This is a genomic window from Arthrobacter globiformis NBRC 12137, assembly GCF_000238915.1.
Classification (GTDB): domain Bacteria; phylum Actinomycetota; class Actinomycetes; order Actinomycetales; family Micrococcaceae; genus Arthrobacter; species Arthrobacter globiformis.
On the sequence record NZ_BAEG01000110.1, the window covers coordinates 1 to 57671 of the forward strand.

Consider the following 57671-nt stretch of genomic DNA (forward strand, 5'->3'; position numbering starts at 1 on the left):
GCTGTCAGCCCGATGCTAACTGCCCGGAGAACAGCTCCGCCGCGGGAGGTGAGTGCGAGTTTGTCGTAGCGCGCGCCACTGCTTGAAGATGTTGAAGTTGCGTTCGACGACGTTGCGGCCTTTGTAGGCCGGCGGGCTGCCGCCGGTGGGGCCGCGTCGTTTTCGGTGACCGATCTGATCGGATGGTTGCGGGATGACCGCCACGATGCTGGTGGACGCGGTTCACCGTCGAGTCGACCGAGACTGACCACTGACTTCGCCCCGGGCGTCGGGCTCCCTGAGCAGCCCGGCCAGGATCTGGTCCCAAGTGCCGTCGCCGCTGTAGCGGCGGTGCCGTTTCCAAACGCCCAGCCTCGACTTTCAATCGGATACCAGAAGGCCGCTGGTGCTTTAGTGCCCGGCAGCGAAGACGACGCCGCGTTCAGATTCCAGCTCTCCGGGGTTGCCTTCATGGGCGGCAGGGACCCTCGCGCTTTTGAAGGTGAGCAGGTGTGAGAGCCGCTGGGCCGTGGCGACTACGGCGCTGGTGAGCTCCGTTGGCGGGGTTCCAGCTACACGGTGGTTCGGGACCGTGACGGCGACCGACCCTCGAATGATGCCGTTGACGAAGAATGGTGCGGCGATGCCATGGGCGTCAGGGACTCGTTCACTGTCGGTGGCAGCCCAGCCCTGGGAGCGGATGATGCCAAGCTCCGCAGCGGATACTCCCGCCTCATCTGTTATTCGGGTGCGAACGTGTTCGGGCAAGTGGGCGAGGATCGCTTTGCCCGCAGCACCGGCAGTCAGCGGAATTTCTTCACCTTCTTCCAGAACGTAGCGGACATTCCGGGCACCGGCGATCGTTCGTCCGATGTGGGCCACGTGGCTATCTGCATCGTAAAGGGCAAGGGTGGTGGTTTCCCCCGTTTTTTCGCTAAGTTCGCGCAGATCCTCGTCCACCAGTTGCGAAAAATCATGGCCGGAGCCGAGCGAGGATGACCAGCGCAGCAGCGTCGGGCCAGCCGTCCAGGCTCCGTTGTCCAGCGTGGTCATCAGTCCCACGTCGCGGGTGGATTCAGCGAGCCGGCGGGTAGCCACGGACCGGGTTCCCCACAAGCTCGAAAGGCCTTGCAGCGATAGTTGGGCCAACGGTTCGGAACAGAATGCCGTGATAATGGCCGCGATCCGTTGAATAAGTGCCGACGATTCGGCTTCATAGACGTCGTGCCCCTTGTTCCTGCTGCTGTCGGTGAGCAGGGATTCGAGTTCCCGGGCGGCTTCATTGAGCAGTTCTGCGCCGGCCCCGATGTCTGATTCCTTGAATTCGTTCCGCGGCCGGGACAGCGACAGGGACCCAAACAGCCGGTCGTTGACGGTGAACGGCACGCCGATGCCTGCGGCGTCGGGAATGTGCTGGCCGATGCTGACGACCGCGCCTACGGTGGCATAGCTCTGCAGGGCATTCGCAATGCGTGTCCGGCTGTCCATCGAGGCTTCCGTGTACTTCTTGAGTTCCTCGGGCAGTCCTGCCGTTCCCCGGCGGGTAAGAATAGCGAGCCCGAGCGCACCGGCATGGGTTGGCAGGTTGGTACCAGGTGGAAGCGTGTACCGGACAGGTGCGTCAGGTTCCACGGAGGCCAGGACGAAGCACTGCTCCGGATTGCCGGTTTCGACGGCCATCAGAGCTGTTGCCCCGGACGCCCGGCTCAAGCGCGCCAAAATTTTCGTCCCCTCGGCAAAGAGAGGATGGCCGTCCTGAAGCGCAGCGGACAGGACCTTCAGCCGTGGGCCGACGATATAGGCGCCACTGACGTCCCTGGACACCAGGCGTTCCTCAACGAGCCGGCTGAGGATCCGATTGACAGTGCTTCGGCTCGCGCCAAGCTCCTCGGCCAACTCCCGAACGCCCCATCCATAGCCGGCGCGGCCGATGACAGCCTCGAGGACGGCAACGACCTCTTTAGAGCCGTCCCGCTGTGCCGACTGGTCCAGTTGCTCCATATTTGCAGTATCCCACGGCATTCCGCCCTCCTCCCTGCATGAACCCGGCTTCCCCGCCGCCGCTTGACAGTGGCATGGAACACAGGCATTCTTGAATCAATCCCCCAAGTGAGACACTGTCCCACTTTTCTAAACCAAAAGACAGAGAGGTCTTCGGATGGCCATCCCCACATTGGCGGTCCCGGACACTGCCCGGCGTACCAAAGCCAAGAAAGCCACCGGCGTAGCAGCCTTCGGTACCTTCATCGAGTACTACGACTTCAGCGTCTATGGCTACGTTGCCGCTACGCTGGCGATCGTGTTCTTCCCCGGTGATGATCCGGTCATCGGCCTGCTGAACACCCTGTTGGTGTTCGGTTCAGCGTTCATCGTCCGCCCGCTCGGCGCGGTGTTCTTCGGCCGCCTCGGTGACCGCAAGGGCCGCCGGACGAGCCTGATCGCGAGCATCACGTGCATGGGTATCGCTGCCACCCTGACCGGCCTGCTGCCGGGCTACGCGCAGATCGGCGTTCTGGCGCCGATCCTGCTGGTGCTGCTGCGCATGCTTCAGGGCTTCTCCACAGGTGGTGAGATCGGCGGCGCCGCCGCCTATATACATGAATGGGCTGCACCGAACCGGCGTTCCCTCTTCGTCTCCCTGATCCCGTCCGTCGCACAACTCGGCAAGGGCCTGGCCGCCGGTCTCGCCGCCCTCGCAGCGGCAATGATGCCCGCCGCCGACCTGGCAGCATGGGGCTGGCGTATCCCGTTCCTCCTCGCCCTTCCCCTGGGCATCCTGTGCCTGGTCATGCGACTGAAGGTTGAAGACAGCCCGGAGTTCCAGGCCATCAACAAAACCACTGAAGGCACCTCCAAGGCTCCCTTCAAGGAGGTCCTGACCAAGTACCCCAAGGCGCTGGCCAAGGTCACCACCATCTCCCTCGTGCAGAACCTTGGCACCTACATCGGCACCGTCTTCGTCGCCGTCTACTTCAGTGAAGTCCTCGGCTTCACCAAGGGCGAAGCATCGACCATCGTTCTCCTGGCGGTCCTCTTCGCGGCACTCCTGATTCCCATGGCCGGCCAGCTCGGCAGCCGCATCGGCAGCAAGAAGGTCCTGCTCTGGGCTTACGTCGCCTACGTCGCCATCACCATCCCGTCCTTCGCCATGATGAACCAGGGCTCCTTTGTCCTGGCGCTCCTGGGCCTTGGCCTTGGCATCATCCCTTACGCCCTCTGCCAGGCCGGCACCTACGGCGCGATGCTTGAGTTCTACCCCACCAGGGTCCGGCACACAGGTGTCGCATTCGGCCACAGCGTCGGAGCCGTCATCGGCGGCGGCGCCGGCCCCTACCTGGCCACCTACCTCATCGACCTGACCGGCAACACCTTCGTGCCAGCGTTCATCCTGGTCGGCGCAGGCGCCCTCGGACTCCTGGTTGTCGGTCTCACGGTCAGGGCCAACACCGATCTTTCCTCCCATCTCTACCGTTAGGCCCCGCACCGTGACCGAGATCTACATTTCCGACGCCATCCACGAGGACGTCATGGCCGACATCCGCAAGAACGCCCTCGTGCACGTCGGCTACGGCCCCGGCAAGGTCAATTACCTCGACATCAGCGAGAACATTGACGCCGTCATCCTGCGGGCAGAAACCTTCACCCGCGAGATGATCGAAGCCTCCCCTAACCTCAAAATCATTGCCCGTCACGGGGTCGGCACCGACAACGTCGACATTCCAGCGGCTTCACAAAACGGGGTCTGGGTCACCAGCACCCCGGGCTCGAACAGCAACGCCGTCGCCGAGCACGTCTTCGCTCTCCTGCTCTCCCTGACCCGCCGGGTCGTGCCGGCCGCGAACCGGGTCCTGGCCGGAACCTGGGCCGAGGGCCGCGGCGACCTGATCGGCCACGAACTCTCCGGCCGCACCCTCGGCATCGTGGGCTTCGGGGCCATCGGCAAGCGCGTCGCGGCGATGGCCAAAGGATTCGGCATGCGGGTTTTGGCCTCCGACCCGGCCGCAACCGCAGCGGACGCCGCAACTGCGGGCGCCGACCTTGTCGAGCTGGACACCCTGTACGACGGGGCGGACATCATCACGCTGCACGCGCCACTGCTGCCCAGCACACGCCACATGATCTCCACCCGTGAACTGGCCCTCATGAAGCCTGGCGCAGTCGTCATCAACACCTCCCGCGGTGGCCTGATCGATGAGGACGCCCTGGTTGCCGCCCTGACAAACGGCACCCTGGCCGGGGCGGCCCTGGATGTCCTCGAGGCCGAAACCATCAACATGAAGGACCCGCTTTCCAAGAACAGGGTGCCCCTGCACGAAGTGCCCACTCTGCTGGTCACCCCCCATATCGCCGGCCAGACCCAGGAAGCATTCCAGGAAGCCGGCGCCCGTTCCTGGTCAGACGTGCAGGCCGTGCTGGCAGGCGAACCCCCTGCCTTCCCGGTCAACGCCAACGACCTGCGCAAAGTCCCCGCCTAATCCGGCCTCCAGAATCCAAGGAACCAAACGTGTACATCAACGCCCCGGCAGAGAACATCACCGTCTACCCCGAATGGCCCCGCCCGTCCCGCGACCTGCTCCAATCACTGGCCGCCTACCCCCCGGCACTGATCGGTGACGTACGCAAACGCATGGACATGATGTCCGCCGACATCCGATGCCTCACCCCCGGCACCCGCCTAGCCGGCAGCGTCCTGCCCATCCAGGTCTGGGAAGGAGACAACCTCGCCATCCACCGCGGCCTCGATGAAGCCAAACCCGGCGACGTGCTCGTCATCTCCGGCAACGGCGCCACCAACCGGTCCGTCTTCGGCGGCATCCTCGCCGAAATATGCCTCCACAAAGGCGTCACCGGAGTCATCATCGACGGTGCCGTCCGCGACATCGAAGAAATGAACGACATGGGCCTGGCCGTGTTTGCCCGCGGCACCGTACCGGCAGGCCCATCCAAGAACGGCCCCGGTTATGTCGGCAAGCCCGTCGCCTGCGGCAACGTCGTCTGCAACCCCGGTGACGTCGTCATCGGCGACGCCGACGGCATCGTCGTCATCCCCCAGGCCGAACTCATCGAAACCCTCCAGGCCCTTCCCGGCCAGGAGGACAGCGAACGCAGCATACGGACTCGCATTAAAGAAGCCGTCGCCTCCTAAAAGCGCCCGCAGGAGTGGCAGCAGTCCCGGCGGGACTGCTGCCACTCCTGCCTGCCAAGAAAGAACCAACTAATGGCATTGAACCGCGCCACGCCACGCAAGCATGTCGAATGGAGCCCTGATCAACGCGCTGGTGGAAATCCGCCACCAGGACAACGTCATCCGAACAGGGTTCGTGGAAGACGCAATGCCCGACTCCTCCGCCCTCTGGCTCGCAGCCGACGCCGTACATCCTCGTCAGTTGTTTGAAGCCGCCCAAGGTCATCAGGTGTGGGTCACACCGCAGGAACTCAGCGGCGACCTCAATTACCGCATGACGACAACACAGATATTCCGCAACTCCTCAGGAAGAAGACCCTGAACGGCTCAGCGAATCATTCAGCCGGCCAGCCTTTAGGAACTAAACGTCGTGACGGGCCGTCAAGAGTCTTCCCGCAAGCCGGTCAAACCACATCGACGCTGGAACCGGACCAGGCTCCTCTGTATAGGGCACACCCAATCGGACGAGTCGTCCGTGGGCCCGCTTTAGTGTGCACCTCGTTCGAGGTCGGCCAGTTCTGATTCAAGTTGCTGGGTCAGGTTCCGTAGGCGGCGGATGTGTTCTTGGGAGACGCGCCCTGGCTGGCTGGTGACTTGTGCATCAACGTCGAAGACGGTGTTGGGGCTGTGCCAGACGTTGAACCATTCGAGGCCGTGGCCGAGGGCGTCCCGAGTTACGCCTTGGAGCAGGAGCAGGGGTTCCCGGGTGTTGATGTTCAGTTTCCGTGCCAGGTCAGGATCTGCGGAGACGGCCTGTACCTGGCGGGGTCCGCCGGCGGGGTGGTAGCCATGGTCGCGCATCAGGCTGAGGAGTGAGGCGTTTTCGAGCAGCTCCGCGGTGAAGTGGGGGAAGAAGTCGCGCGGGACCCAGGTCCGCATGAAGGCCACGGGAAGGTCATCGAGGTAGCGGACCCGTTCGATTTTCCACGTGTTGGTGGTGTTAAGGGCCTCGATGCCTGCCTGGGGCGGCTCGGAAGGTTCCACGCTGAGGACATGCGTGCGCAGGCGCTGGCCGTGCGCGGCCGCCTGTTCATCCAGGCCGCCCGCGCGCTGCACGTGCCGGCGGAGGACCGGTGTTGCGGCGACGACGCTGCCGCGGCCGCGCTGACGTCGGATCAGGCCGAGGTCAGCGAGACCTGACAGGGCCTGGCGCACAACGCTGCGGGAGACCCCGAACTGCCTTTGCAGTTCCTCTTCCGTGGGCAGAGAGGACCCCGGGGACAGCGCAAGGTCCACGATCTGCCTATGCAGGATGTCCCGAATTTGGGCATGGAGAGGGCCGCCGGCTTCCCGGTTCAAACCACTGCTGCGTCCCGCAGGCTCCGACGCTGTTTCTGCTGGTTCCAAACTCACGATAACTCCTCTGCCGCTGTGCAAATCTTAGCCCTCACGCTGAAGCAATAGCCCTTGGACAGGAATCACACGTCTTGACGTGATCCGCGCCACCTATTATTGTACGTATCAAAGGTACGTACAACTTTGGGAATCTGGGAATCACAGAAGATGCCGCAGACCCGAAGCGCGAGTCACCTGCTTGAGCCCGCGTCGGCGCCTGAGCGAAGTGAACGTACCTGCACATGACAGTCGGATACGTAAGTTCAAATCCCCCCGAATTGGAGAGTCCATGCGCGACCCGCGCTCGGTGCGTTGCACCTACTACCTAGAATCCGAAATTGACCCGGAGAAGGCCGCGACCATCATGGCCGGCGAACAGTCCAGCGGGACCTTCCTGCCGGTGCCGGGCGAATCCGCCCGGATCCGGGAGCGGCACGCGGCCCGGATCTCGGATGTTCAGGAGCTTGGCTTTTGCCGGCCTTCCCTGCCGTCACGGGCGAACCCGGAAAAAGTCCGTGCTGCATTGGTGACCGCTGACTTCCCGATGGAGAACGTGGGCACCGACCTGGCGACCCTGCAGACTGCCATCGCAGGCAATCTTTTCGAGCTGGGCGATTTGTATGCCTGCCGGCTTCAGGACATTCAGCTGCCTGAGGACTTCGTCGCCGCCCACCCCGGGCCGGCCTTCGGTATCGAGGGGACGCGCAAGCTCATCAGTGACGTTCAGGGCGTGATGGTCGGCACCATCGTCAAGCCCAATGTCGGGCTTTCCGAAGAGGAGTTCCGGCTGGTGGTCCGGGATCTGGCGATGGCCTCCATTGACCTGATCAAGGACGATGAGCTCATGACTGATCCGGCCTATCTGCCGTTGGAACGCCGGGTCGCGGTCGCTACCGAAGAGATCCGCGCCGCTGAGCAGGTCACGGGCCACTCCACCATGTATGCCTTCAACATCACCGGTGACCTCGCTGGTCTGCGAAAGCGCCACGACCTGGTTGTTGAAGCCGGTGGCCGCTGTGTGATGCTGAACGTCCCGGTGATGGGGCTCCCGGCCCTGGCCTTGCTGCGCAGCTTCGCCGAGGTTCCTATCCACGGGCATCGTGCCGGTCTCGCGGCCTCGATGCGGTCCAAGGCCCTGGGCATGGATTACCGGGTCTGGCAGCAGATGGCCCGCCTCGCCGGCGCCGATCACCTGCACGCCAGCGGGCTGGGCAGCAAGTTCTACGAACTCGATGAAGAGGTCGCCGCGAACATCCGCAGCCTGCTTGCACCTCTCGGACACACCATTGCACCACTTCCTGTGTTGTCGTCCGGGCAGAACGTCACCACCCCGGGCCCGACATTCGAGGCTGTGGGTTCCACCGACCTGATGATGCTGGCCGGAGGGGGCGTCGCTGCCCACCCGGACGGGCCCGGAGCCGGAGTGCGGAGCCTCCGCCAGGCCTGGGAAGCAGCCGTGGACGAAGTGCCGCTGCAGAGCGCAGCGGACAAGCTCGCCTCAACGGGGGACGAGGCTCTCCTGCACGCAGTCCAGACATTCGGGAAAGGTGCCTGATATGCCCGCTTTCGGTTTCGTCGCCGACGACCTCACCGGAGCCGCCGACGTCCTCGCCCAGGCCCACCGCTACGGGCTGGAAGCTGCGCTGGTCATCGGGGACGCCCCACTGCCCACTGACACCGACGTCGTCGGGTTCGCCGGGCCTGCCCGTTCCCTGGCCGGCACGGCCTTCGACAGCCTGGTCACCCGTGACCTCGCAGGCATCGCAGCGCTGAACCTGGAGGTGCTGCTCTATAAGGTCTGCTCCACGTTCGACAGTTCCACGACTATCGGGAGCATCGGCCGCGGGATCCACCTGCTCCACGAGCAGTTCCCGCTGCACGGACCCATCCCGGTAGTCCCGGCCCAACCCGCTTTTGGCCGATACACCGCCTTCAGCAACCACTACGCAACCTATGCCGGCCAGATTTACCGGCTGGACCGTCACCCGGTCATGTCCCGTCATCCTTCCACGCCGATGTCTGAAGCGGACCTGCGTCAGGTTCTGGCCGAACAGCTCGGCGGCGCCGAGGTACCCGGGGCCATCCATCTGCCCGCCTACGACGACGGCACGTTCAAGGACGCCTGGGCGGCCCGGAGGCGAGACCTCGGGACGCAGGCCTTCGTGGTCGACGCTGTGGACGAACACCAGATGGACGCCGTCGCAGAAGCACTCACCCGGGAAGAGCACGGTCATGGTCCCTCGATCGTGGTCGGCTCAGGCGGCATCATGGCCGCGCTGGCCAGGTCCATCTCGGACCAGGCCGCACGCACATCCGGCCCGCAGAAGCCGTCGGGACCGGTGCTGGCCGTTAGCGCCTCGGCCTCGAGCACCACAGCGGAACAGATCAACGACGCCATCTCGAATGGCTGGGAGGACGTCCCGGTGCCTGCCGAGTTGCTGCAGCGCGATGACGCCGCACTGGTTGCCGCCCTCGATGAGCGCGTTTCTGCCGCCCTTCGGGCAGGGCGCAACGTGGTCGTTCACACCACCCGGGGCGCGGCGGATCCCCGCTACGGCGCGAGCACACCAGTGGACGCCGGCTACGTCGGCACGTTGATCGGCGGCATTGCTGCCCGGATGGCCGACGCCGGGCGTACCCGAGATATCGCCGTATGTGGGGGCGATACCTCAAGCCACGCACTCATCGCCATGGGCGTGCGCCAGCTCCGGGTGTCCGGCCAGTTCGTCACCGCAGGCCCCATTCTGCGGGCCGACAGCGGCTCCGCCGTCGGCGGATCCCGGCTGCTGCTTAAGGGCGGACAGGTTGGCCCAACCGACATTCTGGCCCGCTTCGCCGGGCAGCACCCCAGCTAGCACTCCGGACAATTCCTCCAAGCATCACCAGAACCAACGAAAGGCGGCCCCCATGCGGGCAGTAGTCAAAAACGCAGCCGAACGAGGCGTCACTTACGTCACCGACGCCGGCGATCCCAAGGCCACAGAAGGCTCGGTCGTCATCGAAGTGGGCGCTGCCTCCCTGTGCGGCACAGACCGGGAACTCTACGAATGGACCCCCTCCGCCCAGGCGTTCAACCTCAACCTCCCGGTCATCCTCGGCCACGAAGGCGCAGGCACCATCGTCGAGGTCGGCCCCGGCGTCACGGGACTGAACGTGGGCGACCAGGTCGCCCTCGAAAGCCACCTGACCTGCGGCCAGTGCTTCCCCTGCCGCACCGGGGACGCACACACCTGCGAACGAACCGGCATCCTGGGCATGCACATCGACGGCGTCTTCGCCGAATACGCCGCCGTCCCCCAGGACATCTGCGTCAAGCTCCCCACCGGCCTGTCACTCGAATCCGGTGCCCTGCTCGAGGCGGCCGGCGTCGCCGTCCACGCGATCCAGCGCGCCAACTATTCCGTCGCGGGCCGGGCCGTGCTCGTCAGCGGCGCAGGCCCGGTCGGCCTCGTCGTTGTGAACCTGGCACTGCTCATGGGTGCCTCCCACGTCATCGCCGTCGACCCCAACCCCTACCGGAGGGCCCAAGCCGAAAAGCTCGGTGCGACTGCCCTGCACCCGAACGACGGCATCGTCGAGCGCTGCCGCGAATTGACCGGCCGCCGCGGCGGATTCGACGTCGCCTTCGAATGCTCCGGCGCCCCCGGTACCCTGGCCACACTCTTCGAAGCCGTGCGCCGGGAAGCGACCGTCATCACCGTCGGACACCCCAGCCGCCCGGCCGAGGTCGATATCGCCGCCTACATTAACAAAAAAGGCATCACCCTTCGCGGCATCTTCGGCCGCCGGCTCTGGGAAACCTGGGAACAAAGCCTGCTGCTCCTCGATTCCGGAAAGCTGGATCTCGACTGGCTGATCACCCACCGCAAGAAGCTCAGTGAGATCGACGAAGCCGTAGAACTCCTCACCGGAGACGCCTGCAAAGTCCTGCTCATCCCAGGCCTCGGCTAACCCCAAAAAACAACGGAACTGACGGTCCAAACCGCGCAGCTCCCAACCACCCAGCTATTCACAGGAGAAATCAATGACGATTCCCATCAAGAAAGCCCTTGAAAGAGTCCCCGGCGGGATGATGCTGGTGCCCCTTGGCATCGGCGCCGTCATCCACACCCTGGCCCCGGACGCCGGCAAGTTTTTCGGTTCCTTCACCGGGGCCTTCTTCACCGGCCTGGCGCCGCTGCTGGCCGTGTTCTTTGTCTGCCTCGGCGCAACACTCGAGGTCAAATCAACGCCCTACATCCTCAAAAAGGGCGGCGTGCTCCTCGGCTCCAAAATTCTCTTCGCCGTCCTCATCGGCGTCATCGCCGGCCGCTTCCTCGGCGAGGCCCCCATCGACTCCGGGATACTGGCCGGCCTGTCGACCCTGGCACTCGTCGCAGCCCTGAACGACACCAACGGCGGGCTCTACATCTCCCTGATGGGACAGTTCGGGCGTAAGCGCGATGCCGGTGCTTACTCCATCCTGTCGCTCGAGTCCGGCCCCTTCCTGACCATGGTCACACTGGGAATCGCCGGTCTCGCCGCATTCCCCTGGCAGGCACTCGTCGGCGCCATCCTCCCGCTGGCACTGGGCATGCTCCTGGGAAACCTCGATAAGAACATGCGTCACCTCCTGGCCCCGCTGGTGCCCGCGATGGTGCCGTTCCTCGGCCTGGCCCTCGGCCTGACCATCAACCTCAACGCCGTCGTCGAAGCCGGACTGCTCGGCATCGCCCTTGGCCTGTTCGTGGTCTTCGTCGGCGGCGCAGTACTGCTCCTCGCTGACAAACTCACCGGCGGCGACGGCGTTGCCGGCCTCGCAGCAGCAACCACAGCCGGCAACGCCGCGCTCGTTCCCGCCATCATCGCCACAGCCAACCCCGTCTACGCCCCCGCCGCAGAACACGCCACCGTCCTGGTCGCAGCCTCGGTCGTCGTCTCCGCAGTGCTCTGCCCAATCGTCACGTCAGCATGGGCAAAGAGGGTGCAGAAGAAACTGATCGCAGCAGAGATGAACAACAACCCGGCCGAGGAAAAGTTGGTACCCAGGCACGCGGTAGAACCCCAAAACTGATCTGGGAGTAATAAAAGATCAAGGGCGGGGCGTGCACCATGCACCCCCGCCCGTCCTTATATACCCAGCCCGGCTAGAAGAAGACGCCAGATCCACCTGAAGGAACACCATGAATGGAGCAGCCACTTGGCCAGTGACCGACACACTCCCCGGATCCCAAACCCGCCTGCTGGACTATCACAACTGGATCCACCTCAACCCGGGCGACAAAGTGATCGTCAAACGGGCCGGCTGCCCTCCCGAACACGGCACCGTCAATGACATTGCCCTAGACGCCTCATACTTTTGGGTCCGGATCGACGGCCAAAGCAGAATCCTCATCTTTCACGGCGACAGAACCATCATCCACAAAATCCTCACATAGCGACGCACGGCACAACTTACCAATAGGACCCGCCACGTCTCGAAACCTGCGGATGTGAGATGCTCCTCACCAAGATGGGCTGCACTCCTCCGCGGAAGCCATTCGGTGGGCCGCGGCGAGTATCGCAGCTGCACATCACATGACTGGCTGCGACATGTGCTCGCTCGCGCGTCCCGTTAGGGCACACCCCAACCTGACGCAGTTGGCGTCGGAATTGGGCCCAGAAACAAGAACTTCATCTGGGACCAGGCGCCGCCCGTCGCCGCCCACAGCCGGGGCCAATTCCTATTGGTCATCCACCGCTGGTGCTGCGATGGGAGCTAACCCAATGGCTCCCGACTTCCAGCCGTGGATAACCGAATTGACCCCAACTGTGGACGGAAAGGGTTCTTCCCGAAAGCCACGCGTCCGAGCCCCGCCAGGTTGACGGAATCACCATTATCGGCGTCCTTCAGAGATTCTCGTCTCGCGAGAGAACACTGCCTCTGGGTGGATTGACCCTCACCCAATAGTGACGACCGGCCGGGAGAAGAAGGCTGCCGCCGCAGGCGAAACTACTGGACGCGGGCTAAGCATTTTGTTGCTGCTTCTTCTGCCGTATCCATTTTGTCCGCATGTTCGCGAGACGGAATCCCCAGATCATCATGCTGATGGACACCAGGGACATGACGGCGCACAGGACATAAGCCTCAATCTTGAAGCTTCCCGTAGCGCTTCCGTAGTACAGCGCCCAAATGAAACCTGCAGCAAAAATCCCCATTACCGCACTCAGCAATCTAAGCCCCGTGGGACTTTGCACTGAGTTGATGGCGGTCATCGGCGGGGTGTATCCAGGAGGTTGCCCGTGCGGTCCATAAAGGTCGTCCCAGCGCGCTGGCCGATCCGGGGTCAGTCCGCGGCCCCGCCGTTCATCGTTGCTCACAGCACGCCCTCTCGTTAGACACTCCCGCCTGCTAGCAGCATCGCCATTGTTTCACGTGCCTACCAAGGTCGACGGAATCGCGATTATCGGCGTTTGCTTTGAAGGCTCATTTGACGAGAACAACACGCATGTATCGCTACAGCAGGTTCATCGAAAATGGTGATTCAGCAGGTGCATTCAACCACTGCGCAGCCAACGACGCCCAGGCAAGCTGGAGGGCGAGCCTCGGTTGCGTTCTACCGCTCCAGGTCAGGGAAGCGTTCTGAGCGGGGTCCAACGGCATCCGTGACTGCACTGTGGTTGGTGGCGTTCCTGATAACTGGGCGGCTCTTTGCAGGAACATAGGCGCCTTTATGCCGGCCCGGTCTGGGTGGCCGCAGGGCTGCGGCGACAACGAATGCGAGGATGACAGCTACAACTGCAGCTAAACCAATAAGGAAACTACTATCCATGCTGCCACTCTAAGGGCACATGGCGTGGGATCACCGAAACTCCGCCCGCAGGAAGCGGATCACTAGGCCCCCGTGCATTTGAAGGAGCTAGGCCGTAACCCGAAGCTTAGGTTGACGAAAGGTCCATTATCGGCGTGGAAAAATAAAGAAACTAGGACAGTAGCGCTTTCGTGATTGCTGGTTCAAGTCTTTGCGGGCGGACGTAAGTACGAGGCCGTAATTGGCGGTAATTAGACGGTCCATGCCGCTGTTAAGTCCGAAGTGGAGATTGACCTGTTGCGTGATGTCGACGGTTACGCCGGCTTGCAGTCGCAGATCTGGAACGATCCGACCGATCAGCAACGGGGGCGCTCCTTGCCGTCGCTAAGAACCTATCCTCGCCGCGAGGCCCTGCCGCAGATGTTCAATGGCGGCGCTGATCCGGCGGGGAGTCTTGGTTGTGGCGGGGTAGAGAGCGTAAATGTCCGCGCTGGGCGTCGGAGTGTCCGGGAGGACCTGCTGCAGGACTCCCTGCTGGATCAGTGGGTTGACGTGCCATGTGGAGCGCATGATCAAGCCAAGGCCCTGGACGCACCAGTCGGTTACAACGTCCCCGTCGTCGCTGATCATGTTGCCCCTGACGTCGACGTACTCCTGCTCTTTTTCGCCAAAGCGCCACAGGGAGTAGTCGGCGTTGTTTTCCCGCAGGACGATGCAGTTGTGCCGTTCCAGGTCCCTAATCGTCCGCAGCGGCGGCGCGCTGCCAATGTAGCTCGGTGCCGCACAAACAATCCTTCGGTTCCGCGCCAGGAGTTTTGCCTTGAGCCTGGAGTCGGAAAGGCCTCCGACCCGGATGGCGATGTCGAAACTTGTACCCGAGATGTTCAAAGGCAGTGGTGAAAGCTCCAGGTCTATCTGGATCAACGGGTGCTGCCGGATGAAATCCCCCAGCAGCGGGGCAATGTGCTTGCGGCCGATCCCCAGGGTCGAATGCACGGTAATCCGCCCCTTTAGCTCGCCATGCTGAACGGACAGCGCGTCTTCGAGGTCTGTTTTCTGCTGCAGAATCGACAGCGCCCCCGCCGCGTACCGGTGGCCTTCCTCTGTGAGGGTCAGGCGGCGTGTGCTGCGCCGGACCAGTGGTACCCCGAGCCGTGACTCAAGCGCAGCGAGGCGTTTGCTTACCGCAGACACGGACTTCCCCCAGTTCCGTGCGGCTTCGGTGAGGCTCTGCGAACGGGAGATCTGCTCAAAAAACTCCAGGTCATCGATCGATGTGAGGTCCATTTCCTGCTTCTTTCGTTTTGGGAAACAATGCATTGTCGCACACGCCCTTAATCAGCCGCTTCTTGTCTCTTACGCTTATGTGACTGGAAGCACAGCCGAAGGTATTGCCCTTAGGTAGGCAACCCGCACCCGGGACAACGGCGTTCATACAAGCGAAAGACCAAGACCATGACTAATACGCACCGCATCGCAGTCATCGCCGGAGATGGCATCGGCCAGGAGGTCATCCCTGAAGGGCTGCGCGCTCTGGAAGCGGCCTCGGAAGCATTCGACTTCAAGCTCGAAACAACCCAGTTCGATTACGCAAATGCCGACTATTACACCAGGCACGGCAAGATGCTTCCCGACAACTGGTTCGAGGAGCTGAGCACCTACGACGCTATCTTCTTTGGCGCTGTGGGCTGGCCTGAGATTGTTCCCGATCACGTCTCCCTGTGGGGCAGCCTCCTCCAGTTCCGCCGTGGCTTTGACCAGTACGTGAGCCTGCGCCCCGTGAAGCTGCTGGCCGGCATGGACAGCCCCTTGACCGGCCGAGTGCCCGGTGACGTGGACTTCTACGTGGTCCGCGAAAACACCGAAGGCGAATACTCCAGCATCGGTGGAAAGATCTTCGAAGGCACCGAGCGGGAAACCGTCATGCAGGAAACTGTCATGACCCGCACCGGTGTGGACCGCATCCTGAAATACGCCTTCGACCTGGCACAGAGCCGCCCCAAAAAGCACCTCACCTCGGCGACCAAAAGCAACGGTATCTCCATCTCCATGCCGTACTGGGACGAGCGCGTAGAGGAAATGGCCAAGGGTTTCAGCGACGTGAACGTGGACAAATACCACATCGACATCCTCACAGCTAACTTCGTGATGCACCCGGACTGGTTCGACGTCGTTGTCGCCAGCAACCTGTTCGGCGACATCCTCTCCGACCTGGGACCTGCCTGCACCGGCACCATCGGCATCGCCCCCAGTGGCAACATCAACCCGGAACGCAAGTTCCCCAGCCTCTTCGAACCCGTCCACGGCTCCGCACCGGACATCGCCGGCAAGGGCATCGCCAACCCCATCGGACAGATCTGGAGCGCGGCCATGATGCTGGACCACCTCGGTGAACGCCAGGCCGCGGCAGCCGTCCAGCAGGGCTTCGAAAACGTCCTCGCACACGGCGGCAGCCACATCCTCACCCCGGACCTCGGCGGCGAAGCCACCACCGAAGTCCTCGGAAAGACCGTTGCCGAGGAAATCACCTCCGTGGCCCTGACCGAAGCAGGCAAGTAAGTTGACCACCGTGCCGTCCGGGACAAACCTTTCCGGCCGGGACCGAGGCCCCGAAGGACTCTCCGTCCTCATCGCCCCAGATAAGTTCAAAGGCTCGTTAACTGCGCCGGAGGTCGCCCGCGGCATCGCCAAAGGACTGCAGAAGGCAGAGCCCGGAATCCACACCATTGAGCTGCCCGTAGCCGACGGCGGTGACGGGACACTCGATGCCTTCCTCGCCAACGGCTACACCGCACGCGAAATCATGGTGACAGGCCCGGACAACGACCTGCAGCGCTCGGCAATCGCGATCAAGGACGGCACGGCAGTCATCGAAACAGCCCTGACATCCGGTCTGGCGATGCGCGGGGACCGAACACCCAACCCGCTGGCAGCAACCAGCCGGGGCGTGGGCGACGCCATCCTGGCAGCCCTCAATGCCGGCGCCAACCGCATCATCATCGGCCTCGGCGGCAGCGCCTGCACGGACGGCGGCGCCGGCATGCTCCAGGCCCTCGGCGTCTCATTGAAGGACGGCGCAGGCGCCATCCTCTACCCCGGAGGAATCAGCCTCCTGGACCTGGAACATGTCGACTTGTCCGGACTCGATCCCAGGATGCCCGACACCGAGATCATTCTGGCAACAGACGTCACCAATCCCCTCCTTGGTCCCAACGGCGCCGCCGCCGTCTACGGACCCCAAAAGGGGGCGGACAAAGAGGACGTCAGGCTACTTGACTGGGCCCTCAGCCATTTCGCGTCCAAGATTTCCCTTGAGGCTGCACACTTGCCCGGAGCCGGCGCTGCCGGAGGCATCGGTTTCGCCGCCCTGGCCGTGCTCGGCGCCACCGCCCGCCCGGGCATAGAGCTCGTGCTGGAGATGCTGGACTTCGAAACGCACCTGACAGGAGCAGACCTGGTCATCACCGGCGAAGGCCGGCTGGACGACCAGAGCTTCCAGGGGAAGGCGCCGACAGGGGTGCTGGCAGCAGCTGCCCGGCGCAACATCCCCGCCGTGGCCGTCTGCGGTTCCAGTCTGCTCACCGCCGAGCCGCGGTATCCGGACTTCGACGCAGTTCACGCCCTCACCGATATCGCACCCGATGTCCGCACAGCCATCAGCAATGCCGGACCGCTGCTGGAAAAACTGGCCACGCGGATCAATGTCCGCAAACTGCAGCCCCAGCCGGCCGCGCACTAGATACCACCCATACCAAGCCCGGGGCAAAGACGCCCACCCCTCCCAATGAAGCGAGAGACCATCATGAGCACCACCACAGAACGCAAGGAAGCAGGCCCGGTAAAATCCGCACGGTTCATCCTCGGCGGGGTTCCGCTGATCGTGCCGATCCTGCTGGCAGGAATCGTCATCACCGCCGGCGCCTTCGAAGCCATCCCCACCAACATGATCGGCGGACTCGCCATCATCACGGCATTCGGCATGCTGCTCGGACCCCTGGGCAACTGGCTCCCCGTCATCTCCAAGATCGGCGGCGGCGCCCTGGTTTGCCTCCTGGTGCCCTCACTGCTCGTGTACTTCGGAGCGTTCAACAGCAACATGCTCGAAGCCGCCACCGCATTGATGAAAGAGGCCAACTTCCTCTACTTCGTCATCTGCACTCTTGTGGTGGGCAGCATCCTCGGCATGCACCGGAGCACCATGCTGCGGGCACTTGTCCGCATCTTCCCACCCCTGCTCGCCGGAACAGTCGCGGCGGTGGCCGCAGGTCTCGGCGTCGCCATGCTCTTCGGATACAGCTTTGAGCGAGCCCTGTTCTACATCGTCGTCCCCATCATCGGCGGCGGCATCGGAGAAGGCGTCATCCCCCTCTCCGCCGCCTACGCCAACGCCCTCGGCGGCGACCCGAAAGACTTCATCGCCCAGCTCATCCCGGCCGCAGTCATCGGCAACATCGTCGCCATCATCCTCGCCGGCCTGCTCCGCCGACTCGGCGAACGCAAGGCCCACCTCGACGGCGGCGGAATGCTCGTCAAGCCCAAGCCCGGCACCAAGGCAGAAGAGGTCCACGACAGCAACCACGACGCCGTCCCGGCCAACCCCAACTACGCCATGGGCATCCTGCTGATCTGCGGCATGTACGTCCTGGGCAGCCTGGCCGAACCGTTCCTGCACCTGCCCGCCCCGATCCTGGTCATCGTCTTCTCCGTCATCCTCAAAGTCGCCGGCATCGTCCCCGCCAGCGTCGAAGGCTCCGCCCGGGCCGTGTACGTCATCATCTCCAAGCATCTGATCTACCCCACCATGATCGGACTCGGCATGCTCTACGTGCCCATGGCCGACGTCATCAGCGTCCTCTCGATCGGCTACGTCATCACCTGTATGGCCGTCGTGATCACCATGGCAGTCGTTGGCTTCTACGTCGGCAAAGCCTTGGGCATGTACCCCGTCGATGCCTCTCTCGTCACCGTCTGCCACAGCGGACTCGGAGGGACCGGCGACGTCGCCATCCTCTCCGCCTCCAACCGCATGAACCTCATGCCCTTTGCTCAAATTTCCACGCGCATCGGCGGGGTCACCACCGTCATCTCCGCAGCATCACTGATCCACCTGACAGCTTCCTAACCAAATTCTTGATCTCTAACAGGCTGCAGAAAGCGGAGGAACCACGACGGTTCCTCCGCTTTCTGCATCAAGTTTCGGATTGGTGCTGCTGCAACTACGTAGCGTCTCCAAGCCGCATATCCCTCGCCTCTATCGTCCGCTCGTCCACTTGAGGCACACCCCAACCTGACGCAGTTGGCGTCGGAATTGGGCCCAGAAACAAGAACTTCATCTGGGACCAGGCGCCGCCCGTCGCCGCCCAGGGTTCTTCCCGAAAGCCACGCGTCCGAGCCCCGCCAGGTTGACGGAATCTCCATTATCGGCGGTGAAACAACTGGAGTAGAAGTAGCTGCGAGAACTCCCGGCCTCTAGCGTATTAGACGTTTTCGCGGGTCAGATAGGGTTTTTTCGTACGCCGAACCCCCAGTGATGCTGTCCGGATTTGCGGCGTTGAGCGCTGAAGCTACAGGTTTCCTGCATTTAAGGCATGTTTCCATGGTTTAGGGGTTGCAGTGAGTGGTGCCGTTCCGGGTTTCCATGGGCGCCGGCCGAGAAGAAGCTGGCTGCGCAGGGAACTTCTCCCCGCGGTACATGAAAGCAAGTTTGTCGTAACGCATCGCCGAGGACACGCCATTGCTTGGAAATTGAAGTTCCATTCGGCAACTTCGGATTCTGAACAGCCGCGGACTGGGCGTGTCCAGTGGGATAACAAAGGGTGGCGCTCCTGAACCACCGATCTTACCCGGTCACTAACTAGACATCTAGCTTTTCTGGGGTGCTCCGGAGGCCACCTATGCCCAGTGCTTGATGAGAAGGCGCCGCGCTCGGAGCACCTTCATTTCTGAAGGGATTCCCAGCACCAGTGCGGTAAAGCCGTCCACAGTGCGGGCAGTCAATTCGGCGTTTCTTCTCCTGCCAATTGGGCCGGGACGGCGGGCCGGCTTGCCCGCCTTTCTTCGGCTCCAGCTGGCGCAGCTAGTGAAATTATGCTAGACTTCTAGCTAAATCGGGCTACTGTCCTTTGATTGTTATTGGAGATGGTGTGATGGCTGAAGACGCAGAGGAATCTGCAACCACTGAGGAACCGTTCCGGATGACTGCCAATGCCCAGAAGATGAAGCGCATAGGGTCCTCTGAATACGAATCACTGGCCCGTGCCGCTGCCATTGAGCTGTACCCGGACGTCAATTCGTCCGCCATGGCGTTGTGTTTCAACCTCATCCGAGCCGCCAACAGGATGACCACGGACATGGAAGTCTCGGTGCACCGCCCCATGGGCATCAGCTTTGCCGGCTACCGCCTGCTGTTCACCATCAAGTCGGTGGGGCAGGTTCACCCAAACGAGCTGGCCCGGTTGTCCAGCGTTTCCACGGCTTCCATAGCCAGCTTGCTCAACACATTGGCGAAGAGCGGGCTCGTTACCCGAGCGCCGGATCCAGAGGACAAGCGCAAGACCGTGGTGCAGCTTTCGGACGAAGGCGAGCAAATGGTGGCCGATCTCTTCCAGATCAACAACCAGCGCGAGCAAGCTTGGGCCGCGGGGCTCACCGAAACCGAAGCGTCGATCCTCGCCGAACTGCTGCGCAAGCTGTTGCTGCACCACCCGGCTCCCCGAACCAGCTAGAACTGTAGGAGATACTCATGAGGGCTCAAGACGTCCGGTTGGACGACGCCGTGATCGACGAGCTGCGGCAACGCGCCAAAGACTTGGAGGCGTATTCCACTTTATGGGCCGGAGGACCAGCAATTGACTCATCAGGCTCAGCTGCCCTTTCCTCCCTGGTTGAACGACTGGCCAACATGTATCCGTACGGGGACGCAAAGTACATCGGCCAACTCCTTAAGCCCCCGCACCCTGTGGCTTGGGTTGCGCAGGCCATCACGGCACTGATAAATCCGAACAACCATGCCATGGACGGAGGCCCGGCCACCGCGGTCCTCGAAAAGGAAGTCGTGGCCAAACTTGCGGCGATGTTCGGTTATGAGGAACATTTGGGCCATCTGACCTCGTCCGGTACTATCGCTAACCTTGAGGCGCTCTGGGTTGCCAGGGAATTGCATCCAGGCAAGGTCATACTGTCCGGAACAAACGCCCACTACACCCACGAGCGTATGTGCCGGTTGCTCGGAACCCCGCACGAAACCATCACGGAAGATGACTGGGGCCGTCTTTCGATGGCGGATCTGAGGATTAGGCTGGCACGAGGCGGAGTCGGGACCATTGTCGTGACTCTGGGCACGACCGGTCTTGGCGCACTGGACCAAGTCCATGAGGCCGCGGACCTGGCAGCCGAATTCGGAGCCCGGCTACACATCGATGCAGCTTATGGAGGATTTCACACTCTCCTGGCCACTGGTCCGGAACCGCTCGTTGACTCTGCCCCATTCCTGGCCATACGCCGGGCGGATTCAATCGTCGTGGATCCGCACAAGCACGGACTTCAACCGTACGGATGCGGATCTGTGCTCTTCGCTGACCCGTCTGTCGGCAAGCTCTACTCGCACAGTTCCCCCTACACGTACTTCACTTCGTCTGACCTCCATCTTGGGGAGATCAGTCTGGAGTGCTCCAGGGCGGGAGCATCGGCGGCTGCATTTTGGACCACGGTTGAAGCTCTGGGATTGTCACGCGAGGGAATGGGATCGATTATCGCCGACGGCCGAAGGGCCGCACTACAGATAGCTGACATCGTCAGAGCCGCCGACGGTGCTGAGCTCGTGGTCGAACCCGAACTTGACATTGTTTGCGTCTTCCCTCGACGTCCTACCACCGGGCAAATATCTGCGGCAACAGAAGATGCGTTCGCGGCTATGGCCCAGGACGGCTGGCACTTGGCGATGTATCGGGTCGACAGCAAGTGGCTTGCGAGGAACCATCCATGGGTCGTAGTTGATAGTGACTACACCACTGTCCTGAGATCCTGTGCCATGAAACCCGAGCACCTCCAACTGGCCCAAGAATTCGGCCGCCGCCTCATTGCGTCGATGGAGCAACAGCCCTCACGGACAAGCTAAACGTGCAGCATTGTCGCCCGCGCTGGGCCGTGAATCCGGATTACCGCTGACTTCCCGCGCACGCCCTGACCGTGGCTGATTCAAACGCAGCTGGACGAGTACCTCAAGGAAATACAGGCATTGGGCGGGGCATCCAGATGCGGAGAGTCAAATTTCAGATACAGCGTCTAGTTCTGAAGAGCTTCGACGCTAACCGACTTACAACGAAGTGAGGAATTTCCCGTGCAGTTTCACCATCACGGTTATGTATCCGGGGACCCCCGGATCCAGCCGGCAGCAGGAGTCGGCATCAACCGGCCAGTTGAGCTTCCCAGCGAGGTCGACGTGCTGATCGTCGGAACCGGGCCCGCCGGCATGCTCGCGGCCGCGCAACTGTCCCAATTCCCAGGTGTCACCACGCGCATCGTGGAGCGCCGTCCCGGGAGGCTCGCCATTGGCCAGGCCGACGGCATTCAGACCCGCACAGTAGAGACGTTCCAGGCCTTCGGATTCGCCGAGCGGATCATCGCCGAGGCATATCGGATCACCGAGACGGCATTCTGGAAGCCCGACCCCACGGACCCCTCGCGCATCACGCGCATTGCCCGAACCCCGGATGACCCCGCCGACATCAGCGAATTCCCCCACCTCGTCGTTAACCAGGCCCGCGTGCTGGACTACTTCGCCGAGTTCATGGCCAATTCGCCCACACGGATGTCCCCCGACTATGGCTTTGAGTTTCGTTCCCTGAGCGTCGCGGAGGAGGGAGAATACCCCGTCACGGTGACCCTGGTCCACACCTCCGGCCCCCACGAAGGGCAGGAACGCATTGTCCAAGCCAAATACGTTATCGGCGCCGACGGTGCACGCAGCAAGGTCCGCGAGTCCATCGGCTGTACCCTCGCCGGAGACCAGGCCAATCACGCCTGGGGCGTCATGGATGTCCTGGCAGTCACGGACTTCCCAGATGTTCGCCTCAAGTGCGCCATCCAGTCCGGAACCGGCGGCAGCATCCTGTTGATCCCACGCGAAGGCGGCCACCTCTTCCGAATGTACGTTGACCTAGGCGAGGTGGACCCCAACAACAAGGGCGCCGTGCGCAGCACGTCCATCGATGAAATCATCCGCAAGGCCAACGAGATCCTCCACCCCTACACCCTCGACGTCCGCAACATCGCCTGGCACAGTGTGTACGAGGTGGGCCACCGGCTCACGGACCGCTTCGACGATGTCCTGCCCGAGGACCGCGGGGCACGGACCCCCCGGGTGTTCATCACCGGCGACGCCTGCCACACGCACAGCGCCAAGGCCGGCCAAGGCATGAACGTCTCCATGCAGGACGGCTTCAACCTCGCCTGGAAGCTCGGCCACGTTCTCGAGGGCCGCAGCCCTGAAAGCCTGCTGTCTACCTACGCCGAAGAGCGGCAGGTGGTGGCAAAGAACCTCATCGACTTCGACAAGGAATGGTCCACACTCATGGCCCGAAAGCCGGAGGAGTTAGAAGACCCCTCGGAGCTTGAGGACTTCTACGTCCGAACCGCCGAGTTCCCGGCCGGATTCATGACCGAGTACGCTCCCTCAGTATTGGTGGCCGCCCCTGAACACCAGCACCTGGCAACAGGCTTCCCCATCGGCAAGCGCTTCAAGTCCGCGCCTGTCGTACGGGTGGGTGACAGCAACCCGCTGCACCTCGGCCACCACGCAACGGCCGACGGCCGCTGGCGCATCTATGTCTTCGCCGATCCCGCGACACCCCAAACCCCGCGAACCGGAACCGCCTCACCGGCCGAAGAATTCGCCGAGTGGATTGCCAACTCATCCGAATCGCCGCTCGCCGCCACTCCGGAAGGTGCCGACCCCGACGCATGGTTCGATCTGAAGGTGATCTACCAGCAGGACCACATAAGCGTCGACATCAACGCCGTTCCCGCAGTGTTCAAACCCCAAGTAGGACCGTACCGGCTCACGGACCACGAGAAGGTCTACGCCACGGATCCCGTCTCGGACATCTTCGACCTGCGCGGCGTGGACCGCGGCGGCGTCATAGTGGTGGTCCGTCCCGACCAGTACGTGGCAAACGTCCTGCCGCTCACGGCAACGGCGGAACTGGGCGCATTCTTTGCACCCCTCATGCCGGACAAGAAGTCAGAGAAGCTTCCACCCGCTGCGCTGCCCGACACGCACACCCCGGCCGCCGTCCACATCAGCAACGGGCGTAAGGACGATCTCACTTTCTCAAAGTGACCGGTAAGCCCCTGATTCGCCAAGGCATGAGCCAAGGCGGACCGCAGGGTATTTTGAGCAAGGGCACCGGCAACAATCGGGTTGGTATGCGGGTCACTCCCCCAGCTTTACAGAATCATTATTATCGGCTCGCCACATCAGGTGGGGGAGAACCGTAAAGAGGCTCCTTGCAGCCTGTTATGCGTGTCACCGCGGAGCCCAGCGCGAACAGCTGCTCGAGGGCGAGATCCTCCTCAGGTCTGTCGTCCGGATCAAGACACTCCCGTTTCGGGAGCCACTGCAGGTCATCGGGAGTCTCGCCGTCGACTGGCCGCAGCCGCACAAAAGGCTCCAATAATGTTGTGCTCTTGCCAATGCGGTGCGGTTGTTCGATGGGCGGGATGCCAGTAAGAGCCATCGATCTGGGTTTCAATTGAGCCGCGGAAGAACGGAGGCAAGCCAGCAAAACGGTCGAGAGAGCCTCGGCAACAAGAATCCAGGCCATAGGAGACTAGGGACAGGGTATCTGCGCCCTGTCCCTGCCCCCTGACAACCCTTCAATCGGCCTTGGATCCAGTCATCATGTCAGGGAAGCCTTCGGCGACTCGTTAGCGCTGGAGCCATCGTCTGCGCCTAACGACTTGCGTTCAAGATTTGATTCTCAGGCCTTGCGTCTGCTCTGGCTCTATGGAGCTGAAATCTTCGGCTGGAGCAGCGTCCCGCGAAGGATAAGTTCGGTGCAGGACGAAGACACAGATTCCTGCAAGCAGGACGACAAATCCGTAAAGCTGGAATGTAAGCACTGGACTCGCACCAGCGGCGAACCAATAGCCCATGAGGAGAGGTACGAGGATGGCCACAATGCGTCCCAATCCAGTGATGAGCCCCACAGCTGCACCGCGAACAGCGGTCGGGTAGGTGTGGGGGATTATTGCGTTGAATGCCACCACGCCGCCCGCGGTGACCATGCCAACGAAGATGGTCGCGAGCATCGCCCACCCAGTGTCGAACAGGGCAGCGAAGGCAAAGAACGTCGGGAGCCCAAGGGCCATCAGCCCGGCAATCACCAGACGCGGATTGATTCGGGCGGACAGAGCTGCGAAGCCCAACGATCCCAGAATGCCACCCACTCCGGTGACGGATCCGACCAGTCGTCCGTCCGCGGCATTGCCGGTAGCTTGGGCAACCAACGTTGGCGTCCAGGAGTTAGCAAAATAGAAGGTGGCAATAAGCAAAACGTAACCCACCCAGAGGAAAATGGTGCGTCGAAGATAGACTCCGGAGAAGATGACACCGATGCCGCTTCGTCCCTCGTCAACTACCTCGATCTCGGGAAGCTCGCGGGAAATTGGTAACCCTAGTTGCCCGGCAATCCTATTGTACTTATGCAGCGCTCCTGCCGGACGTTTGGTTATCAAGAATTCAACGGATTCAGGCAAGAAAAAGAAGACCACCAGAAACATGATCATCGAAAGCAGCGCGGTGAAGAAGAAAGGACCATGCCAACCCCAAGTCTCAATTAACAGGCCAGTAGCGAGGCCTCCAACCAGCCCACCAAGTGGTAGCCCCACGCCGAAGATACCCATCACAGTCCCCCGGCGGCGGTCCGGAGCGAATTCTGAAACCAAAGTGTTCAGGCTTGGAACAATGGCTCCTAGCCAGATGCCTGCGAAGGCACGGAACGCTACAAGCGCCGTCATGTCGGTGGCCATCCCGGTTAAAGCCATCCCAAGGCTACCGAATAGTAGACATCCAAGGATATGGTTTCGACGCCCGATCCGGTCAGCAAGGCCGCCTAGAAAGGTCGCGCCTATTGCCATGCCAAGCAATCCAGCACTGAAAAGAAGCCCCACGGCCGCGCTATTCAATGACCACTCGGTGGCGAGGGTCGGAGCAACGAACGCCATGACTATGATCTCGTACCCTTCAAGGACCGCTAAAAAGCAACAAATTAATACGACACGGAATTGAAGGCCCGTCATACAGCCGTTCCTGATCCGCTCTCTCAGTTCCATTCCAAGCTCCTAACAGTCGAAAGTCTCAGTTCTTACTGATCCATTACTTCCACAAGCCGAGATTGGCTCGATGAGATGTGAATCACAAAATCTGCTTTTACAGGAGAGCACGTCACATGACGGTGACCTAAGCCGCCGTCCCATGCGGTGGAACCAAATGCAGCTGTCCGGCTGGCAAGGGAACAAGGATCTGTCACTGACCGGCCTGTCGGCGTAATTGTGTGGGGTCAAGGACTTTTTGGCCGGTCAGGTCCGTAACTTCGGCAAGCACCTCGTCCTGTTAGAAGCCAACCAGGCCAAATGCGATCTGAAGCAGGCCGGCGAGCAGGTCAAGGACGCTTTCAAGAAGGACTGACCAGGCCACGGCGAGTGGACTCTCAGCGAATGGGGCGCGTCCCCTTGCTTGCCCGCAATAGCAACGGGCAGGAAGGGGCAACGCCCTTCCGGTCTGTCAGCCAATAGGCCCGAGCGCATGGGCTTACGCGGACCGGACAGGCAAATGCCTTCCCGGGAGTTGGTACCCGCTATTTGTGTGCCCATTATCTCGCGCCGTACCGTGGAAAACGGAGCCCGGTGGCGAAGGTGTACGGCTGAGACCACGCGCATCTCACCCGGCCGCCGCCGGAGTTATAGCCTGGGGATCAACAATCAGTTCTTAAGGGACGGGAGTGGAAACTCACTCTTCATGTAGCATCTTGACGCGTCGAGTCATTACTGAGGCTAGGGCGCTGCCATGCACCGGGCCTCGGCGATTGCGTCGAGGACCCCCTTGATCTGCTTCACAACCTCGGCGTCGTCTTTTGGGTGGACTTCAGCGAAGCGGGCGAGCGAACCCGGGACTGCCAGGCTGACATCATTGAGGACTCTTGCGCCAGCAATGCCGATGGCCTTGCGGACTTCGTCCTGTGCCCAGATCCCTCCGTATTGGCCGAATGCAGCTCCAATTACGGCCGTCGGCTTGCCCTTTAACGCCCCTTCACCGTAGGGGCGTGACAGCCAGTCAATGGCGTTCTTCAAAACTGCGGGGATGGTGCCGTTGTGCTCAGGAGTGACAAGCAGCAGAGTGTCCGCTTTCTTGGTAGCGGCGCGCAGGGCTGCTGCGGCGGCCGGAACGTGGCCCTCGACGTCGATGTCCTCGTTATAGAAGGGAATGTTCCCAAGAGGCTCGTGGATGATTACGTCAACCTGTACCGGCGCGTTCAGCGCGATTGCTTCGGCAAGCTGCTGGTTTGTGGAGTTGGCTCGAAGGCTGCCGACCAAGATGAGGATGTTGTTGGTGGGCATTTTCACTCCTATAGGCGTACAGGCCGATTTCACTGCATGGGTTTGCGGAGCTAGCCCTTTCGGGAAAGCCAGCCGCTGGTAATCGATATTGTCGATCGCGGCTACGTTAGTACTCGCTCGTGACGCTGAACCACGAGTATGTCCCGTTCAGTGGGACGTGATTGGAGGGCTAGCGTAGCCCCGGGCCTCCGGGTTTGCCCGCCGGACAAGATAGGTGATTGGACTTACAAGCAGTGAGACGGCCCTGAAGTAAGTGGAGCGATGACCGCATAGGTCGCGCAGGCGGGGCCGGGTGGACGTCGCGCAGGCGGGGCCGGGTGGACGTCGCGAACGAGGGCAGAGTGGCTCTTGGTGCCTGCCCGCGTGGGTGATGCTCACCACGGATAGTCATATGATGTCAGTCACCATCGAAGGGAACATCATGGGCTGTTCCATCCAACGGGATTCCGGGCCGGTGTCCCATGTAGTGGACCTCACATAGCGATTTTCGGGGAGGCTATCCGTTTGAATGCAAGCGCAACCCATTCAGCGGTATGCATTTCTGACGATGACCTGGAGTTGATACGCAAATGACCATCCGTACCATTGAGACCGATGTCCTAGTCGTGGGCGCTGGCCCCACTGGACTAACGGCGGCACTCAGCCTGGCCACTCAGGGGGTGAACGCCATCACGATTTCGCGTTACCCAGGGCCTGCTCCCACACCCCGTGCGCACATCACAAATAAGCGGACGATGGAAGTTTTCCGTGATCTTGGAGTGGAAGCCAAAGTCAGGGAAGCCGGGTATCCCCTGTCCTGGCTGCACAACAACGTGTTCGCGACTACATTGGCCGGCAAGGAACTTGCCCGTTTTAAGAGCTACGGGGCCTCCGAAGAAAGGCTTTCAGACTACGCCGCCGCAGGCCCGCTCGAGCCCATCAACTGCCCGCAGCACAAGATGGAGCCCGTCCTGCTGCAAGGTGCCCGGGAGCAGGGAGCGGACGTGCGGTACTCGCAGGAGCTCGTTCATCTGGAGCAGACCGCCGAGTCCGTAACGGCCCGGATTCAAGATCGGGAGACGAAGGAGGAATACATCGTCCGCGCACAGTATGTGATTGCAGCCGACGGTGCGCGCTCTCCCATCGCCGAGCAGCTGGGCTTCGAATTCACCGGACAGGCCGGACTCAAAGGGATGGCTACCTGCTGGCTGGGCGTGGATCTTACAAAGTACGTAGAGCACCGGCCAGGCATCATCTATTCGCTGTCGGTGCCCGGACTCTTCGGCGCATCCGGACCTGGCAACATCAACAACGTGCGCCCCTGGGACGAATGGATGTTCGTATTCCCGTGGGAAGACGAGGAACTGCCCTCAGAGAGCCTGATCATGGAGAACGCCCGACGCGCGATCGGTGACCCGGATATTGACATCGAGCTGAAGGCTGTCACCAGGTGGTATGTCAACAATGTAGTAGCAACCAATTACCAGAACGGCCGCGTGTTCCTCGCAGGCGACGCCGCGCACCGCCACCCGCCCTACGGGGGACTGGGGACCAATACCGCAGTACAGGATGCGTACAACCTGAGCTGGAAAATGGCCTGGGTCTTGCAGGGCAAAGCCGGTCAAGGCCTCCTGGACAGTTACACAGAAGAACGTCAGCCCATTGGTGCGCAGGTGGTAAGCCGAGCCATCAAGAGTTGGCGCAACAGTTCAAACTATGTCCAAGCGCTGGGCCTTAAAGAAGGGCAGACGGCAGACGAAGCGTTGAAGGCCATGAACGAAATTTTCGACAACACCGCCCGTGGCCGCGAGAGGCGAAAAGAGTTCAAAGAGGCAGTTCATCTTGAGACTTACCGAGCCAACGCTCTCGGCGTCGAATTGGGCCAGCGCTACAATTCCAGTGCCGTCGTCAGCGACGGCACCCCTGCCCCTGAACCGAGCCGCGATCCTGAACTCTACTACGAACCCACGACACGGCCCGGAGCATACCTCCCTCACGCCTGGGTAGAACATGACCACACCCTGGTCTCCACGCTTGACCTGGTCGGCCACTCCCGTTTCAGCCTCGTCGTCGGCGCCGACGGACAGGCATGGGAAGACGCAGCAAATACGCTCAGCGCAGAGCTTGGAATCGAGCTGCCCATAATCCGCATCGGCCTTCGAGCCGAATACGACGACGTTTACGGAACATGGACAGATCTCCGCGAAATAGACGACGACGGCGCGCTGCTCGTCCGCCCGGACCGCCACGTGGCATGGCGCTCCCACCACGCTGGAGAAGCACCCGAAGAGACGCTAAGAGCCGCGCTCACACAGATCCTGGCACTCGATAACATGGCCATGACTTCCAGCGTTTCCTCATTCAGCGGCTCAACCGCCGGAGCCCTTGCCGGCCGCACCGACCAGTAAGGCAAAATAACAAACCCCCACCACAAACCACGGGCCACCGCGGCCTGACAATCAGGAAAATCCGGAACGTCGCCGGGACTGTCACAACACTCCCGGCGACGACCGAACACCACATGGTCGACACACGATCAAACCGGACAAGAACAGCAGCTGGCCCCAGCGGGTTCCCACCAGATGGCATCATTCCGGTCCGTCTTGCATTTCCTGGCCTAGGTCATGGCACTGGAAACCTGGCGCCTTTCACCGGGCGAATCCCCTCCTGGTCTAGGACTGCGGTCCCGCCAGCCTTGACAGTCCCCTCCTCGAAGGAGAGCACCTCTGGTTTGTTCCGTCAGGAGTCCGGAAAGGGGGGATGTCAGGGGACTGGACGTTTCTTGTATAGACGCGGAAAGGGTGACCGGCTATCTGTGCAGGCTAAAAGCCTGTTCCTCTATAACTGATGTCCCCGCCAAGTTTTCCTCCCCGGCCTCCAGTAGTCGCCACGGTAGGAAAAAGTCTGTCTTAGCTGCTGACAACGTGGTTCGAAAGCACGCCAATACCGGGTATCTCTACATCGATTATGTCTCCCGGAACGAGCCACTGGGAGTTTCCGCGGTCGGCGTACGATCCTGCCGGAGTGCCGGTGAAGATTACATCCCCTGGTGTTAGCTCTATGAACTGGGAGATGTGGTGAATCAATGCTGGGACGTCGTGGATCATCGACGAAACGGGAGCGTCCTGCATCGTCTTACCATTCAACTTGGAGGTGATTCGTAGCGTTGCCGGATCCGGAATTTCGTCTGCAGTCACCATCCAAGGCCCGAGAGCTCCAGAACGATTAAAGTTTTTTCCTGCTGTGGGTGTGGGCAAATTGCGCTGCCAGTCGCGAACGCTTCCGTCCTGGCCGATGGAGTAGCCGGCTACCGCATCAAGGGCTTCAGCCAAGGGAACTGCGAAGCACTTCTTTCCGATAATGACAGCCAACTCGGCTTCGAAATCCAGCCAGTCAGACACGGCAGGTCGGACCACTGGCTGGTTATGACCGGTCAAAGAGCTCCACACCTTGAGGAACAGAGCGGGAGCTGTGTCTTCAGTTGCTTGCGGAGTGCCAGTCCGTTCGGCCACCAATCGGGCGTGTTCTGCGTAATTCACGCCGACGCAGATTATCGCATTGGCGCCGATGGAGGGCGGGAGCATTTTTACTTCGTCGATGGAAAGCTGTTCGCCGTCGATAGGCGGCCGTTCAGCCTGTGCCTTCTCGATGTAGGCGCCCAGCAGGCACTGCTGACTCTGTCCCACCCATTGAGTTAAGTCCCGTATCGTTGCCCCCTCGACCACGCCAATACCGCGTTGCCCGTTGTCTCTCTCGTAGACGGCTACCTTCATGGTGGACCTTCCTGCTGGATCTCTTCGTGTTCGAAACATGTTTCGTAAGTGTTCAGATCGAAGCAGCTGGTGGGCCACAAGACCAGCAGTGGGTCCCACGGTGTGGGACCAATGGAATCAGCCATGCAGCCCTGCTCTTCGACCGATTACGACTCGGTTCCGCAGGATGGGATTCCCCCGTCGTCATTCAGGTTCTGACGGTGATTAACTGCCAGACGAGGTCAGGGCGTCCTTTCCTCGCATCAACACACTGGGTCGCGGATGGAGCGAGATTGCCCGTCGCCCACAACTGGATCAGGAGAATACATTGGCCCGTGTGCCTTATCGACAACGTTCCGACGCCCGCGATGATGTCGCGATCTACGACCGCTTGGAGCGCGAACGTAAGATTCCAACGCCGAACATCTTCCTGGCGCTGGCGCACGCGCCAGCCCAGCTTGATGGTCTATTGACTTACGCCAAGTCTCTGCGGGCGGCTGGTGAACTAGGTAAAGAATTACGTGAGCTGGCAATCTTGTCGATGTCCTATGCGCGCGGCGGAGGGTATATATCCGCCCACCATGAAAAGGATGCGATACAGGCTGGAATCACAGCCGAACAGCTGGCAGTACTTCGTCAGCAGGGCGATCCGACTTATGCGTTCAGCGCGCTACAAACTGCCGTGATTGAGCTAGGACGCAGTGTTGGTCTTGGCCGTTCTGTCACACAGGAGCAATGGGATGCAGCTGCGAAGCATCTTGACCACAAACAAATGGTTCAACTGACCATGACACTCTGCTGGTACATGCAGGGCGAGATCATGACGCAGATCCTTGATCTGGACACCGAACCGGACTACCAACCACAACTTCCCGCCGCGAAGACCTAGCTTCCGGGCAAGTCCAGCTTCTGAAGCGTGTCCTCCAATCACTGTGTCCAGACCCCAGCTTCGCTGAACTTGGACCCGAACCGCGGCGGACGCTCAGCCGTCTGGGCACCCGACCAGCTGGCCGGCAGCAATTTTCACGGGACGCGGATTGGATTATTTGGAGTTATTCCAGTGGACGGGACGCATTCCTGCGAGGAACCGATTCTGCGGCTTTAGCGTGGAGCCAGCCGAACAAAATGCGGATTTCAGATTTAGAGAAGGGGAACCAATGCATCATCAGGACACACTGAAGCAAGTCTCACTGGATGAGCGTGGCCTCGGTAAGGCCTATGTTCTCGCGCCGGGGGAAGGTGAACATTCACAGGCTAACAACAGTAGCCGTAGCCTCTGGGCACGCGCAGTCGATACCAACGGTGACATGTCCATCATCGTCAGTGAGGGCGACGAATCCGCACCCACAATGCCGCACTACCATGAGCGGACCTCCGAAGCGCTCTACGTGATTTCCGGAGTCATTCGGGTGTGGCTCGATGACCAGAAGGGCAACCGTTACATCCACGATGTCCACGCCGGTGAGTTCGGTACACTTCCGCGCGGGTGGATCCATGCCTGGGCATTTGCTGCACCAAACAGCAAACAGATTGGCATCATAGCGCCGGGCGGTTTCGAGCGGATTGTTGACTATCTGGATCCAAATAGGCCAACCACGATCGAGCAGCTGCGGGCCAGCGAGGACACTATCGACGTGCGTTGGATGCCGGACTATCCACTGTTTCAACTTTGCGAGGAAGCGGAGCGGCAGCGCACGGCTAACGCCGGATAGCTGTGGCAGTTGCTGGTGCTCGCAAGTCTCTGACAGACAAACAAAGGGGCAACGTGTCCGTACGCTTGGCTTACGACTCTAGGATTATCAACCAGTCCGGTCGTGCTCTTCTTTTTCTTGGAGCTTTAGGAGCTCATCGTGAAATGTGGACACCCCAGGTCGACGCTTTCACTGCATTAGGTATTAATTGGATAAGGGCTGACATTCGAGGGTTGGGAGACTCTGAAGTCGTGCCTGGGCCATACACGATGGGCGGCCTTGCAGACGACGTGATATCTCTGCTTGATGATTTAGATATCGCCACAGCAGATCTCGTCGGTCTTTCGCTAGGTGGTGCTGTCGCGCAACAGTTGGCGCTGCAGGCACCCGAACGCGTGGCCACACTTACTTTAATTTCGACGACCACCCGTTTCGGAGACAAGGCTGCATGGATCGAACGTGCGGCAAACATCCGGGCTGAAGGGACAACCGGCCTCGGCGCGGGGATCGCCGGGCGCTGGTTCACCGTGGACTATGGGCGACAAAACCCGGATGTCCTGTTGCGCGCGCAACGCTGGGTTACCGACACCGTCCCCGAAGGGTATGCCTCATGCGCCGAAGCGCTTGCCGAGTGGGATTCCAGCGAGAACATCGCCGCCATTAGCGCACCAACTCTGGTCATCGGCGGAGCCAGTGATCCGGGTATACCCCCATCGACACTCAAAAGCCTGGCGAACGGGATCGGGGGGGCGACGCTTGTTGTCATCGACCCGGGCGCCCACTTGGTGAACGTTGAGCAACCACAGACAGTCACCGGCCTGATCGCGGGGCACATCGGTCGCCTCACGGCGACTCCTAACAGAACGCGGATCTGCAGTCCGACGCAGGCCGGGCTGTAAAGACAACATTCGAAACTGAGACATGGTCGTTGGGCACTGTGAATCGGCCCAACCTTTGGAAGGCAGCAATGGGAAAATGGGGACCCGACGGCAAGCAAGCCGCGGTGAGCATCACCTTCGATAACCTCGGAGAGGCTTCAGACATCGAATTTGGCCGATGGCCAACACACGTCCCAGTGGGACGGCATCATAGTGTGGTGAGGGACCTGCCGGCCGTCCTGGAAGCTATCGCCGGCACTCGCGCGACGTTTTTTGTGGAAGCCTGGAACCTCCACGTCTATCCCGATGCGATCAAATCGATAGTGGATGCAGGGCATGAAATTGGCAGTCACGGTATGCGACACGAGATCTGGTGCAATCTGACGCCGGACCAGGAATACGACCACCTGCGACGCTGCGTCGACGACTACGCGCGTTTTGGCATCGAAATCAAGGGCCTCCGCCCCCCTGGCGGCATTGCTGCATCCAGTTCAAAAACCGTGCTTCCGGACTTGGGTTTGAACCACATTTCCTTAGTTGGGGTGCAAACAGGGGTAACAGACAATGGACTGGCTGTGCTCGAATCGGTGAACGCAGCCGCAGACGTTTCCTATTACGCGCCGGCCTTCGCGAAGTACCGCAACCATGAACCCGGCGACCACGTGGTCACCCCGGATGTCTATGTCGAAGGAATGCTGCGAGAAATTGAACACGTGGTCAGCGATGGGGGGTACATCTCCACGTTGTCGCACCCCTTCTACCTGTCCCCCACTCCGGAGGCAACAGATCCAGCGCGGGCAGCAGCTTTGAAAGAAGTCGTACGGCAGGTCACCGCGGACCCCCGGATCTGGGTAGCTACAACAAATGAAATTTCGACCTGGATGATCGAACACCGCGCCGATTTTTCTGAGACAGAGACACTCGATCCTCCCACCGATTGGAACCCTTCTTTCTACAAGGACATTCGGCGTTAGCATCGATACGGCTATGGTGGCGCCCACCTGACTAACCGAATGGGCGCCACCACACGATCGAGACACAGACCTTTGCTTCGGATTCCCAGGGCCGAAAGGGAGCCCGGTCCCCGATCGAATGCCCTTATTGAAGAACCGCGGCTGTTGCAATGGCGTTCTGGATACGGATCGTACGTCGGTTACACGGTCACCGGCAGGGCGTACGCGTGATTTTGATCGGAACTAGTCCCGGACGGTTAGCCGGCGCCGGGCTGCCTCGTTCTCCTCGAAAGCACGTTTGAGATAGGCCGCGCTCTCACGTACAGCACGATGGGAAGTCAGCATTGCGGGATTCGAGGACGAGCCAACACATCCAATCGCAACCGTAGTGCCTTCGCGAACCCTAACTGCAGCAGCTATACCCACGACACCCAATTGATGTTCCTCGTTTGAAACTGCGACCCCGGCGTTCACTATTCCCTCAAGGTGCCTGCGCAGGAGTGCGGGCTGCACTATGGTTTTGACGGTGTTCGGCACCAACAGGGCCGGATTGAGGTACCGCTCCCGCTCACTCGGCGGCAGGCTGGCTAGCAGGGCCTTACCTACGGCAGTGGAATGAAGGGGCAGCGCCCGGCCGATGAGTCGTTGAGCCCGCATCTGGGAAGTGTAGATTCCGTCAATTATGAGTGCGCTCCCATCGCTAAGCACGGCAAGCTGCGATGCCCCCGCGATGCGTTGTAGATCGAGCAGACGTGGCATAGCCAATGCACGCACCTCAGCCATAACGGGGTTGGCATTCGCGAGGGCGAGCATCTTGTTCCCGATCAAAAAGCCCTCCTCCGTGTGCTGGAGCATTCCGAGTTCCACGAGCTTCCAGGACATGCGGTGCACGGTGCTCTTAGCCAGGCCCGTTGACTCGACCAATTCGGTGAGCGTGACGGGCTTCCATGTGGCTGCACAAGCCTCCAGTATCGCCATGATGCGCTGGGCGAGAGGATCTCTGGAGGGACCAGAATCAACCTCAAACGTCTCTGCGCTTGTGGGAACTTCTTGCGGTGTTGAAGACAACTTTGACTCCAGTTAGAGACCAGAAAAACAATTTTCGTGTGATCGTTCCGTCGCTGGTACCACCAGCCATCTGGGCGAAACCCCAGCATATCTGGTTCCGAACCCTCCACTTGTTTCGCTTGCAGATATGGCGAACTGGCGCTGGTCGCAGTCCAGGTCTTTAGATCTAAATCGGCTTCTACCCGCAGGCCCCCCACGCTCCGGCGCAGTTATGAAGGCATTGCCTTTTGGCACTCCACGGGACAGCTGCTAGAAGCCATCGGATCCGGATCGTGGATAAAGGCTGGTCCAAACCTCAAAGCCTGATGCGGCGTCTATGAACTTACGTGGAAGAAGTCCATCGCGGGCAATCCATAAGCCTGACGCGTCTGGCATCACGTCGTCGACGACTCCCGTCCGATACAGGTGACCGCCAAGCCTGACCTCCACCCACTCCCCAGCCAGGGCTTGCCATTGGTCCGTGCAGTGCATGCTGTTACGAGCGGTGCCTTGGACAGCCATATGCGTCTTCCTTCCTGATGCGGTTGCTGAAATCTTCAAGGTGGGGGGTAGATGGTGCCGACAGGAGCAACCAAGGACTCCGTGGTTGGTGCCGCCGCCGTGCGCAAGTGAACATTTTGCTGCACGACGTTACGAGCATGAGCAGCTAGCTCGTGACTAATCAACCCCGGTATTACTAGATACAGGAATTGTCGGATTGGCACGGCATCAGTTCCATGGGGCGGGATTTTAAGGTCGCCGCCATGGGCAGCTTCACTTGCCGTCATTAAGAGCCGGCGACGTAACCGCGGTCAATCCGAAGTTAATCTGGAATGCCATGCATACGGCAATGGCGCCCAAACCCCGGCGGTAGTCCGCAGTCCTGCCCCGGAACGGAATGGATAAGGGCTTTGGCGCCCGCCGGCTCAATCACCCAGCACGTAGGTGTCCTGGGGAACGATTTAGCGATGACTTCGTGCTCGGAGTGCGCCTTTTGCGGTAACCGAGACAAAGCCTTCCGCGTTCCAGTGTGTGGGATCAGACTATTGTCCCGGGTGATCGTAGGACGATAGCGTCGTTCGAAATCGGACAGGCCGTGCAGCTCCGTTGACCGGTGATACCGCAGGAGTGACCCGGTCTATAAATTTCCGCGTTTCCGTTTGCACGGTTGACCTGCCGAATCTGAATTCGTATGTGACCGACCGATATTCTCCCGAGGACGAAGGATTTCATCATGGCCAATCAGAAACAAGTCGAAGGTGGCGAGCTAGTCGCGCGTACCTTGCGTGCCGCTGGGGTGGAGCAGATTTTTGCTCTTCACGGTGGTCACCTTGAGGGTTTTTACCGGGCTTGTGGTGCTCATGATTTGAAGTTGGTGGATTTCCGACACGAGTCTTCAGCCGGACACGCAGCGGAAGGCTACGCCCGAGTCACCGGTGAGCTCGGTGTGTGTGCCATTACGGCCGGCCCTGGATTTGCGAACGCGGTTCCGGCGATCCTTAACGCCTACGTAGACGGGTCACCCACGCTCTTCCTCATTGGCGCCCCTCCCCTCCGGGAGAAAGAGACCAATGAACTGCAGGGCGGCTTTGATCAGATGGCCATTGCTAAGCCGATGGCCAAATGGTCCGTGTCAATCACCAATGTTGAGCGCATCCCGGACCTTCTGGCCGCCGCCATCCGGCATGCCACCACGGGTCGCCGCGGGCCGGTAGTGGTGGAACTTCCGATCGACGTACTGCACATGATCACCACCGAGGATCGTGTCAAAAAGCCAACAGGTTTGCTTGTCCGCCCGCGCCCGGCCGCTGCACCCCGGGAACTGAACGAGTTCAAGGACCTGCTGCTCGCTGCGAAGCGCCCAGCCATCATTGTCGGCGGCGACGCCCGCTTCTCCAACTGCGAGGCAGCACTGCTCGAATTTGCCGACAACTCGGGCATTCCTGTCTTTTCTTCCAAGCGCGGTCTCGGCTTGCTTCCCTCCGGACACCGTAGCGAGGGTCACGAGGCATCCAACCTCGCGGGGCTTAGCGCTAACGGATCTGCGGGCCCGGACCTGGTTGTCCTTGCCGGCACCCGCCTGGGTCTGTTCCTAGGCGGCAGCGGCTTCGGTGTCATACCGGAGGACGCGAAGATCGTACAGATCTACAGTGACGCGGGAGAAATCGGCCGCATTAGGGATGTTGACTTGGCCATCGCCGCCGATGTCCGCACGGTGTTCGAAGGGCTGAACGGGACGATCGCGAAAGACGAGTACCCGGTATGGGACGAATGGCGGAGCCTGGCGGTTTCGCTTCAGCACCATCACGCGGCAAGTTACCCCGAAACAGAAAATGAGCGAGGCATCCACCCGTTCCATGCAGCTGCTGCCCTCTCGGAAGTGGCAGGTCCGGAGGCTGTGTACGCAATTGACGGAGGCGAAGCCGGCCAGTGGGCGGCGCAGCAGGCTCGTACCAGCGGACCAGGCCGTGTCATCACCACCGGCTACTTCGGAGGCCTGGGTGTCAGCCCCGGTTATGCCATAGGCGCCCAGATCGCCGCACCGGAGCGTCGAGTGGCAGTGGTCACTGGCGACGGCAGCTTCGGGTTCCACCTCCAGGAACTGGACATCATGGTCAACCGCAACCTACCGATCGTGACCTTGATCCTCAACAACGAGGTCTGGGGAATGTCCATTCACGGTCAACAGATCATGTACGGCAAGGACTACAGTGCCATTTCTGAACTTCCCGGACGCAATTACGCTGCCATCGCCCGGGCCTTCGGCTGTCATGCAGAACGCGTGACGTCATTCGACGATCTAAAACCCGCCCTGGAACGCGCATTCGAAGCCGGAATCCCCGCAGTGGTTGAAGTCATGACCGACCCGGAAGTCGTCAGCCCCGGACTGATCAACATGTTGGGAACAGTCGAGGACGAGTCCCAGCAGATCATGGTCCCCTATTACGAAAACATCCCCCGCTAAAACCAGCCCATTTGCAGGCTAACCGGGAAACAGCGATACCCGGCATTTACTACTGCCAGAGATAGGAACCCATCATGACCCTGAAAATTTCCACGGATCGACTCGCGGGCAAAGTCATCGTCGTCACCGCTGCCGCTTCCGGTATCGGTCGCGCCACGACCGAGCGGTTGCTTGCCGAAGGAGCAACCGTGCTCGCCTCCGATCTGAACGTCACGGCACTGAAGGAAGCATTCGCGGACCTCGACGTCCCGGCTGAGCGCCTCCGGCTCGATGAACTCGATGTCACCGACTACAACGCCATACAGGACTATTTCCGCACCATTGCTACCAACTACGACGGAGTTGATGGACTCGTAAATAATGCCGGTCTCGGCTCCTGGGGTTCGGTGGAGAACCTGGAAGTCGAACGCTGGCACGCAGTTATCGCCGTCACGCTCGATTCCGTTTTCTACATGGCAAAGGAAGCCATGCCCCTGCTGAAGAAGGCTCGGGGAAGCATCGTGAACACCTCCTCGATCTCAGGCATGTTCGCAGACAACGGATTCGCCGCGTACAACGCCGCGAAGGCCGGCGTGATCAACCTGACCAAAACCTTGGCACTCGACCACGCCATGGATGGGGTGCGGTCCAACGTCGTCTGCCCCGGCCTCACCGACACCCCCCGTGTCAAGTGGATGCAACAGTCCGAGGAAATCGCTTCGGAATACGACCGCCGCATCCCCATGAAGCGTGCAGGAAAACCCGAGGAACTCGCCTCAGTCATCGCATTCCTCCTCAGCGAGGAAGCATCCTACGTCACCGGCGCGACCATTCCCGTCGACGGCGGACTGACCGCCGGTACCGGCCAACCCCAATTCCTGCAGCTACTCCCCAACCGTAAGTAAACGGCGACTCCCCCAAGAGCCAAGTAAATGTGTTGCGCCATCTGTGAAGGTGAATTCGTAATGAAATGCGATGCGGACCTGAACCAATAGATTCTCCGTCCCATGGTGACCATCTAATTCACGGATGGCGCATCACAGCTGACCTGGCATGCACATTGGTTCGCACTCCAGCAAACGCGTCACGAGCCGAGATCAAGGGCGACAGCGCACGCCGTGGCTAACTCCGGACATATTCAAGGACCCACCCTTTGGGCTTCCTGTCGCACCAACCTCCTTACCCGAAGTTCGCCCGACCCTTCGAATCACAGCCGTGCCATGCACCCGAGCCCAAGGAGACAACGACGTGTCCATTGATGCAGTTACAGCCAGCGACAACTCTGCAGCTACCGCGCTGACCGAAGCCGAGATCTTCGACGCCCACCAGGGCGGCAAGCTCTCCATCGCCAGCACGGTCCCGCTGTCCAACAAGCGCGACCTGTCCATCGCCTACACTCCGGGTGTGGCTGAGGTCAGCCGTGCCATCCACGCCAAGCCGGAACTTGCCCGCACCCTGACCTGGGCCGAGCGCCTGGTGGTCGTGGTCAGCGACGGCACCGCCGTCCTGGGCCTGGGCAACATCGGCGCCAGTGCCTCGCTGCCCGTGATGGAGGGCAAGTCCGCCCTGTTCAAGACCTTCGGTGACCTCGACTCCATCCCCCTGGTGCTCAACACCACGGACGTGGACGAAATCGTCGAAACCCTGGTCCGCCTGCGCCCCAGCTTCGGCGCCGTCAACCTCGAGGACATCTCCGCGCCGCGCTGCTTCGAGCTTGAGGAAAAGCTCATCGAGGCGCTGGACTGCCCTGTGATGCACGATGACCAGCATGGCACCGCCGTCGTTGCCCTCGCCGCCCTGACCAACGCCGCCAAGGTGACCGGCCGCGAACTCGCCAGCCTGCGGGTGGTGGTCTCCGGCGCAGGAGCGGCGGGCATCGCCGTCGCCGAAATCCTGCTGGCCGCCGGCATCACCGACGTGGTCCTGCTGGACTCCCGCGGCATCATCAACTCCGGCCGCAAGGACCTCGCCGCGGACCCGGCCAGCAAGAAGGCAGGCATCGCCGGGCGCAGCAACCCCCGCAGCGTGGAAGGCGGCCCCGCCGAGGCCCTCGCCAGAGCCGACGTCTTCATCGGCGTCTCCTCCTCCAAGCTGGCCGAAGAGCACCTCGCCCTGATGAACCAGGACGCCATCGTCTTCGCGCTCTCCAACCCGGACCCCGAGGTCCTGCCCGAGGTCGCCGTGAAGTACGCCGCCGTCGTGGCCACCGGCCGCAGCGACTTCCCCAACCAGATCAACAACGTCCTGGCGTTCCCCGGCATCTTCCGCGGCGCCCTGGACGCCGGTGCCCGCCGCATCACCCCGGCCATGAAGCTGGCCGCCGCCTACGCCATCGCCGACCTCGCCGCAGAACATCTCTCGGCGGACTACATCGTGCCCAGCCCGCTGGACCCGCGGGTGGCCCCGGCAGTGACCGCAGCCGTCGTCGCCGCCGTCGAATTGCAATAATTCCGCGTTGTCCGCGGCTGAGATTCGATTGCGGCCGGCTCGCTGGCAGAAGGCCGCCGCGTTCGCCGTCGGAGAATCATGAACTCCTGGTCAACATGCGATGCATGACAACGACACACTCCAAGAAAAGGAAAAGAAATGAGCCAGACCGCTCCGACTTCCATGGAAGCTCCTCCAAACAGGGCTCGGCGCGCAGTCGTCGGTGCTGGCGTTGGCACGTTCGTCGAGTATTACGATTTCATCATCTACGGCTTTATGGCCGCCGCGATATCGCACGAGTTTTTCCCCACTGGTGATCCGATGGCCTCGCTGCTGCTGACCTTCGGTGCTTTCCTTGCGTCCTACCTCATTCGGCCGCTCGGAGCGGTCATCCTCGCACCACTCAGCGACAAGTATGGTAGGCGGCCGGTGCTCGCTGCCGTCATCCTCTTGATGACCCTTGCAACAGCCGGAATTGGGCTGCTCCCGACCTATAGCCAGATCGGCGTCTGGGCCCCCATTCTTTTGACAGTAATGCGCCTGCTCCAGGGCCTGTCTGCGGGAGGCGAGTATGGCAGTGCTGCCTCCATGGTTGCCGAATTCGCACCCGCGCAGCGTCGTGGTTTCTATCTCGGCTTCATGACCCTGGCCATTGGCATGGGGATGCTCGGAGGTTCCGTTGTGGCGACCCTCTGTACCAAAGTCATGCCTTCTGACATTTTCGAAAGCTGGGGTTGGAGGATCCCGTTCCTGGTGGCGTTGCCGGTGGGACTCATTGGTCTGTACATTCGTTCCAAAATTGAAGAGACTCCACACTTCCAGGAACTAGCGGCGCAAGGCCAGATCAAAAAGACTCCGTTGGCCACCGCGTTCCGGCGTGACCGGAAGAATCTACTGATCGGAGTTGGCCTCGCTGGGGTGCAGACCCTCTCGCTCGGGGTTTTCGCTGTTTATGCAACTTCATATCTCACAGTTGTGCAGGGTTTTAACTCCGGTGATTCCCAGATCGTCGCTTTGATAGGCCTGAGTACGTTCTGTGTAGTCACCGTGCCGCTTGGGCTTGCAGTGGACCGTTTCTCACGCCGCACGTTACTGCTTTTCACTTCCGGCGCGATCGCCATTTGGTTTGTTCCGGCGTTCATGATGTTCAAATCAGGAAGCCTGGCCCTTGCAATCCTCGCCGTGGTCATCGCTCTGGTGCTCGCTTCGCTGAACATGACAGCTGCGGCGACTGCCCTGATGGAGATGTTTGCGACAGACACTCGCACCACTGGCGCGTCGGTGGGTTGGCAAGTGGCAACGAGCCTTTTCGGCGGACCTACGCCGCTGATAATGACGGCGCTGGTTGCGACCGGTATCGTTCTCCTTCCCGCGGTGTATGGGGCGGTTATCGCATTGCTGTGTTTGGTCTTCGTGCTCTTCTCCAGGGATGCCGGTCAGAAAGAGCTCAAAGTATCCGGTGACCAGTAAGTAAGCCATAGCTGCCCGCGTTCCGTTCCGGTCTATGACTCCTCGTTCTCGGCATGTCCGCACACAACGGAGTCGCTGTCTGCTCTGCGGCGCAGGCAGTCAGATGACCCCGCCCTAGACTTTTTGCTCGACCGCCCTGGAGTGTGATGAAGCGTGCAGGAAAAGCCAGAGGAACTCGGGGCGGTTATCGCATTGCAGCTGGCGCGCCCCTTAGGTGGTTTAAGTTGTCCTATCTTTCTGAGGAGGTCGGCGCAGGCAATGAACATACATCGCTCCATTTCGACCGCCGACAAGATCGTTGCTGACATTCAGCAAGGTTTGCGTTCCGGGCGTCTTAAGCCTGGGCAAAGGCTGCCCGAACCAGATCTGATGCGCCGCTATGGTGTCAGTCGAGGTCCCACTCGCGAAGCCATTCAACGGCTCCATGCGGAAGGCGTTCTGTCACTGAGTAGGAATAGGGGAGCGGCAATACGGGAGTTCTCGCGTGAAGAAATGATTGACGTTCTTCAGGTCATCGAGGCGATGGCGGGCCTCGCGGCTCGTCTCGTCGCATCACGGATCCACATGCCCGGATGTCGGACCTCCTTCCAGGCCAGCCTTGGAGAACTCCTTGCCCAAGAAGAAGGCTCTAGCTTCAAAGCGGCGATCCAAGCTCGTGACGACTTCTTCAGCACGCTCATGAGGTTAAGCGGAAGTCTCGAGCTCAACCGGGTCTTCCCAATGATGCAGCTGAGGATCATCCGGCTGCAGGTGCCCGATTCCGATGTCGAGCAAACCCGCTTCGCTGACTACCGGACGATAGGCCGAGCAGTATTGGCCGGAGATGCCAATGCTGCGGAACAGGCAACGCGCCAACATCTGCGCACGGCGGTCGACGTTCTAAAGCGCGTTCCTCTTTAGTAGGAAGACGGCGGTTCGCATTCAAGGTTCTCAAACACTTCGAATTAGGGCCGCTTCAAGATTAGGAGGGCTCCGTTAGGACTAAGCCGGGAACCGGGTTGGCCCGGGGCGGCGGCGCTGAAGGAGCCCCCTTTTACTCCTGGGGTGCCCACTCCCCCCGCTTTGGGCACCCGTGCTAACGTCATCAGCTCGATGTCGACTCAGTTCCACCGGGCAGCTCTAGCGTAGCTGGAGCCTTCGCGAGTGTCCGACTAGGTGAGCCGGTATGCGAATGTTGAGGTCAGGGGCAGAATCGACTGTTTCCGCGGCGGAGCCGCCGTGTTTCTGGGTACAAACACACGGCGGCTCCGGGCCCTAATTGCTGTGCTGCTGCCACGGACGTTTTTACGTGGCGTAGGGGTCGGCGATGCCGATGTACTGGGTGTAAAGGTATTCCTCGATGCCTTCGAGGCCGCCCTCGCGGCCCAGGCCGGACTGCTTGACGCCGCCGAAGGGTGCTGCCGCGTTGGAGATGACGCCGGCGTTCAGGCCGAGCATGCCGGTCTCGAGTTTTTCGCCCATCCGGATGCCGCGGTTCAGGTCCTTGGTGAAGACGTAGGCCACGAGCCCGTATTCGGTGTTGTTGGCCAGCCGGACCGCGTCGTCTTCGCTGCTGAACGTGGTGATCGGGGCCACAGGTCCGAAGATTTCCTCGGACAGGATCCGAGTGCCTTCGGTGACTCCGGAGAGGATGGTGGGCTGGTAGAAGTAGCCCGGTCCTTCCACCGGTCCGCCGCCCACGACGGCCGTGGCGCCGGACGCGACGGCGTCGGAGACCAGCTCGTGGACCTTATCCCGGCTCTTGGCATCGATCAGCGGGCCCACCTTGGACTCCGGCTCAGTGCCCCGGGCGGTGGTCATCTCTTTCATTTTCGCGGCGAACTTCTCCGCGAACTCCGCAGCGACGGACTCGTGGACGATGAAGCGGTTGGCCGCGGTGCAGGCCTCGCCCATGTTCCGCAGCTTCGCGAGCATGGCGCCGGCGACGGCGGCGTCCAGGTCGGCGTCTTCAAAGACGACGAACGGGGCGTTGCCGCCAAGTTCCATGGAGGTGCGTAGCACGGTCTCGGACGCGTCGGAGAGCAGGCGGCGGCCCACCTCGGTGGAACCGGTGAAGGAGAGCTTGCGGAGCCGGGAGTCTTTGATCAACGGCCCGGTGGTGGCGCCGGCACTGGTGGAAGCGATGACGTTCAGGACGCCGGCAGGCAGCCCGGCCTCCTGCATAACTTCGGCGAACAATTGTGAAGTCAGCGGGGTCAGCTTGGCCGGTTTGAGGATCATGGTGCAGCCTGCAGCGACCGCGGGGGCGATCTTGCGGGTGGCCATGGCCAGCGGGAAGTTCCACGGGGTGATCAGCAGGCAGGGACCAACCGGCTTCTTGGTGACCAACAGCCGGGACTTGCCATCCGGGGACAAGGAATAGCGGCCGAAGGCACGGACGGCTTCCTCGGAGAACCACCGGAGATACTCAGCGGCGTACGCAACCTCGCCGCGGGCTTCGGCCAGCGGCTTGCCCATTTCCATGGTCATCAAAAGCGCAAAATCCTCTGCGCGCTCGGTGACAAGTTCAAATGCGCGGCGCAGAGTCTCTCCCCGTTCCCGGGGCGGAACTTTTGCCTAGGACTCCTGCGCGGCAGCGGCGGCGTTAAGCGCCGCGGCGCCGTCCTCGGTACCCGCGTCGGCAATACTCATGAGGACCTTGCCCGTTGCCGGGTCCTCTACATCGAATGTTTTGCCCGATGCTGCCGGAGTCCATTTACCGTTGATAAGGAGGCCGGTGGGAACGGAATCCAGGAGGTCAGATTCTTTCATGGCGGGAACAGACATCTTTTTTCTTCCTGTTGATGTTGGTAACAGCGGATGGCGCAGGAATTGGACATTCCTGCGCCCGTCTGGTGCCGTGTAGTCAGTGGTCAGTAGGCCTTGACTCTTTGTTCGACGACGAGGTGAATGAGTGCAAAGACGCCGTCATCTTCGATGGCCTTCAATGCGGCCTGAACGGCTGCAGGAACGTCCCGGTCGTGTTCGACTTTGATGCCGAAGCCGCCGAAGGCTTGGGCCATGAGCGCAAAATTCGGATTCCTCAACTGAGTTCCGGAAACCCTGCCCGGATAGTGGCGCTCCTGGTGAGTGCGGATGGTTCCGTATTCCTGGTTGTCCATCACTACCACCAGTGGTGTTGCGCCGTATTGGGCAGCAGTTGCGAGCTCCTGGCCATTCATAAGGAATTCGCCATCACCGGCAATCGTGAGAACGCAACGGCCTGGGTATTCCAGGCTTGCTGCGATGGCTGAAGGAACCGAGTATCCCATTGAGCCGTTCCGGGCACTGATCATGGAGGCATAGCGCTGGGTAGGGAAGTAACGGTGGGCCCAGTTGGTGTGCTCCCCCGCCCCCAGTGTCACCATGGCATCGGTTGGCAACGCCGGGACGAGGTTGGCCATCAGGGTGTCCATCCGAGCTGGCCCCTCAGACGGCGTTGATGGGGGGAGTGTTGCGAATGCTTCTTGCTCGGCCCGCATCCTGGCAGTCCAGCTTCTCCACTCATCCTTGACCGGGAGGCTGATTTTGGCCAGATCCCGCACAAACACATCCGGCTTGGCTACGATTTGGTAGGAAACAGGCCCGGACCGGCCGCGCAGGGAAGGATCAATGGTGACAAGGAAGTTCTTTTTGCTCCAGTCCTGCCGGCACAGGAAACCGTCAGTAATGACGTCACCGGGCACCGTACCGACGAAGACCAGCAGGTCGGTCTCCTCGAGCAAATCGTAAGTTGGCCGTGGACGGCCATAGCCGATAGGGCCCACATATGACGGTGAGCCGAACGGCACGGTGCCTTCTGTACGCCATTCGGCAGCAGCAGGAATGTGATGCGTCTCCAGCCAACGGGTTAGTTCGTCAGCGCCGTCCTGGGTCCAGTCGTTGCCTCCCGTGACGAACAACGGTTTGCTCGAAGCAGCCAATGCCGTCGCCAATGCATCAGCATCAGTTGTCGTCATGCCCCCTGTGGCAACGGGGATCGGTGGATGAAGACCGGCCGGGATCTGCTGGCGAATGACGTCCTCAGGCAACCCGACCACCACCGGGCCCGGCCGTCCGCTCATCGCGGCGAACATGGCCTCAGCCACGATCTCGGAAGCCCGCTCCGCGTGGTCAAGGACCATTACGCGCTTGGCACCGGTGTCGAACCAGGCCTTTATGTCGAATTCCTGGAAGGCCTCGCGGTCCCGGTGGGCGAAGGGAATGAGGCCCACGAACAGCACCATGGGAGTGGAGTCCTGCCACGCCGTGTGCAGTCCGACGTGGGCGTTGGCTGCCCCCGGACCTCGGGTGACCATGGCTATGCCGGGCAACTGTTTCATCTTGCCGTCAGCCTCTGCCATGTATGTTGCACCACCTTCATGGCGGCAGACTATGGTTTCGATCACGCTCGCGTGCAGGCCATCCAGCACGTCAAGGAAACTCTCACCAGGGACTACATGCGCTCGTTTGACTCCATGCGCTACGAGGGAGTCAACAATTATGTGGCCAGCGGATTTTCGTGTTTCTGTTTTTCCACCATCTGCCGTTTCTGTGCTTAATGCCAGTGTCATTTCACTCGTACCTCCTTCTTTCTTCCTGTGGCGCTGACTTTGATCCGACAGGGCACCCAATAAGGACATTGCTTCTACGCCGCCGACGGGACGATCAAGCCTTTGCGTAAGTTCTCGCGATCGTCATTCGTGCAGCGCCGATCCTGGCGTTTAGAGGCTCCGCAGGATGATTGCCGAGCCTTGGCCTCCGCCGCCGCAGATGCCGGCAGCTCCCAGCGCACCAGGGCCCAGCTCTGACAGTTGACGTGCAAGAGTCCCGACGATCCGGGCCCCGGAGGCCCCAATGGGATGCCCGAGGGCGATTGCCCCACCGCGGGCGTTAACAATTGCCGAGTCAATCCCCAAAGTGCGGATGGATTGAACCGATACAGCGGCGAATGCTTCATTGATTTCAACGGTGGCCAGTTCACTGGAAGATGCACCGATTTTCTCCAAGGCAGCTTGGATGGCCCGTGACGGTTGATCGTGGAGCCGGACATCAGGCCCCGATACGAGTGCGTGGGACTCGATTACCGCCATGGGCTCCAGTTGCAGGGATTTTGCAGCGGCATCGCTGACCAAAACAATTGCCGCAGCACCATCAGTAACCTGTGAGGAGTTGCCTGCGGTGATGGTGCCATTCTCGGCGAAGGCGGGCCGCAGGCGGGCCAGTTTTTCCACCGTCGTGTCCGGACGGATGCCATCGTCCGAGTCCACAACCGTTTCTCCAGTGCGGGACGAGAGCGTGTAGGGTTCGATTTCTTGTGCGTGGAAGGAGGCCGCGGCGGCTGCCCTCCGGTGGGACTCCGCCGCCCATTCATCCTGGGGACCTCGTTCCAGGCCTAAGTCGGCGTTACCTGCTTCTGTGGAGCTACCCATTGACTGGCGTTCAAAGGCATCCGTTAGACCGTCGTGCTCGAGTGTGTCCAGCAGTTTAGCGGCCCCAAATTTTTGTCCTGCTCGGGATCCGGTCCATACGTGCGGGGCATTGGACATCGACTCTTGTCCTACGGCCACGACGATGTCCGCCTCGCCAGTCAGAATCATTCGCCGGGCCGCCACTACTGCTTCCACCCCGGACAGGCACACGGCATTGAGGGTCAATGCCGGGACTCCAAGCGGAATGCCTGCGGCGACAGCTGACTGCCGTACCGGGTTTTGACCCGCCCCGCCTTGCAGGACCTGGCCCCCAACGACGAATTGGACCGCTGAGGGTTGAATCCCCGCACGCTCAAGAGCAGCGCGAATGGCATGTGCTCCCAGCTGGGCGGCCGAAACGCTCGAAAAGCGGCCGTTGAAGCGAGAAAAGGGTGTTCGGGCATATCCGGCAATCAAGGTTTTCACGGCGAGACGACTCCCCGCGAAATTTCTGCGCCGCGTGCGTAATTTGCTGGCACAGACGTTTTTTCCGCCGCCCTGAAAGGGGCTACGAGAAGGCCAGCTGCATGGTAGTTTGCGTCAGTCGGCGTGGGGCCCGAGATTGTGTGCATTTGCGTTAATATAGAAGTCATGTCCGCTCCTAGAGTGGTTCTAATGTCTGGATCTACCGGAATGCCGGCAGGCCCGTTAGCTTCCTGCCCAGGATGAGAGTGTGAACCTCATCCGTGCCCTCATACGTGCGTACAGATTCCAGGTTGTTCGCATGACGCAGTGGTGAGTGATCAAGGGTGATCCCGTTGCCCCCAAGGATCGTCCTGGCTTCCCTGGCGATCTTGATCGCCTCACGGCAGTTGTTCAACTTGCCAACGGAGATGTGGTCGGGCAGCAAGGTGCCCGCATCCTTCTTGCGCCCCAGATGGAGTGCGAGCAGGAATCCCTTATTGATCTCCAGTGCCATATCCACAAGTTTTTGCTGCGTCAGTTGGTATCCGGCAAGCGGCTTCTCGAACTGCATGCGTCCTTTGGAGTAGTCAAGGGCTGCTTCGAAAGCGTCGCGTGCAGCGCCCATAGCACCCCAAACGATTCCGTAGCGTGCCTCGTTGAGGCAGGAAAAGGGACCTTTGAGCCCAACGACATTCGGCAAAACGGCAGATTCGGGAAGACGAACGTCCGTCAGTTCGATGTCGCACTGGATGGACGCACGCATTGATAGTTTCGGTTCGATCGGGGTTGCCGTAAATCCTGGGGTCGAGGTCGGAACCACGAAGCCGCGGATACCCTCGTCTGTCTGCGCCCAGATAACTGCAACCTGGGCCACCGAGGCCAGACCGATCCAGCGCTTGGCGCCGTTGAGCACCCAGTCACCGCCATCCCTACGTGCAAACGTGGTCATGCTGGACGGATCGGACCCAGCGGTTGGTTCGGTCAAACCAAAGCATCCAATTGCCTCACCCCTGGCCATGGCGGGCAGCCACTCCAGTTTCTGGTCTTCGGAGCCGTGCTTGTAGATTGCGCTCATGGCCAGCGACCCCTGCACGGAGACGAAAGTACGCAGCCCCGAGTCCCCGGCCTCCAACTCCGCACCGGCCAGCCCGTAGTCAACAGCAGAGCGGCCGGCACAACCGTATCCCTTGAGATGCATACCCAAGAGGCCCAGCTTTGCCAACTGCGGGACAATTTCCAGCGGGAAGACGGCCTTTTCATACCAGCCCGCGATGTTCGGCTTAATTTCACTGTCCACGAATGACCGCACAGAATCACGCAGCGAAATTTCGTCTGCGGTGAGTAGGGAGTCAAAATCAATCAAATCGCTGATATCGGACATTTATCGGCCTTTCACTGTGGTCGAGAATTCGAGAGGATATAGAGTCCCTTGATGTTCGCCCAGAGCCGGAGGAACCATCCGGTAGCCGGGCGTGGCTGCTGAGAGCCTGATTGGATTGGCAAGCTGTTGGGATGCGCGCCCGGTGGCGGGGTCGGATATGGCAACGGAGGGGCTCAAGCCGAGGCTGTCAGCCAGCTCAAGAGCTTCACCAACGCTGTTCACCTTGCCGGCAGGCACTCCGGCCGCCAGCAGCTTCTCTTGCCATGCCGCAGCAGTGTCCAAGAGCAGTGCCCTCTCAAGGGTCATGCGCAGCTCCGCCCGTGAAGCGACACGAGATTCGTTATCACGGAACTTAGGCTCCACAGCAAGCCCCTCCAGTCCCAAAACCTCGGTCAGAGCCGCAAACTGACGGTTGTTTCCGACAGCGATGGCCAACGTGCCGTTTCCGGTCGAGAAGGTTTCATAGGGGGCGATACTGGGATGGGCGTTACCGAGGCGTGCGGGAGACTTCCCGGTGACAAGAGTGGCTGTACCCTGATTTACCAGTGCCGCCAGCAACGAGGAGAGCAGGTTGACCTGCACCTCCTGCCCGATGCCGGTGGCATCGCGAACACGCAAGGCCATCAAGATGCCGGCCAAGGCATTCTGCCCGGTGAGCACGTCAACCAAAGCAACGCCGGCCTTACTTGGTTCAGTCTCCGGCGACCCAGTGATGCTCATCAGTCCGCCCAGTGCCTGAACGAGCAAATCGTAACCGGGCAGCTCAGCACCGGCGCCTGAGCCGAACCCTGAGATGGAGCAATACACAATGTCCGGCCGCTCCACCGCGAGGCTCTGATAATCCAAGCCAAACTTCGCCATGACACCTGGACGAAAGTTTTCAATCACTACGTCACAACCAGCCACCAGGGCACGCGCATACTCCAAGCCGTCGGCTGCTTTAAGGTCCGCCACGACCGACTTCTTATTGCGGTTGACACTCGCGAAATAGGTGCTTGTGCCATCCGGTGCCACGGGCGGAAGCCAAGCCCGGGTGTCATCCCCGGCCGGGCTTTCAATCTTGATGACTTCTGCACCATAGTCAGCCAACATCATGGTGCACAGCGGACCGGCCAAAACGCGGGAAAAGTCCGCCACACGTATGCCCGATAGCGGCATCGGAAGCGAGTTGGTGGAGGTGCCTGTCGGAACCACTGAATATCCTTTCGCAGGGTACATGCTGCGTGCTGAGTGCGCCATCGCATAAGACACGCCTGTGTGCCATGCAGTGTTGCTGGCGACAAGACCACGCTAGATGCAACTCCAGTCAGCTCCGAGAGCCTCGTCCCGCCCACTGGAATCCGTAGACGAGAACCTGGACGAGTGCCTGTACGCCCCCAGGGCCCACTTTTTGATTCAGCCAGCTGCAGCTTGCTCTCCTAGCTAGGGACAGGCCAATGGCAGCTTCGCGTTCAGGCAGGCTGATGTCATCCCACGCTGACGCTTGGCCACTCCCACCCAGCGGAACTTGGGTGACTGCCGGCGCGTCCGTCCGGTGCTATATTCACGATCCAGCGGGGCAGCACTCCTGCCACTGTGAAAGCAGGAGGAAGACTGATGCGAACCACGAATCCCCCGCGCCGGACAAATAATCTCCATGGTTCAGCGGGTGTCATGACTTCCAAACAGGCTCCGACGCCGCTGTAGAGACCCGCCGAGCAGGACCTTGCAGACCTCAGGGCCCTGATCGCCCCCGTTTCCTGACCCTTTTTCTGATCCATCGTTTCCCAGGAGGAACCATCGTGCCCCTCACCGGACATTCACTGATCGCCGGACAGACCGTCGTCGGCGACGGCAAGACTGCCTTCGGTTTCAACCCGGCCACCAATGAACAACTCGATCCCGCGTACTCCCTGATCATTCAGAACCAGCTCAAGCTCGCTACCTCAGCGGCAGCTGACGCGTACCCGTCCTTCTCCACACTGGACCCGGAAACCCACGCCTGGTTCCTGGACGCGATCGCGGACAACATTGAGGCGATCGGCGATGAACTCATCACCCGCGCCGGCCAGGAAACCGGTCTCCCCGCCGCCCGGCTCCAGGGCGAGCGGGCCCGCACCACCGGGCAGCTGCGCCTCTTCGCGGCCGTGGTTCGGCAGGGCGACTTCCGCGGTGTCCGCATCGACCCCGCCATCCCGGACCGCATTCCCCTGCCCCGCGCGGACCTAAGGCAGCGCCAGATTCCGCTCGGCCCGGTCGCCGTGTTCGGCGCCAGCAACTTCCCGCTGGCCTTTTCGACGGCGGGCGGAGACACCGCCTCCGCCCTCGCCGCCGGCTGCCCCGTCGTCTTCAAAGCCCACAACGCCCACCCCGGAACCAGCGAACTGGTTGGCCAGGCCATCGCTGAGGCCGTGAAGGACTGTGGCCTGCACCCCGGCGTGTTCTCCCTGGTCTACGGCCCCGGCTCCAGCATAGGCCAGGCTCTCGTGGCCGACCCCGCCATCAAGGCCGTCGGCTTCACCGGCTCCCAGGCCGCCGGCGTCGCCCTGATGCGCACCGCCGCGAACCGTCCCGAGCCCATCCCGGTCTACGCGGAAATGTCCTCCCTGAACCCGGTCTTCGTCTTTAGAGGCGCGCTCAAGGGTGACGTTGATGCGCTGGCCCAGCAGTACGTCGCCTCGGTCACCGGCAGCTCCGGCCAGCTCTGTACCTCCCCCGGCCTGCTCTTCGCCCCCGCAGGCGCGGCAGGGGACAAACTCGCTGCCGCCGTCGGGCGCGCCGTTTCGGCGTGCGCGGGGCAGACCATGCTGACCGAAGGGATCGCCAGGTCCTGGAACGCCGGCACCCAAAACCTCGGCGGCGCTGAAGGCGTCCAGCTCATCGGGCAGGGCTCCCCCGGCCCCACCGAAAACGCACCGGCACCTACCATCTTCGGCGCCGGCGTCACCGAATTCACCAGCAACCCGGTCCTGCACGAGGAAATCTTCGGCGCCGCATCCCTGGTGATCCGCTATTCCTCCGTCGAGGACCTCCTCCAGGCCACCCGCCGCATCGAAGGCCAGCTCACCGCCTCGCTGCAGCTCACCGAAGAGGACTACCCGACGGCGGCACGCCTCCTGCCCGTCCTCGAACAGAAGGTAGGCCGCATCATCGTCAACGGCTGGCCCACCGGCGTCGAAGTCGGCCACGCCATGGTCCACGGCGGCCCATTCCCCGCCACCTCCGACAACCGCACCACCTCCGTCGGCACCCTCGCCATCAACCGCTTCCTCCGCCCGGTCGCCTACCAGAACCTCCCCCAGGAACTGCTCCCAGCGGCGCTGCAGGACGCCAACCCCTGGCACCTGAACCGGCGGATCGACGGCGATGTAGTCCCCGATGCGGAGAAGGCCGGGATCAACGCATGACGTCACAGCCACCTCTTGTGCCGCCGAACCTCGCAACCCGAGAATCCGCCCAACCGTCAGCGGCGAATACGGAATGCGTCACTGAAGTCGATACTGAGTACCTCTATCATGGTGGTTTCAGATTTGCCCTCCTGCGATTGAAAAACGAGGGCAATCGTCCGATTACTTTGGGCCCCCAATCCCTTTCAAACTTCGAAGCTGCTTTGCGGGCAATCGATCCAACAAACGTGGATGCTGTTGCCTTGACCAGCTCAGGCTCCGTCTTCTGTGCAGGCGCCGACCTGAAAAAGATGACGGAGTCCAGAGTCCTTGAAGAGGCCAAGGATGTCGCCAGGAAAGGACTTACGGCGCTGGGCCGGCTGGAGGAGCTCAGGATCCCCACGTTTGCCTTTATTAATGGTGCAGCCCTTGGAGGAGGTCTCGAACTGGCACTTCATGCGCAGTACCGTACGGCCTCGTCCACGGCACGCGCCATTGGCTTTCCTGAGGTCCGTTTGGGACTTGTCCCGGGATGGGGCGGCATTCCAAGAACGGTTCGGCTACTGGGGCCCGTTGTTGCTGCCCGCCTGGTCGTGACCGATTCGCTGGCAGGAAAGAACCTGTCGGTGCAGGCTGCGGCCGCGATGGGCCTAATCGATGCAGTGTTCCCTCCGAACGGATTCCTCACGGCGTCATTGGACTACGCTGCCGGGATACTCTCAGCTTCGGACTCACCGTCCACCGCTGCAGGTATCAGTCAGAAACCGGAGTTGTCTGAGGAGCCATGGTCGCCCAACTTAGCGGAGATCCGAAAGAAGCTCGATAGCCGGTTCCACGGGGCCGCCCCGGCTCCATATCGGGCGTTAGAGTTGATCGCGGCGGCTGCGGCCTTCCCCGAATCTTCCGAACCAGCGGCAGAAATCCACGCTTTCGGCGAACTCCTGCTTTCGGACGAGGCCCGCGCCAGCATCTATGCCTTTCAGCTAGTTCAGTCACTCTCCAAAGAGCCGGCGGGCCGCCCCGAAACTGGTCCACGGCCTGTGGATTCAGTGGGTGTCATCGGGGCAGGCCTGATGGCCAGCCAGTTGGCTCTTGTATTTGCCTTTCATTTGCGTGTCCCCATCCGAATCACGGACTTGTCTCAGGAACGGCTCGATGCTGCGCAAAAGTGGATCCAGGGGCAGGTAGAAAAACTTCTCAACCGAGGACGTTTGAATTCAACGGACGCGGCTACTATCTGCGCGCTGGTATCGGGTAGCACGGACAAATCAATCTTGTCGGACTGCGACGTAGTCATCGAGGCTGTGTTTGAGGAGTTGGATGTCAAACGTGGTGTCCTGGCCGAAGTTGAGCCTCTGATACGTCCGGATGCGCTGCTGCTCACCAACACCTCATCCCTCTCCGTTGAGGCTATGGGAAATGCTTTGAAACATCCCGAAAGACTTGTCGGTTTTCACTTCTTCAACCCGGTTGCTGTGCTGCCGCTGGTTGAAATCATAAGGGCCCCTAGTACAGATGAAACCACCCTGGCTACAGCCTTCGAACTGGCCAAGCGGTTGCGAAAGACTGCGGTGCTCGTGGAAAACACGGCCGGTTTCGTCGTCAACCGGATTCTGACCCGTCTGTTCAGCGAGGTCCTCGACCTGCTCGATCACGGCGCTGACCCGGAATGTGTCAACTACGCACTCGACCCCCTAGGCCTACCCATGACACCACTGCAACTCCTGCAGTTCATCGGCCCCGCAGTCCAGCTGCACATCTGCGAGATGATGCACCAGACATATCCAGAACGTTTCCTACTGAGCAGCAGCCTGAAAGCTCTCGTCGCGGCAAGACTCCCGGGGTATCTCACTGAGGAAGGAACGATATCTCCTGAGGCTGCGGCTATGCTTCCTGCGTCTCAGACTACTGACCCGGAAGCAGTCCGTTCCCGTATCCTCATCGGCCTGGCAGAAGAGGTTTCGGCCATGCTCGGGGAAGGCGTGGTGGCAGGGCCAGAACAGGTAGATCTCTGCATGATCCTGGGGGCCAACTACCCATTTCACACGGGTGGGCTTACGCCGCTGCTTGACAGGGAGGTAGGCACTGCATTCCATCCAGGGTTGCGGACTGGACTATCCGCAGTTCCCCAACTAATTGGGACCCAAGCGTGAGCGAGGAACGTTTTCCAGAGTCAGCGGGAACCTCCCCGGCGGCAAGCAACCTTTAGATGTAGAAGAAAGAAGAAAATGGCGAAGAGTATCGGAATTGTGGCCGAGTTGGGCCGCGAGACCAGGGTGGCGGCAACGCCTGCCACCGTGAAGCAGTTGTTGGGTTTGGGCTACGACGTTGTGGTCGAGAAAGGCGCAGGCGAGGCCGCCTCCTTCCGTGATGAGGACTACTCTGCCGCGGGCGCCCTGATTGTTGGGGCTGATGAAGCGTGGGGCAGCGACGTTGTGCTGCGTGTCAACCCGCCAACCGTGGATGAGATCGGCCGTCTGGCCGAGGGTGCGACGCTGATTGGGTCGCTGAGCCCGGGCCTGAGGCCGGAATTGGTGGAAGCGTTGGCGGCGCGTCCAATCACCGCGCTGGCTCTGGATGCCGTGCCGCGGATTTCGCGGGCGCAGTCGATGGACGTTTTGAGTTCCATGGCGAACATCGCTGGGTACCGTGCCGTGATTGAGGCCGCGCACGAATTCGGCAGGTTTTTCACCGGGCAGGTCACGGCGGCGGGCAAGGTCCCGCCGGCGAAGGTCCTCGTTGCGGGCGCGGGAGTCGCTGGCTTGGCAGCGATCGGTGCGGCGAGCAGTCTGGGTGCGATCGTTCGTGCGACGGATCCCCGGCCCGAGGTGGCGGATCAGGTGAAGTCAATTGGTGGTACTTACCTCAAGGTTGAGGTAGAGGAGGAGATGAAGTCTTCTGACGGGTACGCAAAAGCAACGTCGGAGGCTTACAACAGACGCGCAGCCGAAATCTACACAGAGCAGGCCCGTGACGTTGACATCATCATCACCACGGCCCTGATCCCCGGCCGGCCCGCACCGAAACTCCTCACGGCAGACGATGTGGCAGCGATGAAACCCGGCAGTGTCATCGTGGATATGGCTGCAGGGCAGGGCGGGAACGTCGAGGGATCCGTCGCGGGGGAACGGATCGTGACTGATAACGGCGTGGTGATCCTGGGCTACACGGATCTACCGGCGCGTCTTCCGGCGCAGGCGTCCCAGCTGTACGGAACGAACATGCTGAACCTGCTCAAGCTCCTCACCAAGGACAAGGACGGCCAGCTGCGGATTGACTTTGATGACGTGGTGCAGCGGTCGGTTACTGTGGTGCGCGAGGGCGAGAAGACCTGGCCGCCGCCCCCGGTCCAGGTCTCCGCCGCACCCGCAGTGAAGACCGACCCCGGGACGGTCGCCGAAAGTACGGCACCGAAGAAGAAACAGGGCCTTAGCGCTGCCGGCAAGGCCGGACTCTTCGCCGCGGGCATCGCGATGCTGTTCGGGATCAACGCGGTGGCCCCGGCACCGTTGCCCCAGCACTTCACGGTCCTCATGCTCTCGATCGTGGTCGGGTTCTACGTGATCGGGAAAGTCCACCACGCCCTACACACGCCCCTGATGTCCGTCACGAATGCCATCTCCGGAATCATCGTCGTCGGAGCCCTACTGCAGGTCACCTCCGACAACATCGTTATGCAGGTCCTCGCCGCCATCGCGGTGCTGCTGGCCAGCATCAACATTTTCGGCGGCTTCGCCGTCACCCGCCGCATGCTCGCCATGTTCTCGGCCGGGAAGGCACGTTCATGAGCGCCGTCACCGCAACAGCAGCAGCAACACTTACGAGGAGCTCCACCGTGACTGACACCGTCTCCGGTCCGTTGACCGCCGACTCCATCGCGGGGGCGGCCTACATCGTCGCGGCCCTGCTGTTCATCCTCAGCCTCGCCGGGCTAAGCAAACACGAGAAAGCCCGCGCCGGCGTCATCTACGGCATCACCGGCATGGTCGTCGCCCTCTCCGCCACCATCTGGCTGACACTGCAGGACGCCTGGGGCACCGGCCACGCCCTCACCGGCCTAGGACTGCTGGTAGCCGCCGTTGTCATTGGCGGTGCCATCGGTCTTTGGCGCGCACGGGTGGTCGAGATGACCGGCATGCCCGAGCTCATCGCCCTGCTGCACAGCTTCGTGGGCCTCGCCGCAGTCCTGGTGGGCTGGAACGGACACCTCGAAGCTCCCGAGTTGTCCTCGGACCTTATGGCGATCCACCACGCCGAGGTCTTCATCGGCGTGTTCATCGGCGCGGTGACCTTCACCGGCTCCATCGTGGCGTTCCTCAAACTCTCGGCACGGATGAAATCCTCACCCCTGATGCTGCCCGGCAAAAACGCCATCAACCTCGGCGCCCTCGCCGCATTCATCGCCCTCACCGTCTGGTACGTCAACGACTCCCAGCTCTGGCTCCTCATCGTCGTCACGCTCCTTGCCCTGGGGCTGGGCTGGCACCTGGTCGCCTCCATCGGCGGCGGCGACATGCCCGTCGTCGTGTCCATGCTCAACAGCTACTCCGGCTGGGCCGCCGCCGCCGCGGGCTTCCTGCTCAACAACGACCTGCTCATCATCACCGGCGCCCTGGTCGGCTCCTCCGGCGCCTACCTGTCCTACATCATGTGCAAGGCCATGAACCGGTCCTTCATCTCCGTGATCGCCGGCGGCTTCGGCATCGCCGCCCCCGCCAGCAAAGGAGACACGGACCACGGCGAACACCGCGAAATCACAGCCGAAGCGACAGCGGAAATGCTCACCAACGCCTCGTCCGTCGTCATCACCCCCGGCTACGGAATGGCCGTCGCCCAAGCCCAGTACCCCGTCGCTGAACTCGCCCACCAGCTCCGTGAAAAGGGTGTAAACGTCAGGTTCGGTATCCACCCCGTCGCCGGACGCCTCCCCGGGCACATGAACGTCCTCCTCGCCGAAGCCAAAGTCCCCTACGACATCGTCCTGGAAATGGACGAAATCAACGACGACCTCGGCGACACCTCCGTGGTCCTGGTCATCGGCGCCAACGACACCGTCAACCCCGC

41 protein-coding genes and 2 pseudogenes (1 of these 43 running past the window's edge) are annotated in these 57671 nt (G+C 61.3%); 29 read left to right on the forward strand and 14 right to left on the reverse strand.

Features of this window, described 5'->3' with window-relative positions:
- Together ARGLB_RS23750 and ARGLB_RS20280 are read right to left on the reverse strand one after the other, a co-directional pair.
- Nucleotides 1-207: pseudogene (locus ARGLB_RS23750) on the reverse strand (IS5/IS1182 family transposase); the annotation flags it as partial.
- A 183-nt stretch (nucleotides 208-390) separates the two neighbouring features.
- On the reverse strand, nucleotides 391-1980 hold the full coding sequence (locus ARGLB_RS20280; protein WP_175305036.1) for an IclR family transcriptional regulator: 1590 nt from the start codon (nucleotides 1978-1980) through the stop codon (nucleotides 391-393).
- A 157-nt stretch (nucleotides 1981-2137) separates the two neighbouring features.
- Between ARGLB_RS20280 and ARGLB_RS20285 the strand changes: the two genes are divergently transcribed.
- The 4 genes from ARGLB_RS20285 (at nucleotide 2138) to ARGLB_RS20300 (ending at nucleotide 5486) form a co-directional block, all read left to right on the forward strand.
- On the forward strand, nucleotides 2138-3454 hold the full coding sequence (locus ARGLB_RS20285; RefSeq protein WP_003805967.1) for an MFS transporter: 1317 nt from the start codon (nucleotides 2138-2140) through the stop codon (nucleotides 3452-3454).
- 10 nt (nucleotides 3455-3464) lie between these two features.
- Complete coding sequence (locus ARGLB_RS20290; RefSeq protein ID WP_003805968.1) at nucleotides 3465-4454, forward strand: hydroxyacid dehydrogenase; 990 nt, start codon at nucleotides 3465-3467, stop codon at nucleotides 4452-4454.
- A gap of 29 nt (nucleotides 4455-4483) precedes the next feature.
- Nucleotides 4484-5125: an RraA family protein gene (locus ARGLB_RS20295; protein ID WP_003805969.1), complete on the forward strand. Its 642-nt coding sequence runs from the start codon at nucleotides 4484-4486 to the stop codon at nucleotides 5123-5125.
- A 103-nt stretch (nucleotides 5126-5228) separates the two neighbouring features.
- Nucleotides 5229-5486 (forward strand): hypothetical protein, encoded by a 258-nt coding sequence (locus tag ARGLB_RS20300; protein WP_003805970.1) that lies wholly within the window; start codon nucleotides 5229-5231, stop codon nucleotides 5484-5486.
- Between the two features lie 164 nt (nucleotides 5487-5650).
- Here ARGLB_RS20300 and ARGLB_RS20305 read toward each other — a convergent pair whose 3' ends face one another.
- Nucleotides 5651-6517, reverse strand: coding sequence for a GntR family transcriptional regulator (locus ARGLB_RS20305; protein ID WP_175305037.1), 867 nt, complete (start codon nucleotides 6515-6517; stop codon nucleotides 5651-5653).
- Between the two features lie 271 nt (nucleotides 6518-6788).
- Here ARGLB_RS20305 and ARGLB_RS20310 point away from each other — a divergent pair, with 271 nt between their 5' ends.
- The 5 genes from ARGLB_RS20310 (at nucleotide 6789) to ARGLB_RS20330 (ending at nucleotide 11916) form a co-directional block, all read left to right on the forward strand.
- Nucleotides 6789-8054, forward strand: coding sequence for a RuBisCO large subunit C-terminal-like domain-containing protein (locus ARGLB_RS20310; RefSeq protein WP_003805972.1), 1266 nt, complete (start codon nucleotides 6789-6791; stop codon nucleotides 8052-8054).
- Nucleotide 8055: 1 nt separating this feature from the next.
- Complete coding sequence (locus ARGLB_RS20315) at nucleotides 8056-9354, forward strand: four-carbon acid sugar kinase family protein (protein WP_003805973.1); 1299 nt, start codon at nucleotides 8056-8058, stop codon at nucleotides 9352-9354.
- Between the two features lie 52 nt (nucleotides 9355-9406).
- Nucleotides 9407-10450 (forward strand): zinc-dependent alcohol dehydrogenase, encoded by a 1044-nt coding sequence (locus tag ARGLB_RS20320; protein ID WP_003805975.1) that lies wholly within the window; start codon nucleotides 9407-9409, stop codon nucleotides 10448-10450.
- Between the two features lie 73 nt (nucleotides 10451-10523).
- Nucleotides 10524-11552 (forward strand): 2-keto-3-deoxygluconate permease, encoded by a 1029-nt coding sequence (locus ARGLB_RS20325; protein WP_003805976.1) that lies wholly within the window; start codon nucleotides 10524-10526, stop codon nucleotides 11550-11552.
- A gap of 133 nt (nucleotides 11553-11685) precedes the next feature.
- Nucleotides 11686-11916 carry a hypothetical protein gene (locus tag ARGLB_RS20330; protein ID WP_245531578.1) on the forward strand — a complete coding sequence of 77 codons (231 nt, stop codon included), beginning with the start codon at nucleotides 11686-11688 and terminating at the stop codon, nucleotides 11914-11916.
- A 568-nt stretch (nucleotides 11917-12484) separates the two neighbouring features.
- Here ARGLB_RS20330 and ARGLB_RS20335 read toward each other — a convergent pair.
- Both ARGLB_RS20335 and ARGLB_RS20340 read right to left on the reverse strand, forming a co-directional pair.
- Nucleotides 12485-12733: a hypothetical protein gene (locus ARGLB_RS20335; RefSeq protein ID WP_003805978.1), complete on the reverse strand. Its 249-nt coding sequence runs from the start codon at nucleotides 12731-12733 to the stop codon at nucleotides 12485-12487.
- A 920-nt stretch (nucleotides 12734-13653) separates the two neighbouring features.
- Nucleotides 13654-14556: a LysR substrate-binding domain-containing protein gene (locus tag ARGLB_RS20340; RefSeq protein ID WP_003805979.1), complete on the reverse strand. Its 903-nt coding sequence runs from the start codon at nucleotides 14554-14556 to the stop codon at nucleotides 13654-13656.
- A gap of 168 nt (nucleotides 14557-14724) precedes the next feature.
- On the opposite strand from ARGLB_RS20340, the gene ARGLB_RS20345 reads away from it, so the two are divergent.
- From ARGLB_RS20345 to ARGLB_RS20370, 6 genes are all read left to right on the forward strand, one after another.
- Nucleotides 14725-15828, forward strand: coding sequence for a tartrate dehydrogenase (locus ARGLB_RS20345; protein WP_003805980.1), 1104 nt, complete (start codon nucleotides 14725-14727; stop codon nucleotides 15826-15828).
- 10 nt (nucleotides 15829-15838) lie between these two features.
- Complete coding sequence (locus ARGLB_RS20350) at nucleotides 15839-17008, forward strand: glycerate kinase (RefSeq protein WP_050934440.1); 1170 nt, start codon at nucleotides 15839-15841, stop codon at nucleotides 17006-17008.
- A 63-nt stretch (nucleotides 17009-17071) separates the two neighbouring features.
- The gene (locus tag ARGLB_RS20355) at nucleotides 17072-18391 is read left to right on the forward strand and encodes a 2-hydroxycarboxylate transporter family protein (protein WP_050934435.1); all 1320 of its coding nucleotides are present in this window, start codon (nucleotides 17072-17074) and stop codon (nucleotides 18389-18391) included.
- Between the two features lie 1072 nt (nucleotides 18392-19463).
- A complete protein-coding gene (locus ARGLB_RS20360) occupies nucleotides 19464-19994 on the forward strand; it encodes a MarR family winged helix-turn-helix transcriptional regulator (protein WP_175305038.1) in 531 nt (176 codons plus the stop codon).
- A gap of 17 nt (nucleotides 19995-20011) precedes the next feature.
- On the forward strand, nucleotides 20012-21385 hold the full coding sequence (locus ARGLB_RS20365) for a pyridoxal phosphate-dependent decarboxylase family protein (RefSeq protein ID WP_003805986.1): 1374 nt from the start codon (nucleotides 20012-20014) through the stop codon (nucleotides 21383-21385).
- Nucleotides 21386-21607: 222 nt separating this feature from the next.
- Nucleotides 21608-23608: an FAD-binding monooxygenase gene (locus tag ARGLB_RS20370; RefSeq protein WP_003805987.1), complete on the forward strand. Its 2001-nt coding sequence runs from the start codon at nucleotides 21608-21610 to the stop codon at nucleotides 23606-23608.
- 626 nt (nucleotides 23609-24234) lie between these two features.
- On the opposite strand, the gene ARGLB_RS20380 is transcribed toward ARGLB_RS20370, so the two are convergent.
- Entirely contained in the window at nucleotides 24235-25602 is a 1368-nt protein-coding gene (locus ARGLB_RS20380) for an MFS transporter (RefSeq protein WP_003805989.1), read from the reverse strand.
- 720 nt (nucleotides 25603-26322) lie between these two features.
- On the reverse strand, nucleotides 26323-26886 hold the full coding sequence (locus tag ARGLB_RS20385) for an NAD(P)H-dependent oxidoreductase (RefSeq protein ID WP_003805990.1): 564 nt from the start codon (nucleotides 26884-26886) through the stop codon (nucleotides 26323-26325).
- Nucleotides 26887-27455: 569 nt separating this feature from the next.
- Here ARGLB_RS20385 and ARGLB_RS20390 point away from each other — a divergent pair.
- Nucleotides 27456-29273, forward strand: coding sequence for an FAD-dependent monooxygenase (locus ARGLB_RS20390; protein ID WP_003805991.1), 1818 nt, complete (start codon nucleotides 27456-27458; stop codon nucleotides 29271-29273).
- A gap of 501 nt (nucleotides 29274-29774) precedes the next feature.
- Here the strand turns inward: ARGLB_RS20390 and ARGLB_RS20395 are convergent.
- Nucleotides 29775-30638 carry a fumarylacetoacetate hydrolase family protein gene (locus ARGLB_RS20395; protein ID WP_003805992.1) on the reverse strand — a complete coding sequence of 288 codons (864 nt, stop codon included), beginning with the start codon at nucleotides 30636-30638 and terminating at the stop codon, nucleotides 29775-29777.
- Nucleotides 30639-30954: 316 nt separating this feature from the next.
- Here ARGLB_RS20395 and ARGLB_RS20400 point away from each other — a divergent pair, with 316 nt between their 5' ends.
- The 4 genes from ARGLB_RS20400 to ARGLB_RS20415 all read left to right on the forward strand — a co-directional run bounded on the left by ARGLB_RS20400 (nucleotide 30955) and on the right by ARGLB_RS20415 (nucleotide 34160).
- Nucleotides 30955-31506 carry a carboxymuconolactone decarboxylase family protein gene (locus ARGLB_RS20400; RefSeq protein ID WP_050934436.1) on the forward strand — a complete coding sequence of 184 codons (552 nt, stop codon included), beginning with the start codon at nucleotides 30955-30957 and terminating at the stop codon, nucleotides 31504-31506.
- A gap of 268 nt (nucleotides 31507-31774) precedes the next feature.
- Nucleotides 31775-32329, forward strand: coding sequence for a quercetin 2,3-dioxygenase (locus tag ARGLB_RS20405; protein ID WP_003805994.1), 555 nt, complete (start codon nucleotides 31775-31777; stop codon nucleotides 32327-32329).
- A gap of 53 nt (nucleotides 32330-32382) precedes the next feature.
- Nucleotides 32383-33207, forward strand: coding sequence for an alpha/beta fold hydrolase (locus ARGLB_RS20410; protein WP_280959917.1), 825 nt, complete (start codon nucleotides 32383-32385; stop codon nucleotides 33205-33207).
- 104 nt (nucleotides 33208-33311) lie between these two features.
- A complete protein-coding gene (locus ARGLB_RS20415) occupies nucleotides 33312-34160 on the forward strand; it encodes a polysaccharide deacetylase family protein (RefSeq protein WP_175305039.1) in 849 nt (282 codons plus the stop codon).
- A gap of 222 nt (nucleotides 34161-34382) precedes the next feature.
- Here ARGLB_RS20415 and ARGLB_RS20420 read toward each other — a convergent pair whose 3' ends face one another.
- Entirely contained in the window at nucleotides 34383-35207 is an 825-nt protein-coding gene (locus ARGLB_RS20420) for an IclR family transcriptional regulator (RefSeq protein ID WP_139023432.1), read from the reverse strand.
- 1213 nt (nucleotides 35208-36420) lie between these two features.
- Between ARGLB_RS20420 and ARGLB_RS20430 the strand changes: the two genes are divergently transcribed.
- From ARGLB_RS20430 to ARGLB_RS22950, 5 genes are all read left to right on the forward strand, one after another.
- Nucleotides 36421-38151 (forward strand): thiamine pyrophosphate-binding protein, encoded by a 1731-nt coding sequence (locus ARGLB_RS20430; RefSeq protein ID WP_003806000.1) that lies wholly within the window; start codon nucleotides 36421-36423, stop codon nucleotides 38149-38151.
- A gap of 74 nt (nucleotides 38152-38225) precedes the next feature.
- Complete coding sequence (gene budC / locus ARGLB_RS20435; RefSeq protein ID WP_003806001.1) at nucleotides 38226-39035, forward strand: meso-2,3-butanediol dehydrogenase; 810 nt, start codon at nucleotides 38226-38228, stop codon at nucleotides 39033-39035.
- 343 nt (nucleotides 39036-39378) lie between these two features.
- Nucleotides 39379-40578 carry an NAD(P)-dependent malic enzyme gene (locus ARGLB_RS20440; protein WP_003806002.1) on the forward strand — a complete coding sequence of 400 codons (1200 nt, stop codon included), beginning with the start codon at nucleotides 39379-39381 and terminating at the stop codon, nucleotides 40576-40578.
- 138 nt (nucleotides 40579-40716) lie between these two features.
- The gene (locus tag ARGLB_RS20445) at nucleotides 40717-42027 is read left to right on the forward strand and encodes an MFS transporter (RefSeq protein WP_003806003.1); all 1311 of its coding nucleotides are present in this window, start codon (nucleotides 40717-40719) and stop codon (nucleotides 42025-42027) included.
- A 258-nt stretch (nucleotides 42028-42285) separates the two neighbouring features.
- A complete protein-coding gene (locus tag ARGLB_RS22950) occupies nucleotides 42286-42927 on the forward strand; it encodes a GntR family transcriptional regulator (protein WP_003806004.1) in 642 nt (213 codons plus the stop codon).
- A 384-nt stretch (nucleotides 42928-43311) separates the two neighbouring features.
- Here the strand turns inward: ARGLB_RS22950 and ARGLB_RS20455 are convergent.
- From ARGLB_RS20455 to ARGLB_RS20475, 5 genes and pseudogenes are all read right to left on the reverse strand, one after another.
- Nucleotides 43312-44793, reverse strand: a pseudogene (locus tag ARGLB_RS20455) (NAD-dependent succinate-semialdehyde dehydrogenase).
- An 86-nt stretch (nucleotides 44794-44879) separates the two neighbouring features.
- The gene (locus ARGLB_RS20460) at nucleotides 44880-46559 is read right to left on the reverse strand and encodes a thiamine pyrophosphate-dependent enzyme (protein ID WP_003806008.1); all 1680 of its coding nucleotides are present in this window, start codon (nucleotides 46557-46559) and stop codon (nucleotides 44880-44882) included.
- Between the two features lie 150 nt (nucleotides 46560-46709).
- Entirely contained in the window at nucleotides 46710-47882 is a 1173-nt protein-coding gene (locus tag ARGLB_RS20465; protein ID WP_003806009.1) for an acetyl-CoA C-acyltransferase, read from the reverse strand.
- Between the two features lie 199 nt (nucleotides 47883-48081).
- Nucleotides 48082-49242 (reverse strand): acyl-CoA dehydrogenase family protein, encoded by a 1161-nt coding sequence (locus ARGLB_RS20470; RefSeq protein WP_003806010.1) that lies wholly within the window; start codon nucleotides 49240-49242, stop codon nucleotides 48082-48084.
- Complete coding sequence (locus tag ARGLB_RS20475; RefSeq protein ID WP_003806011.1) at nucleotides 49243-50436, reverse strand: CaiB/BaiF CoA transferase family protein; 1194 nt, start codon at nucleotides 50434-50436, stop codon at nucleotides 49243-49245.
- A 587-nt stretch (nucleotides 50437-51023) separates the two neighbouring features.
- Between ARGLB_RS20475 and ARGLB_RS20480 the strand changes: the two genes are divergently transcribed.
- The 4 genes from ARGLB_RS20480 to pntB form a co-directional block, all read left to right on the forward strand.
- Nucleotides 51024-52628: an aldehyde dehydrogenase (NADP(+)) gene (locus tag ARGLB_RS20480; RefSeq protein WP_003806012.1), complete on the forward strand. Its 1605-nt coding sequence runs from the start codon at nucleotides 51024-51026 to the stop codon at nucleotides 52626-52628.
- Nucleotides 52625-54760, forward strand: a complete 2136-nt coding sequence (locus ARGLB_RS20485) for a 3-hydroxyacyl-CoA dehydrogenase NAD-binding domain-containing protein (RefSeq protein WP_003806013.1) — start codon at nucleotides 52625-52627, stop codon at nucleotides 54758-54760. The genes ARGLB_RS20480 and ARGLB_RS20485 overlap by 4 nt, the downstream gene beginning before the upstream one ends.
- A gap of 75 nt (nucleotides 54761-54835) precedes the next feature.
- Nucleotides 54836-56395 carry a Re/Si-specific NAD(P)(+) transhydrogenase subunit alpha gene (locus tag ARGLB_RS20490; RefSeq protein WP_003806014.1) on the forward strand — a complete coding sequence of 520 codons (1560 nt, stop codon included), beginning with the start codon at nucleotides 54836-54838 and terminating at the stop codon, nucleotides 56393-56395.
- Nucleotides 56392-57671 carry the 5' portion of a Re/Si-specific NAD(P)(+) transhydrogenase subunit beta gene (gene pntB, locus ARGLB_RS20495; RefSeq protein ID WP_245531579.1) on the forward strand. The gene runs 199 nt beyond the window's last position, so 1280 of the gene's 1479 nt are visible here — the first part of the coding sequence; it begins with the start codon at nucleotides 56392-56394; the stop codon falls past the right edge of the window. Before ARGLB_RS20490 ends, pntB begins: the two co-directional genes overlap by 4 nt.

What these genes read in the sequence shown, in the direction of transcription:
- ARGLB_RS20485 (WP_003806013.1), top strand. Translation starts at nt 52,625, where the DNA reads ATGACGTCACAGCCACCTCTTGTGCCGCCGAACCTCGCAACCCGAGAA.
- ARGLB_RS20310 (WP_003805972.1), top strand. Translation starts at nt 6,789, where the DNA reads ATGCGCGACCCGCGCTCGGTGCGTTGCACCTACTACCTAGAATCCGAA.
- ARGLB_RS20285 (WP_003805967.1), top strand. Translation starts at nt 2,138, where the DNA reads ATGGCCATCCCCACATTGGCGGTCCCGGACACTGCCCGGCGTACCAAA.
- ARGLB_RS20320 (WP_003805975.1), top strand. Translation starts at nt 9,407, where the DNA reads ATGCGGGCAGTAGTCAAAAACGCAGCCGAACGAGGCGTCACTTACGTC.
- ARGLB_RS20365 (WP_003805986.1), top strand. Translation starts at nt 20,012, where the DNA reads ATGAGGGCTCAAGACGTCCGGTTGGACGACGCCGTGATCGACGAGCTG.
- ARGLB_RS20470 (WP_003806010.1), bottom strand. Translation starts at nt 49,242, where the DNA reads ATGTCCGATATCAGCGATTTGATTGATTTTGACTCCCTACTCACCGCA.
- ARGLB_RS20490 (WP_003806014.1), top strand. Translation starts at nt 54,836, where the DNA reads ATGGCGAAGAGTATCGGAATTGTGGCCGAGTTGGGCCGCGAGACCAGG.
- ARGLB_RS20345 (WP_003805980.1), top strand. Translation starts at nt 14,725, where the DNA reads ATGACTAATACGCACCGCATCGCAGTCATCGCCGGAGATGGCATCGGC.
- ARGLB_RS20385 (WP_003805990.1), bottom strand. Translation starts at nt 26,886, where the DNA reads ATGCCCACCAACAACATCCTCATCTTGGTCGGCAGCCTTCGAGCCAAC.
- ARGLB_RS20335 (WP_003805978.1), bottom strand. Translation starts at nt 12,733, where the DNA reads ATGACCGCCATCAACTCAGTGCAAAGTCCCACGGGGCTTAGATTGCTG.
- ARGLB_RS20380 (WP_003805989.1), bottom strand. Translation starts at nt 25,602, where the DNA reads ATGGAACTGAGAGAGCGGATCAGGAACGGCTGTATGACGGGCCTTCAA.
- ARGLB_RS20445 (WP_003806003.1), top strand. Translation starts at nt 40,717, where the DNA reads ATGAGCCAGACCGCTCCGACTTCCATGGAAGCTCCTCCAAACAGGGCT.
- ARGLB_RS20300 (WP_003805970.1), top strand. Translation starts at nt 5,229, where the DNA reads ATGTCGAATGGAGCCCTGATCAACGCGCTGGTGGAAATCCGCCACCAG.
- ARGLB_RS20430 (WP_003806000.1), top strand. Translation starts at nt 36,421, where the DNA reads ATGGCCAATCAGAAACAAGTCGAAGGTGGCGAGCTAGTCGCGCGTACC.
- ARGLB_RS20325 (WP_003805976.1), top strand. Translation starts at nt 10,524, where the DNA reads ATGACGATTCCCATCAAGAAAGCCCTTGAAAGAGTCCCCGGCGGGATG.
- ARGLB_RS20405 (WP_003805994.1), top strand. Translation starts at nt 31,775, where the DNA reads ATGCATCATCAGGACACACTGAAGCAAGTCTCACTGGATGAGCGTGGC.
- budC (WP_003806001.1), top strand. Translation starts at nt 38,226, where the DNA reads ATGACCCTGAAAATTTCCACGGATCGACTCGCGGGCAAAGTCATCGTC.
- ARGLB_RS20355 (WP_050934435.1), top strand. Translation starts at nt 17,072, where the DNA reads ATGAGCACCACCACAGAACGCAAGGAAGCAGGCCCGGTAAAATCCGCA.
- ARGLB_RS20395 (WP_003805992.1), bottom strand. Translation starts at nt 30,638, where the DNA reads ATGAAGGTAGCCGTCTACGAGAGAGACAACGGGCAACGCGGTATTGGC.
- ARGLB_RS22950 (WP_003806004.1), top strand. Translation starts at nt 42,286, where the DNA reads ATGAACATACATCGCTCCATTTCGACCGCCGACAAGATCGTTGCTGAC.
- ARGLB_RS20340 (WP_003805979.1), bottom strand. Translation starts at nt 14,556, where the DNA reads ATGGACCTCACATCGATCGATGACCTGGAGTTTTTTGAGCAGATCTCC.
- ARGLB_RS20315 (WP_003805973.1), top strand. Translation starts at nt 8,056, where the DNA reads ATGCCCGCTTTCGGTTTCGTCGCCGACGACCTCACCGGAGCCGCCGAC.
- ARGLB_RS20360 (WP_175305038.1), top strand. Translation starts at nt 19,464, where the DNA reads ATGACTGCCAATGCCCAGAAGATGAAGCGCATAGGGTCCTCTGAATAC.
- ARGLB_RS20460 (WP_003806008.1), bottom strand. Translation starts at nt 46,559, where the DNA reads ATGACACTGGCATTAAGCACAGAAACGGCAGATGGTGGAAAAACAGAA.
- ARGLB_RS20390 (WP_003805991.1), top strand. Translation starts at nt 27,456, where the DNA reads ATGACCATCCGTACCATTGAGACCGATGTCCTAGTCGTGGGCGCTGGC.
- ARGLB_RS20280 (WP_175305036.1), bottom strand. Translation starts at nt 1,980, where the DNA reads ATGGAGCAACTGGACCAGTCGGCACAGCGGGACGGCTCTAAAGAGGTC.